Genomic DNA, 57,671 nt, shown 5'->3' on the forward strand with positions numbered 1-57,671 from the left:
GCTAAAGCCCGCTTCAACACCAGCTAATGCCGTTTTCGGGAAGTATGGCAATGGTGCAGTCATACCTTGATAAAACAGTCGTACTAACTCAGCTAATATACTCTTCGCTTGCTGCGCATCGCCGATAGGTTGTAGCGTTTGGTGAACCACGCCCTCTTTTCTGTCATAGCCAATAATATGGGTCGTTTTTCCGTGTCCCATAACAGCGCAGGATAGATGATCAATCCACGCAGCCAAGTAATCTTGAGAGCGTATTTTGCCGCTACGGAAACGCACTAGACCTGATTGATAGTTTTGAGTTAACCACCCCATCAAGCGAACAGGCTTACCTTCGCCTAACACGTCAAACTCGATATTCACTTCGAGATCTTGCTGCGGTGATCCGCTCACAAATCTAATCTCTTTGGCTAAGTCTTCCGCTTGAACACGGTTGGTTTCAAATTCGATGTCACCGAAGGCGCCGACCGGTAATCGACCTTGGGCTTTTTGCTCAGAGACAAACAGTCGCACCGCTTCGTCTGCGCCTTCTGGGTGGTCCAGCAACACTTGCAGCAGCGCATCTTTAAGCTGGAAGCTTTCTAAGCCATTAAGCACGAACGGCTCGTCGTCTTCCATTACCGGAAGCGGTGGCTCAAACACGACTTTTAGACGGCGATTAAAGAAGTATTGCACCGGCAAACGCCAGAAACGCTGTAGCTCAACCAAATCGAGTTCAAACGGATAGCTCGCACCAAGCAAATAGTCATCCAAAGCGCGATTGAATTCACCACTGCGCTCACCAGAACGATTTGCCGCAGGAAGCCATTCTTTGGCGTAGCTCAATACATGACCTGCATCACCTTGGGTAAAGGCTGCTGGGCTAAATGGTGTCATGGTGTGTTCAAAGCTGATTGCTTGAGTCAGTTTGATACCAGAATCATCACTTGGTAACGCTTGATCTGCACTTAGGCAGTAGTTCTGGTGGCAGTACTCAATCAACTCAGAAACCAATACCGACGGTACTCGCTCAGTATTATCTTGAATCGAACGGCCGACATAACTGATGTATAAACACTCTTGCGCCGACAACATCGCTTCTAAGAATAGGTAACGGTCATCATCACGACGAGAACGATCACCAGGTCGAGTGCGCCCGTTCATCAGGTCAAAACCTTCTGGCGGCATTGAGCGAGGGTAAACCCCATCATTCATGCCTAACAAACAGACGGTTTTGAACGGAATAGAACGCATCGGCATCAAGGTACAAAAGTTAACTTGTCCCGCTAAGAAACGCTGACTGATACGGGCGCCCGACAGTTTATTGTTTAAGTACTGATAAATGATGCTTGGCGATAGCTCTTGTTCGTACAAGGCATCATCAAGCTGTTCATTCAGTTGAGAAAGTGCATCACGAATCGACTTAAGCACCACCTCGCCTTCTAGCTCAACGGCAAAGAAATCGTCAATCATTTGCAGCAAGGTTTCACGCCACATATCGATGGATTGCGTCTCAGTAAGGCGTTGACGGTAATGGGCAATACGGTCAATAAAGTGCGCTAACTTACCTGCAAGTTCAGCGTTAATGCCCTGAACTTCGTTATAAGCTGCAATTGGAGAGTGTTCGGTTTCAAACAGACCCGCAGAATCCGACATCGCATAACCCAATAACATTCGCTGGATACCAAATAGCCAGGTATTTTGCTCGGTGGCAGGCAAATCAAACTCAGTTGCGGTAGACGAATCGACACCCCAACGGATGCCTGCTTCTTCAACCCACTGCTTAGCTTGCTCGAATTGAAATTCATCAATGCCAAAGCGTGCCATCATCGCTGGGATTTCTAGTAGCTCTAACAACTCAGACGCTAAACAACGCGTATTCGGTAGCGCGACCAACTGCATGAACGCGGTCAGAATCGGGCTCTCTTGGTCTGCCGTTCGATCCGAGATCGAGTAAGGGATATAACGCTCACCCGGAGCATTAGCAAATACCGCCTGAATCGCAGGGCTGTAAGCATTGATGTCTGCCACCATCACGATAATGTCGCGTGGCTTTAATGTCGGGTCAGCGTCAAACATTGCTAACAGCTGATCATGAAGAACTTCAACCTCACGCATTGGGCTGTGACAAGCATGTACCGTCAATGAGCGATCGCCCAGCTCAACCACTTGTTTGTGGTTGCTGGAGTCTAAGATGTGATCGTCTTGGTGCTCTTCTAACTCAAGAATATCGGCTTGCAGTTGATGCAGCAGGCTGTCTCTCTCTACATCAATAAAGAACTCGTGCTCTTCACTGTCTGATTGAGATAGCAAAAACAGGTTATCTCTGCCCAATTTACCCATAGACGCCAACAAGCTATTACCGACAGCTTGGCTGGTATGCAGTTCGTCTTCAATATTGGCTTCAATGCCATCTTTTAATGGTGAGACTTCGCCTTCTAGCTGAGGTAAACCATCAACCAAAGCAAACTGCTTACGACGCTGCGCTTCCACTCTCGCCAAGTATTTACGGTCACGAATATCGCCCCAGTAATGTTGGCAAGGGTTGGTAAACATCAGGTGGACATCAATCTGCTCGCCAAGCGCTTTCAAGGCATCCATGTAGCGAGGAGGCAGTGACGAAATACCAAACACAAACAGACGTTTCGGCAGGTGTTGTAACTGGCCTTGTTGATTAGCTAACGCTTCAATGAAGTCGTGATACAAGTTACCACGGTGATATTTCGATTGGCCTTGAGAGAGCGTTTGATCGTAGAGTGCCTTCCACAAAATCGGCTGCCAAGGGTGCTCTTGTTGTCCTTCACTATCAATCAATTCTGCAACGGGTTCTCCCGCTTCCCACATCGCCATCCACTCAGGTCGATACACCAAGTAGCCATCGAAGATATCGGCAACTTTCTCGGCTAATTGATACAACTTAGAGCCGTCTTCGTCGTTTTCAAGATAGCGCTGTAGGGGTAAGAAATCAGGGTGGTCAAGCTTCGCAGGTAGCAAACTCATTAGCTTCCACGTCATCGCTTCTTTGTTAAAAGCACTGCGTTTCGGTACGTCAGGAAGCACTTGGGTAAACATATCCCAAATGAAGGTTGCTGGAAGAGGAAAATCGATATTTGCTGCTACACCAAACTCTTTGGCGAGTTCCATCTTAAGCCATTGAGACATACCTGGGCTCTGAACCAAGATCTGCTCTTTTTCGAAAGGATTGGCTAAAGGGTCACTTTTGATTAAGTGAACGAGAAGAATTTTTAAAGTATCGACTTTATTGGAATGGTAAACAGTAAACAAAGTGCACTCACGCTAATCTTGCCACAATATAAAGCCAGATTAGCATAAGTGCCGAGTTTGGATTAGGAATATAAGCTTATGAAATACTGAAAACTTAAGCTCCGTTTATCTTTTGAACTATTGCTTCTTACAATCTACTGCCTACCGCGCTTAGAACACGGTGAGGTTTGTAATTCATGTAATAACGAACCGCCACATAACCCACTACAAACGTTGCCACAATCAATTCTAGATACGCTAGGCCAAACACTTGATTGATGTAATGCGCTTCAATACCTTGTGCTTGCATCCACGCAGCCAGTTTGAACAAGGCTGTTGCACCAATCACGATTGGGAAGGTAAACGCTGCATAACCAGGGCTAAATGGAAGACGAAGTAGTTTGAAAAACGCCATATAGATAATTAACGTCATCAACACTGCAATACCAAATAGTAAACCAATGATCACAGGTGAAGGGTTAGCAGTAACGGTTAAGTAACCCGCCAAAGATAGGCTTGCCGGTGCTGCCATAATCGCAATGGTTGGTTTTGCAGCATCTGGCACTTCGTGAGAGAAGATCAAACGGTAAACCATGATTGGTAGCATTACTGCGTAAACCAATAAGCCGAATACCAAAGTCGCGTTAGCTACTGGCTCTAAAACTGGATTACCTGAGAAAGAGACGTCAGCGACGATAATACCGATCGGTGGCACAAACCAGCTTGGCACCATGTGGTGAATCTCAAAGTTTTTAGCTCTGTGGTACAAAAAGCTCATTAGAAACACAACATGCAAAGCCACAGAAGCCAACCACATAGCTTCTTGTAAGAATTGAGAGATTGGCGCCAAAGACGCTGACACCACCATGCACCCCATTGCAAATGTTGGTACCACACTGCCGACAACAGGGTGAGCAAGATCTTCACGCAATAGGTGACCATGAATAAAAAATTTCACAGCAAAAACAAGAAGTAATACCGCCGCAATGCCAGCACTGATCCACTGCACCAAACCCGGTGTGTGTAAGATACCTTGTGCGACTAGAACACCATCCCAACACCAGCCTAAGCTTGCAATTGCGAGTGCTAACCCTGCCATGGGTGTTGGAGCTCCTGTTAATCTATATTTAATACGTTGAATCATGTCAGCCTCTCTTAAACCTAATTCACTAAACTTGTGAACTCATCAGCTTGTTGAAGCCATAATACGCTTGCGCTTCGTTAAACAATATCCAATTATATATAACAAGTGTTCATCAATACTGAACAGAATCCATTTTCACCAGCAGAGTAAAACTAGGAATCTGATGGCTAATATTTCAATAAAACAGCTCAAAGTGTTCGTCACTATTACTCAGCACTCGACATTGACTGCTGCCTCTGAGGCTCTGTTTCTGTCTAAAGCTGCGGTCAGCATGGCACTAGGCGAAATGGAGAAACAACTCGGCCACTCTCTATTTGACCGGGTCAACAACCGATTAATTCTCAACCAAGAGGGACATAAGTTACTTCCATTGGCGGATGAAATATTACATCGTGCTGCTGGTATTGATGTTTTGTTCCGTGATGATCAGCCTTTAAGTGGCAATCTAAAGGTCGGCGCGAGTGACACGATTGGTAATCAGGTCGCACCGTTTATTTTGTCAGGCTTTCGCGAACGAACTCAACATCAGGATCAAAGCTTGTTCATTTCAAACAGTGCACTGATCTGCCAAAAGTTGGTGGATTATGAACTTGATATCGCGCTAATTGAAGGAAAAACATTACACCCTGAACTCATTTCGAGTCAGTTTAGCAGCGATGAAATGTGTATTATTGTTAGTAATCAACATCCTCTCGTTTCAAAAGAAAAAGTGACTTTAAGCGATTTAGAAGACAGCCATTGGATTCTACGTGAATCAGGCTCAGGGACTCGCGAGTTTTTCCTTCGTGCAGTCGCACCGCGTATCGAACATTGGTATGAATCTTTTGAACTCAACACCACAGAAGCAATCATCAACTCTGTTTCTGCCGGTCTTGGCTTTGCCTGTTTGTCTCGTTTAGCTGCTCAGCGAGCGATCGATTCAGGCCGAGTAAAAGCGCTTAATGTGCCACTTGATATGAAACGCCGATTCTGGATGCTGGTCCATAAAGACAAATATCAAAGCCCACTGCTGAAATCTTTCATGAGTTATTGTGAAGACTGGGCGGCACATCAAGATGGAGGCCGCATAGTACGGGCTCCAACTGGACTTTTAACATCAGAAACTGTATAAAAAGCCAGTAAAATTTATCAAACTTAGAGGATTAACCATGGCTGTTATCGTCAAGTACGTGGTGGAACGCAACGGAGAAGAGAAAATGACTTTTACCTCTAAAGCCGAAGCTGACGCATACGACAAAATGCTGGATATGGCTGATGAGCTTTTTGAACTGTTAGGCAAAAGCGATTTAGTTGAAGATGAAGGCAAGCAAGAAGAACTTGCAATGTACCTAGCGAAGAACAAAGAAGAAGTTCTTTACGCATTAGGTGCTAAGCGTAAGCCAGCTCCGAAAAAAGCTAAGAAGCTTGAAGCTGTTGAAGACGCAGAAGAAGATGCAGCTTAACTAGCTGATACCTTTCTAAAAAACGTCAATGACGCCTCTAATCAGAGTTCGTTATTGGCGTTTTTTTATACTTATCGAAATATAATGAAGCTTGTTTATAGTCGAAATCGCTCTCAACATTCGCTTGCATGAAAGTGTGAGGAAGATCTAATCTATAGCCATCAGGTGATGGGGTTCCACCTAAGCTTTTGCTTCAACCGCCCGTTCTTTCCGAACAGTGCTAATGACTCCTACAGAATCGAAAACAGGTAATACTGTTGGACGTATCGCTATTCCTCCATTTTGAAATGGACTTAGTCTATTAAGACCAAGTTCCATGACACCTTTGGATTATCGATACTCAAGATCTGTAGTGAATTAGCCGCACCTCTTCCAACACGTCCTGTTTTCTCAACGCCCTAGGCCTTAAATGGCTCTATAAGTGAGAAAACATTATGCACTACTCTTCAGAAATTCAATCAATGTGCCCTATTCAAAGGGGTGATCTTCACAATTCAGCTCCAATTCCAGTTGAAGGCGCAATGGTTAGCCCAAAGGATGTCATCGCTATTTCTGGCTTAAGCCACGGTGTTGGCACTTGTGCACCACAACAAGGTGCTGCAAAACTGACTCTTAACGTAAAAAACGGCATCATCGAAGAAGCATTAATCGAAACGATTGGTTGTTCAGGTATGACTCAATCTGCCGCGATGGCTGCGGAAATCCTCACCGGAAAAACCATTCTAGAAGCGCTGAATACTGACTTGGTATGTGACGCGATTAACGTCGCGATGCGCGAAATCTTCCTGCAGTTTGTTTACGGTCGAACTCAGTCGGCTTTCTCTGAAGGTGGCCTAGAGATCGGCGCAGCACTAGAAGACTTAGGTCAAACACAGCGCAGCCAAGTTGGCACCAGCTACTCAACCGCAGCAAAAGGCGTTCGTTACCTAGAGCTTGCAGAAGGTTACGTAACCAAGCTTGCACTTGATGATCACAGCGAAGTGATTGGCTACGAATATCTCAACCTCGGCAAAATGATGAAGGCGATTAACCAAGGCGTGCCAGCGAATGAAGCGGCCGACCTTGCGACAGGGACCTATGGCCGCTTCGATGAAGCCGTGACCACTATTAACCCACGCCAACAGTAATTTTGCCTATTTAGAGGAAAGATATGATGAACACTCAATTTAATGAATCAGTAACTCGCGTATTGGCAGAAATGAACTTCGACTCGTTGGAGCAAGCAAACCAATACTGTTTATCACATAATGTCGACCCAAAAGCATTAGTGATGGACACCCAACCTATCGCTTTTGAAAGCGCTGCCGATGCTTATATCCTAGGCTCAGCACTGGCGCTATTTCGTAAAGCCACCAGCGCAGAACAAGCCGCTAATATTATTGGTGAAGGTCTTCAAGCATTCACCAAACCTGGCAGTGTTGCTGAACAACGCCAAGTTGGTATTGGACATGGCGCGCTAGCCGCTCGTCTTCTCAATGAAGAAAGTCACTGCTTCGCCTTCCTTGCGGGTCACGAATCTTTTGCTGCAGCAGAAGGTGCGATCAAAATCGCACTAAACGTCAACAAATCACGTCAAAACCCATTGAAAGTGATCTTAAATGGCCTAGGTAAAGATGCCGCTTATCTTATCTCACGCATCAACGGCTTCACTTACGTGCGCACTCAATACGATTACCAAACAGGTGAACTTGTTGAAACAGAACGTCGCCGTTTCTCACAAGGCCCTCGCGGCGACATCTTGTGTTACGGCGCTGATGATGTTCGTGAAGGTGTGGCTATCATGCACAGAGAAGAAGTGGATGTGAGTATCACGGGTAACTCAACCAACCCTACTCGCTTCCAACACCCAGTAGCGGGTATCTACAAAGCAGAACGCACTCGCCAAGGTTTTCCATACTTCTCAGTTGCTTCAGGTGGCGGTACAGGTCGAACATTGCACCCAGATAACGTAGCAGCAGGCCCAGCGTCTTACGGCATGACCGATACCATGGGCAGAATGCACGCTGATGCTCAGTTCGCAGGTAGCTCTTCAGTTCCTGCTCACGTGGCGATGATTGGCTTCATCGGCATGGGCAACAACCCAATGGTCGGAGCGACGGTTGCATTGGCTGTGGCAGTGAGTGAATCTCAACACGCATAACGACAAAGTGAGTCCCACAATCTGCCTGTTATGTAGAGTCTGTTAGTTGAGAATCAAGCAATAACGGACGACTAAAACTCTACACCTATCACTAAAACCAAACAGCCAGCCTTATGCTGGCTGTTTTTTATTCACACTTGCTCTACTATCTATTTCTAATAATTATTTGTATCTAAGATTAAATACATTCTGCTGTCGTATTTGGCGAGCGCTTCGTTAAAGCCGTTGGACCAAGCGCACTGAACGTGATTACTCGAATGATGGGGTTGATACTCGCGGTAATCGGTATGCAGATGTTGATTGAAGGGATTGAGCAAGCTTATAAGGCACTGTTTATCTAAAGAGGGGATTCACAGGAGAATGTTGATTAACGCACCAATCAATTTGTGTTGATCTGCAGTGTTTTCTCATTGCAGAAAACTATCTCTCAAAAGACAAGCAATATCATTTTACAGACTTTATCCCGATACGCCCTTTCATAACGAGGGCGCTCTCTTTATGATGAACGCAATTAAATTAACTTTGCTAACGGCAGCGCTTGTTATTCGAGCCGTTGTTTTGGAATAGCAAAATCAAGACTCAACACATGGAGATTCAACATGGCTTATTTTTCACTAGCCTTCGGTACGGCAACCAAAAATCGCGACAATAAAATCATTGAAGCGTTCTTCCCTAACCCGCTTCTAAACCCAAGCGACGCTCTTGTAGCAGCTGTAGCTGAAGTGTCAGGTTACGCTGAAGGCAACCAAGCTATCGAAATCTCTGCTGCACAAAGCGCAGAACTGGCGAAAGCATTCGCAGCAAACGATGATGCAGCTAACGCATCTTTCGCAGAAAAAGCGGCAGCGTCTGAACAGCCACTTGTTCTTGTTGTTCTTGCTACTGACGAGAAGCCAGCATCAGTTGCTGAAGGCTTCCTAAAGCTACAACTTATCTCTAACCGCCTAGTACAACCACACGGTACGGTACTGGACGGCATCTTCGGTCTACTGCACAACATCGCATGGACAAACGAAGGCCCTATCGACCTACCTGAGCTGGCTGAGCGTCAAATCGAAGCTCGCCTTGCAGGTCGTGCTCTGTCTGTAGATTGCGTAGACAAGTTCCCTAAAATGGTGGACTACGTAGTACCAACAGGTATTCGTATTGCTGACACTTCTCGTGTTCGTCTTGGCGCACACGTAGGCGAAGGCACAACAGTAATGCACGAAGGTTTCATCAACTTCAATGCTGGTACAACTGGCGTGAGCATGGTTGAAGGTCGTATCTCTGCGGGTGTTGTTGTAGGTAACGGTTCAGACATCGGCGGCGGCGCTTCTATCATGGGTACTCTGTCTGGTGGCGGTACGATGGTTATCTCTATCGGCGAAAACTGCCTACTAGGCGCAAACGCTGGTCTTGGCTTCCCTATGGGCGACCGTTGTACGGTTGAGTCTGGTCTTTACGTGACTGCGGGTACTAAGGTTCGCATGTTAGATAAAGAAGGCAACGAAGTAGAGATCATTAAAGCTCGCGATCTAGCTGGCGTTTCTGATCTTCTGTTCCGTCGTAACTCAATCACTGGCCAAATTGAATGTCTTGCGAACAAGTCTGCTGTTGAGCTAAACAGCGAACTACACAGCAACAACTAATCTAAGCGCTAGATGCTAGATGCTAGATGCTAGATGCTAGATGCTAGATGCTAGATGCTAGAAAATAATAAGCCGCTGGGGTTCAATCCAGCGGCTTTTTTGTATGTTCTGGGAATCATTATTGCCCCATCACCAGTCAGAGTTAACAGAATGTTAACATGCATTTGCCCTACTAAAAGTAATCCCTTGTCTGTTGGATATTTGCAAGGCAAACTGCTGGGCAAAAGTTCGAAAACACTCTGAATGTCTAAAAATCGCCATATTTTTCGAAACTAGGGATTTTATATCATTGGCTTTTCGGTTTCGGTTTCGGTGGCTGAAAGTTTGGGATAATTTGAAAACCATTTGGACATAGCTATGCCTGTACTCTTACCAGAGTACTAGCGGCAGAAGTTTCATAATTTCTGTTGCGCTGCGCTTACAAACCGATAAGAACATAAATCGATATCTACTTAGCCATCTTTACATACCTTTACATCACATGACGTTATCTTACTTACATTAGTATATTCTTAAGTAGTGAAACAAAGAGAAGGAAAACGTCATGAAAATCAAAAGCACGATAATCGCGTTACTCGGTATCGTTATTGCCTTCGGTGCAATGGCTGGTGGAATGAATAAAGGCATGAATAACAATATGTCACGCCCAGTATTTTCACAGTTTGATCTCGATGGTGATGGCAAGATAACCGAAGCCGAGTTCAATCAAGCACGCTCAGAACGTATTGCCCAGCGAGCAGAAGAGGGACGTACGTTGAAAAATATCAATCAAAGCCACAGTTTTGCTTCGTTAGATAGCAACGCGGATCGCGCTATCTCTCAACAAGAGTTTAATGCTCATCAAGGCATGGTGAACCCCAAAAATACCATGGGCAAAGGCAAAAACAATCAGTAGCTCAATTCAATCAGGCCTCCATTTGTGAGGCCTGACTTATTTTGAGATCAAGGAAGCAAATCCGCTTATGTTGGTGTGCTACCTTTTGCTTAAGGAAAAGCTAATATATAGTAAGGGAATCGCTATGACTAGGTATAGCTGGTTACAAAGGGCTCTGTTTGTTCCTCCTGTTTTGTTGGGCATCGCGTTATTGGTGATCGCACCAGGGATGAAGGCTGAACCGCCTAATGCGAGTAATACGGCTGCTAAAAAGGTGGTTCGGGTGTTGAAAGTCGAGCCGCGAAATATCCAACCTTCTGCCATCGGATATGGACATACCGAGTCTGTTCAAGACTGGCAGGCACAGTCTGAACTTGACGGCGCGGTTGTGTGGGTTTCTGAGCAATACAAAACGGGCGCTATTATCCGCAAAGACAGCGAACTCCTTAGAATTGACCCCACCGCTTATCAACTTACTATTGCCCGTTTGCAAGCTGAGCTTGAAGTGCTAATGCTAACGAATCAGACCATTATCGATTCGCTCAAGATTGCAGAGAAAGAGTTTGAGGTACAACAGTCAGAATATGCCCGCTCAATCAAATTGAGTGAAACCGGGCATATCTCCAAAACAGAGAAAGACCGCGCGACCAAAGACTTGCTCAGCAGCCAGCAACAGCTCCAGACACAGAAAAACCAACTGGCAATTAATCAAGCGCAGCAAAAGGTTTTGCAAACGGAACTAGCACTTGCAAACCGAGATCTCGAACAAACCGTAATTAAAGCCCCATTTGATATTCGCATTGTCGAAACCTTGGTTGGACTCGCCGAGTATGTCAACAAGGGGGAATTGCTGCTCAAAGCGGATGACATCGATGCCGTTGAGGTTCGCGCGCAGTTTCCGCTTGGTAAAATGCGTCCGCTAAGAAATTCCAATCGCTTTGACTCGCTTGACGAAGATGTTCATAGCAACTTGAGCGCGACAGTCGAGCTCCAAGCAGGCGATAAAGTAATTACTTGGCCTGCCGAAATCAGCCGCTCCGGCGGTGAAATCGATGCTCAGACTCAAAGCCAAAGCCTGGTTGCACAAGTAAATCAGCCCTATCAGCAAGCCATTCCCGGGGAGAAGCCACCACTTATTCGTGGGACTTTCGTTAAAGTCACGATTAAAGCACCAATGATGGAGCAACAAGTCTTGCTACCGATAAACGCCATCCATGATGGTAAAGTTTACACTGTCTCTGAAGGTAAACTGAAAAGCAAACCTGTCAGGATAGATTTCGTCCAAGGGCAGGTTGCGGTGATCAAATCTGGCGTGGAATTCGGTGATGTGGTTGTGCTAAGTAAACTTTCACCCGCCGTTGAGGGGATGGCTTTACAACCGCAACCGGATGAGAAAATCGGCCTTTGGTTGGATACGCAGAGCGGATTTAAAGCCCTAAACGCGATTCAGAAAGAGGGCAAATTATGATCGCTTTTTTTGCTCGGCACACCACTGGCGCCAATGTCCTGATGATGGCGGTACTGCTGTTAGGGGCTTTTGCCTTGCCCAAACTGCAGAAAGACACTTTTCCGTTGACGCCGACCAAAAATATTGAGGTTCGGATCGTTTATCCGGGTGCGTCACCTTTTGAGATGATGGAAGAAGTGTGTTACCCGTTGGAAGATTCTCTCGATAAGCTGAGTGGAATTAAAGAGTTAAGCTGTGATGCCCGAGAGAGTTTGGTTATCGCCAATGTGGAAATCGGCGATGATGAAGACATTGACACTTTAACCAGCGATATTCAACAGCAGGTTAACGCCATCAGTGATTTTCCGGATCGAGTTGAGCAGATCACGGTGTCGAAACTAGACCGAGTGGCAACGGTGGCCAGTGTCGCGATTACCGGCAATATGTCAGATAGGGACTTATATCTCTATGCCCAACAAATTAAGCACAAGTTAAAAGAGAGCCCATTGATCGCTCAGGTGACCGTGAGCGGTTTTGCGGATCAAGAAATAGAAATTCGCGTATCGCAGTGGAAGTTGCAGCAGTACGGCCTGAGTGTGTCCGACTTGTCCAATCTAGTACAACAGCAAAGTATCAGCACTCCTGCTGGCGTATTTAGTAATGACTTGGAAGAGATCAGCGTCCGCTTCGACCACTTAGGCAGCAACGTCAGAGACTTCGAAAATATCGTGATTAAATCCAGTGAGACGGGGACTCAGGTTCGCCTCGGTGATGTTGCCGTTATTCAGCAGAAGTTCACTAGCGATGAAAATCAAATCCTGTTCAATGGTCAGCGTGCCGCTTTGCTTCAGGTGTCCAAAACGCAATTTCAAGATACCTTAACGGTCAAAGATGCGATCGTCAGCATCGTTGAAAAAGAACAGGCGAGAGCCCCTGAAGGCGTCGCTTTAACCATCACCCAAGATTCCAGCACCAATATTATTGAGCGTCTGAGAATCCTCACCAGCAATGGCGCACAGGGATTAGCACTGGCATTTTTGATGTTGTGGGCGTTTTTTAATATTCGCTTTAGCTTTTGGGTCACCATGGGGCTGCCGGTTTCATTCCTTGGCGCCATTTTTGCGATACAACTTCTCGGTTATACCCTGAATATGATGACGCTGGTCGGGCTGATTGTCGCGATTGGTCTGCTAATGGACGACTCGTTGATCATTGCAGAAAACATCGCTGCCAAGAGGCAACAAGGGCTACCCGCGTTTGACGCTGCAGTTGAAGGTACCAAACAAGTCTTCCCAGGTGTGATTGCATCGTTTGCTACCACCATCATGGTGATAGGGCCGCTGATGTTTCTCACAGGCAAGATGGGCGAAGTACTACGCTATATTCCCATCGTGTTATTGATTACCTTGCTTGTTAGTCTGATAGAAGCTTTCTTGATCTTGCCGTCTCATTTGGCACATAGCCATACTGAATCTCGCTCTAATCCTATACGGGACAAGTTCATTGCCGGTTTTGAAAACATCAGAGACAGATTCTTTGTGCCAGTGAGTGTCAAGGCGATGAATGCACCTTATCTTTCAGTAGGGATATTGGTGATGGTGGTGATGATTTCAACCGCTTCCATTTCGTCAGGTTGGCTGAAATTCAAAGCCATGCCTGCCTTGGAAAGTGATGTGCTGCAGGCGCGTATCTTGCTCCCTCAAGGCAGTTTACTGAGCCAGACAGAGGCGGTGGTGGAGAAGGTTTCAAACGCGCTTGATGAACTCAACCAAGAATACGCAGAGAAATACCCAAGCTCAAAACCTTTGGTCGCGAGCACCACGATCATGTTCAACTCAAATGCTGATGCTAATGAGTCGGGGCCGCATATGGCAACCGTCAGTGCCGATCTATTGCCAGCGCAATTTAGGCAGCAGAGCATTAAAGATCTGATCCAAGATTGGAAACAAAAAGTAGGCCCTACGGCGGATGTGGTTTCACTCAAGTTTACCGATAAAGAACGGGGCATTGCTGGCAATGGCATTGATATTCGGGTTCAGGGTGAGTCGTTACAAGAGCTCAATCAAGTCAGCCGCTCGCTGGTGAAATGGTTGAAGGGATTTGACGGTGTCTATAACCTCTCCACCGATCTGCGTGAGGGCAGAACCGAATTTCACGTTAACCTTAAAGATGAAGCTGGCGTGATGGGAGTTAATGCTTCCAACATTGCTCAAACGCTGCGCAGCGCGGTAAAAGGCAGTACTGATCTGACGGTTTTCCAACAAGGCGAGCTGGTGGATATTAGTGTGAGACTGGATGAGTTTACGCACCAAGCTAGCCTGTATGAGTTGAATAACTTGATGGTGACGGCAGGCAATGGAACCCTAGTTCCATTATCAAGTGTTGCGACGTTTGACAGAAAACAAGCCTTCTCGCGAATTCACCGCATTAATGGGATGAACACTGTGGTTGTGCAAGGCAATATCGATACGCGGGTTGCCAATGCGCGTGAAATCATGCTGCAGTTCAATAGCGAATTTGTCTCGCAAACTCAACACAAATTCCCAGACATCACCTTCACCTCGCAAGGTCAGGATAAAGAAAGCTCAGATACGGGCTCCTCGCTGGCGACCTTCTTTGCTCTTGGCGTGGTGGGGATTTATCTTATTTTAGTGTTCCTGTTACAAAGCTACACTCAACCGATTGCTGTGCTGCTGGCAATCCCTATGGGCTGGATTGGTGTGGTATGGGGGCACTTGGGCATGGGGTTCGATTTGACTATTCCAAGCTTGGTTGGCTTTGCTACCTTAGCGGGTATCGTCGTTAACGATAACATTCTGTTGGTCAATTTTATTAAGAAGAATATCCCCCAAGGCGAGCGCTTGATAGACGCTTGTCGAGAGGCGGTACGTGACCGATTTAGAGCGATATTTATCACCTCGTTAACCACATTTGCAGGATTGCTTCCACTGTTAACCGAAACCAGTACGCAAGCGCAATTTCTGATCCCGTTAATTGCCAGTATTGCGTTTGGCTTAGTCTCGGCTACGTTACTAGCGTCAATTGTTGTGCCTTGCGTGCTGCTTATTTTGGACGATTTAAAGCTGACCAAATGGGCAGAAGGTGCTCAATCTTCCCTTTGAGGCCCTTGGGAGTGCATGCTGAACCATGTCATTTAGCCCGGCATGAAAATGGTAGTTTGCGTAGAATTTATTTGGCGATTAAACCCTATCACTGACTGCTGTTTTTTTGCGTACAAAAAACAATAGGGTCAGGTCTTGTCTTTTGCTCTTTGGTGGCAGTTTTTCTATCAGGTTTAGTTATTTGTCATACCTGAAGTTATTAGTCATTTGCTAATGTTTGATTTTCCAAAACTCATTTCTGTCCAAAAGTTTGTTATACACACATCCACTATACGGTGATCCCTACACCACACTCACCACCAAAAAAAGCGCAGACCTTTCGATCTGCGCTTGTGGTTATTGTCCCGATAACACTGTTTAAATCGTTTTCAATTAACCCACGTTCTTACGTGCGTTTTGGAACATACGCATCCAAGCGCCATTCTCGCCCCAACCTTCCGGAGACCAAGAGTTTGCAACCGTACGGAATACACGCTCTGGGTGAGGCATCATAATTGTCACGCGGCCGTCAGTCGTTGTTAAACCTGTGATAGCGTTTGGCGAACCATTCGGGTTATTCGGGTATTGCTGCGTTTGGTTACCGTTGTTATCAACGTAACGTAGAGCAACCGTACCTGAGTTTTCAATCGCGTTTAGGTGGTCGTTATCACGTACTTCTACGCGGCCTTCACCGTGAGAAACAGCGATTGGCATACGAGAACCTTCCATGCCGTTGAAGAATACAGAATCTGACTTCTGAACTTCTACTAGGCTGAAACGTGCTTCAAAGCGCTCAGATTCGTTGCGAACGAAACGTGGCCAGTACTCCGCACCTGGGATAAGTTCACGTAGATTCGACAGCATCTGACAACCGTTACACACACCTAGAGAGAAGGTATCTTCACGCTTGAAGAAGTTTTCAAACTGGTCACGAGTAGAGTCATTAAACAAAACCGACTTCGCCCAACCTTCACCAGCACCTAGTACATCACCGTAAGAGAAGCCACCACATGCCACAAGGCCGTTGTATTCTTCTAGTACCGCTTGACCTGTTAGGATGTCGCTCATGTGAATATCAGTTGCTTCGAAGCCTGCACGGTCGAATGCTGCTGCCATTTCAACGTGAGAGTTAACACCCTGCTCACGTAGAATCGCCATCTTAGGCTTAGCACCTGTGTTGATGAACGGTGCTGCGATGTCTTCGTTTACGTCAAAGCTCAGTTTCACGTTCAGACCTGGGTCCGAGTTGTCTTTCTTCGCTTCATGTTCTTGGTCAGCACATACTGGGTTATCACGCAGACCTTGCATCTTGTGCGTTGTCTCAGCCCAGATAGTACGTAGTTCAGTACGGTTACGTTCAATCACTACAGACTCGCCAGACTTAATCACTAGTTCATCTGATGCTTCCCCTTCACCAACAACGCAGCCAATCACATGAGAACATGCTTCTAGACCGTTAGCTGCAAGAGTAGAAAGTACTGCGTCTAGGTCGTCGTTACGGACTTGGATTACTGCACCTAGCTCTTCGTTGAACAGTGCTGCTAGCGTGTCTTCACCTAACGCTTCAATGTTTGCATTAACACCACAGTGACCTGCGAATGCCATTTCTGCTAGCGTTACGAATAGACCACCATCGCCTTTATCGTGGTAAGCGACAACTTGGTCGTTCGCTACAAGTGCTTGAACGCCTTCGTAGAAACCTTTTAGTTGCGCTGCGTTGTCTACGTCTGCTGGCTTGTCACCAAGCTGCTTGTAAACCTGTGCAAGTGCTGTTGCACCCATACGGTTTTTGCCGTTACCTAGGTCGATAAGAACTAGGCTTGTATTACCTTTGTCAGTGCGAAGCTGAGGAGTAATCGTCTTACGAACATCTTCAACACGTGCAAACGCAGTGATAACAAGAGATAGCGGAGACGTTACTTCTTTCTGCTCGCCATTCTCTTCCCACTTAGTCTTCATCGACATTGAGTCTTTACCCACTGGGATAGTTAGACCCAGAGCTGGACATAGTTCTTCACCAACCGCTTTAACCGCTTCGTAAAGACCTGCATCTTCACCTGGGTGACCTGCTGGAGACATCCAGTTAGCCGACAGTTTAATGTGTTTGATATCGCCGATGTTGGTCGCTGCGATGTTAGTAATTGCTTCACCAACCGCTAGACGAGCCGATGCGCCGAAGTCTAGAAGTGCCACTGGCGTACGCTCACCAAGAGACATAGCCTCACCGTGGTAAGAGTCGTAGCTTGCCGCTGTTACTGCGCAGTTAGCAACAGGAACCTGCCATGGACCAACCATTTGGTCACGAGCTACAAGGCCTGTTACCGAGCGGTCACCGATGGTGATAAGGAATGTTTTCTCAGCGACTGTTGGCAAGCGAAGAACACGGTCAACCGCTTCGTTCATCTCGATGCCAGAACGGTCAATCGCAGGGTTGTTAGCTTTTAGCGTTTTCGCGTCACGGTGCATCTTAGGTGTTTTACCTAATAGGATGTCCATTGGCATGTCGATTGGCGTGTTGTCGAAGTGTGAATCTTCTAATTTCAGATCACGTTCTTCAGTTGCTTTACCAACCACTGCGTACGGTGCACGTTCACGCTTACAAATCGCGTCGAACGTTGCCATGTCTTTATCAGCAACCGCCATTACATAACGCTCTTGAGATTCGTTACACCAGATCTCAAGTGGGCTCATGCCCGGCTCATCGTTTGGCACGTCACGTAGATTAAAGATACCGCCACGCTCGCCATCGTCGACTAGCTCAGGAAGAGCATTCGAGATACCGCCCGCGCCCACATCGTGGATAAATGCGATTGGGTTCGCATCACCAAGCTGCCAACAACGGTCGATAACTTCCTGACAACGACGCTCCATCTCTGGGTTTTCACGTTGTACAGAAGCGAAATCAAGATCTTCAGAAGAAGAACCAGAATCCATTGAAGATGCCGCACCGCCGCCAAGGCCGATGTTCATCGCAGGACCACCTAGAACGATTAGGCTTGCACCTACCGGGATCTCTTTCTTCTGAACGTGCTCATCACGGATGTTGCCAAGACCACCAGCTAGCATGATTGGTTTGTGGTAACCACGCACTTCTTCACCTGCGTGAGAGTTTACTTTCTCTTCGTAAGTACGGAAGTAGCCAAGTAGGTTTGGACGACCAAATTCGTTGTTGAATGCCGCGCCACCAAGAGGACCTTCAAGCATGATATCCAGAGCAGTAACGATACGGCTTGGCTTACCAAAGTCAGTTTCCCAAGGTTGAACGAAGTTCGGGATCTTAAGGTTAGATACAGAGAAAGCAACAAGACCCGCTTTTGGCTTACCACCAATACCGGTTGCGCCTTCATCACGGATTTCACCGCCTGAACCTGTCGATGCGCCTGGCCACGGTGAGATTGCCGTTGGGTGGTTGTGCGTTTCAACTTTCATCAAGATGTGTGTTTTTTCTTGGTGGTAGCTGTACTGGCGAGTTTCTGGATCTGGGAAGAAACGACCAACTTCAGAACCTGTCATTACCGCTGCGTTATCTTTATAAGCAGACAGAACATGTTCTGGTGTCGTTTCAAAGGTGTTCTTAATCATCTTGAACAATGATTTTTCTTGCTTAACGCCATCGATAGTCCAATCAGCGTTAAAGATCTTATGACGACAGTGCTCTGAGTTCGCTTGTGCAAACATCATTAGCTCGATGTCCGTCGGGTTACGACCTAGCTTCTCAGTGAAGCTTTCAAGAAGGTAATCAATCTCATCTTCTGCAAGTGCAAGACCTAGGGTAACGTTTGCTTTTTCAAGCGCTTTACGTCCACCAGTTAGTAGGTCAACTTCCGCATAAGGAGCAGGCTCAGCAACGGTAAATAGTGCCGCCGCTGATTCGAAGTCAGTGAAAACCACTTCCATCATACGGTCGTGCAGGATTGCTTTCAGCTCAACAAGTTGAAGTTCAGAAAGTTCAGCAGAGGTTTCAATGTAGAAAGCAGTACCGCGCTCTAGACGTGACACTTTAGCCAGTCCGCAGTTGTGTGCGATATCTGTTGATTTTGAAGACCAAGGCGAGATAGTGCCTGGGCGTGGCGTTGCAAGCAGCAGTAAACCTTCAGGTTCATGCTCTTCAATCGTTGGACCGTAAGTCAGTAGCTTTTCTAGCTTCTCAACTTCAGACTCATCTAGGTCTGCCGTTAGATCAGCAAAGTGGGCAAACTCAGCGTAAATACCTGTTACAGGTAAGCTTAATTCACGACAAAGCTCTAAAAGCTTGTTAACACGAAACTCAGATAGAGCTGGGGAGCCACGCAAAATTCTCATGTGCTTACGTCTCTTATGCAGTTGATTAAGGTAGTATTGGAATAAATTCAGTGGGTTAAAGGAAAAACCTAACTGTTTTCTTCGAAGCTATTCCCGAAGGTTTAAAAACCTATGCCGATCCCACCTCTTCAATGCGAGCGCATTATAAAGCATTTCTTTTTGTGACGTAACACCAAAAGCAACCGTTTGCGTGATTTTTTTTATCTTTCTGCGTAAATGGTACTTTTGCTGCATTTATCACCACTTTTACAACTGTTTAATTAAACCTGCTTTGCCAGCCTTGCGGGGTTTGGTATAAAGGAGCTTCCACTTTTCGAGATTTCATTTTGATGCCTAAATTTACGCTCATCTTTTCGTCTAAGTTCCTTCTGCTCGCCATCGCCCTATTTGGGTTGGCTGGATGCCAGATTGAATCTGAACCTAAAAGTGTCCTTGAGCAGATACGAGATCGTGGCGTTCTTCGTGTCGGCACCCTAAATAACCAACTCTCTTATTACATCGGTCCTGATGGTCCTGCTGGCTTGGATTACGAATTAGCTCGTGAATTTGCGCAGGAGCTTGGTGTAAAGCTTGAGGTTAAACCCGCTTACCGTTTGTCTGGCTTGTTCCCTGCACTGCAGAAAGGCGAAATCGATCTTATCGCGACCGGCTTAACGCAAAACAACAAACTGACACGAGCTTATCGCGCCGCACCTGCTTATTACTACGTAAGCCAACAGGTCGTATACAAAAAAGGCCAGTGGCGACCGAGAAACCTTGAACAACTGATCAATTTCGAGAATGAGCGTCAGGTTGACTTTGTTAAAGCACAAACTGAATCAGAAGAGGCGGCGTCTACTGACACATTAACGCCATCTTTGGTTGTGGTGAAAGACTCACACTTTGAGCCAACACTAAAGCAGCTGCAGAAAACACACGATGACTTTATCTATGATGCGGTCGGCAATGCTGATATCAACGACCTGCTCAAAGAAGTATCAACAGGCGAACGTTTATTCACAGTGGCCGACTCTATCGAGCTATCACTGGCGCAACGTTTGTACCCAGATGTTGCCTTGGCATTTGAGCTGACAGAAGACCAACCTATCTCTTGGTACCTAAATAGATCGGAAGATGAAAGCCTGTATGCTTTGCTGATTGAGTTCTTCGGTAACCTAAAACAGTCTGGTGAACTGGCTTCACTAGAAGAGAAATACATCGGCCACATCGGCACTTTTGACTACGTTGATACTCGTGCCTTTATCCGCGCACTGGACAGCAAGTTGCCAAAATGGTCGCCGCTATTTCAAAGGTACTCTCAAGAATTTGATTGGCGCTTGATTGCCGCTTTGGCCTACCAAGAATCACACTGGAACCCTGTTGCGCGCTCACCAACGGGTGTTCGTGGCATGATGATGTTGACACTGCCCACCGCGAAGAGTGTTGGGGTAACCAACCGTCTCGACCCGAACCAGTCGGTACAAGGCGGTGTTGAGTACCTGCGTCGTATCGTGAACCGAGTACCAGATTCAATCACTCAACACGAAAAGATCTGGTTTGCACTTGCTTCATACAATGTCGGTTACGGGCACATGATGGACGCGCGTCGCCTCACGAAGGCACAAGGTGGCGATCCCGATGCTTGGGGCGATGTGAAAGACAGACTGCCTCTGTTAAGACAGAAGAAGTACTACAGCCAAACTCGATATGGGTATGCGCGTGGTGATGAAGCGAGAAACTACGTTGAAAACATTCGCCGTTATTACCAAAGCATTATTGGCCATGTAAATAAGCGCAATAAAGAACAAGAAGCGACCCTTGAAGGTTTGGTGGTGATCCCACCTTTAGAAACCTCAGGTGCTGAATCGAGTATCAGCACAGCTCAGTCGACAGTAAGCAGTTCTGAGCCTTCACAGTAAAACCCAAAAGAGCAATGCCATCTAGCATTGCTCTTTTTTATTGTCTTTTTTCGACTCTTCTTTCGTCACTAAGGGATAAGGGAAGCAGGCAAGAAAATGATGATGAGATCTAGAGTGTCATATTGCAGTAACAATCGAACCTTATAACGGCACACCACAATCAAGATTATGCTCTGTTGCACTGCAATGCTGGCTTTAGACTAGAACTGCTCTTCTATTTAAGCCAAGCGTGCGACAGGCCAAACAAACGAATAACACTATAATTAAATCGTTAGTCCAAACTAAAAAGTCAGACGACAAATAGGAAATCATTGAAATGATGAAGAAACTGAAATCGAAACGCCTTGATAAGACCGTTGCTGCAAACCGTCGTAAGCGTATGCTTTCAAATAATAAGAAGAAGATCATTTGGCGCAATCGCGCTTTCATGCAGATGATTGCTGAGTAAATGTAGTTACTCAGTCAGTTTGCTTGGCACTCTTGCGATAGAGAGTGCCGAAAGTACGCTGCTATTTCTTATTGCCAGCCTTCATCTCTGCTTCTAAACGCTGCTCTTCCAACAGACGTTCTTGCTTTCGCTTCTCTTTTATCTCTTTTCTACGACGCTTGAAAAACGCTTGTAATTGCTCACGGCACTCTTCCTCTAACAAACCATGTTCAACGTCGGCATAGTGGTATGAGGCCTGGCTTTCAAACAAATTCAACACTGTACCTGCAGCGCCTGCTTTTAAGTCTGGAGCACCAAACACAATGCGCTTTACTCGGCTGTGTAGCAAGGCACCTGCGCACATTGGGCAAGGCTCTAGCGTAACGTATAAAGTGGTATCGAGTAGCCGATAGTTTTCTAAGGCTTGACCGGCTTTACGCAAGGTTTCAATTTCTGCGTGTGCCGTAGCATCGTGGCTGCCAATCGAACGGTTCCATCCTTCAGAGATAATCTCCCCATCTTTTACTAATACTGCACCAACAGGAACCTCTCCCTCGCTCTCTGCTTGCGTAGCCACCTCGATGGCACGTCGCATGAAGATTTCATCTTGAGGGGTGAATTGATGGTCTGACAAAGGGAACTCCAGAAACAAAGGATAAAAACGAAAATAGGTATGCGGTGAAGCATACCTAATCTTAGAGATAATGAACAATAAAGAGGTAATAGACAACAACAGACAATGAACCATTGCCGCTTGCTGGTTGGTCGAACTGTTAGCTATTAGCGTCTTCTATGTCATCGGCTATTGGCGTCGCTTTGATACTCACAATGCGATTGTTCTCAACAGAGATAATTTCAAACTGCCACTGCTGGTATTGAACAACTTCGCCTGCATCCGGTAAGCGCCCTATTAACCATGTCACAAGGCCATTCAGCGTTTGGAAGCTCTCGCTTTCGCCCTCAAAATCCGATAGCTCTAAACGGTTTTTCAGTTCACTGATAGGAATCAATCCATCCACCAACAAACCGTCTTCCACTTGCTCGGTCCAAAGATCGTTCGGATTATTCGATAGCTCGCCAGCAATCGCCTCAAGAATATCGTAATGAGTCACAAGACCTTGAACATCGCCATACTCGTCGACAATGAATGCCATCTCGGTGCCCGACTCTTTAAAGTAGCCAAGTAGACGCAGAGCTTTCATCGATTCTGGAACATAGATCGGCGAGCGAGACAGCCCCATGATCACTTGAATGCTTAGATTGCCCGCCTGATTCAGCAAGGCTTTGGCTGACACTGTACCCACCACTTTATTGAGGTGATCTTGGCACAATGGAAACACACTGTGTTTTGATGAACGCAGTTTCTTTAATATCTGCTCAACGGGTTGGTCGACATCCAGAAAGTCGATGTCTCGACGCGGAGTCATCAATGAGCTCACAAGACGATCATCAAGCTGCAAGATATTACGAATCATCTCTTGTTCGCCGCGTTCAATCACACCCGATTCTGAGCCCTCTTTCACAAGTGCATGGATATCATCTTCGGTAACGCTATCTTCTTCACCGCCTCGGCCCATCAACTTAAGAATACCTTCCGTTGAAGCCGACAACGCAAACACAAACGGCGTCGCGATTTTAGATAACCAGAAGATTGGCAGCGCGACTAACACAGCAATGTTTTCAGCTTGAGACTGAGCAAAACGCTTTGGTACCAACTCACCGACAACGATAGCGAAATAAGTAATACCTACCACCACAACCGCAGTAGACAAGATGTTCGCTTGTGTTGGGTCTAGTCCCCACAGTTCAAGTTGAACGGCTAGTGGAGCCGATAGCGTCGCCTCACCCACAATCCCGCTGAGTAGGCCGATTACCGTGATACCGATTTGGATTGTAGAGAGGAAGCGGGTTGGGTTTTCTTTGAGATCAAGAGCAACCTGAGCGGAGCGGTGTTTTTCGGCTAAGCGTTTCAGCCGACTATTTTTTGCTGCTACCAATGCAATCTCAGACATGGCAAACAGACCATTTAAAACAATTAACCCTACTAAAAGCAGAATTTTCATGTGGCTTGGATTTCCTAAATTTACCGGCCAACAATTAGCCGTAATCCGGAGTATAAGCTGAGTGCCTTTATTTTGAATATAAAAAGTTTTGGATATAGAAAGTTTTGGATATAAAAACCTTGGATATAAAAAACGGAAAAAATAGCGAAAAAAAAGCCCGCACATTTCGGTACGGGCTTAGCAATGAATAAAGCTTAGTTTTGCTTAGTTCAATCTTACATTGTGTAAGTGTAAGGTGCTTGGATACCTAGTGGGATACCAAGAGCCCAGTAAGCTAGCAAGAAGATAGACCAACCGATTAACATCGCAATCGAGAATGGCATCATTAGAGAAGCTAGAGTACCGATACCTGTCGACTTAACGTAGCGCTGACAGTAAACAACAACCAGTGGGAAGAACACCATTAGTGGAGAGATGATGTTAGACACTGAGTCACCTACACGGTAAGCCGCTTGAGATAGCTCAGGAGAGATACCCACAACCATTAGCATTGGAACTAGGATAGGACCAATCAGTGCCCACTTAGCTGAAGCAGAACCAACAAGAAGGTTAACTGCAGCCGTTAGTAGAATCATACCAACAACCGTTGCTTCACCTGGAAGGTCCATCGCTTTCAAGCCTTCAGCACCGTAAAGTGCCAGCATAGTACCGATGTTTGATTGAGCGAATGCAGATAGGAACTGAGCACAGAAGAACGACATTACAATGTATGCGCCCATCGTTGCCATCGTCTCAGACATTGCTTTGATAACATCATTACTATTCTTGAATGTACCCGCTACACGGCCGTAGACGATACCCGGAATAATAAACAGGATGAAGATCAGAGGAACGATAGACTTCATTACTGGTGCTGAGAACGCCGTTAATTCGCCTTCAGGTGAACGAAGTGCTGAGTTTTCAGGCATTAGAGCCGCGATAAGCAGACCAATACCGGCAACCATTGCCCAACCAGCGAATTTGAATGCTTTAGATTCAATGGCTGTGAACGTACCTAGATCAGGTGCTTGTTCTGCATCTTCATCTACAGGCGTATTAGCAAGACGAGGCTCGATAATTTTCTCTGTAACGTACCAACCAATTGCCACAATTAGAATTGAAGACAAACCAGTAAAGAAGATGTTCGCTAGAGGGTTGATCACATATGCAGGGTCAAGAACGTTTGCCGCTGTTTGAGTGAAACCAGCTAGTAGCGGATCAATACCTGAAGGGATAAAGTTCGCTGAGAAACCACCTGATACACCAGCAAACGCTGCTGCAATACCCGCTAGAGGGTGACGACCCGCAGCGTGGAAGATGATACCGCCAAGAGGGATTACTAGAACGTAACCTGCATCAGCTGCTGTGTGAGACACGATAGCAACCAAGATTAGCATCGGCGTTAGTAGCTTAGCTGGCGTGAAGTTAAGCATCTTCTTAAGGCCAGTCGTAATGAAGCCTGAAGAGTCTGCAACGCCAACACCTAGCATAGCAACAAGTACGATGCCTAGAGGTGCGAAGCCTGTGAACGTGGTAACCATATTCGCTAGGAAGCTAGCAAGCGCTTCACCAGTTAGTAGGTTGTTTACTTCAAGAGCAGCACCCGTTTGAGGGTTGATTAAGTCGAATGAAAGATTCGATAAAAGTGCAGATGCTACCCATACAATAACTAGAGCCCAGAAGAACAGGATTGCTGGATCTGGAATTTTGTTGCCGGCGCGTTCAATGAAGTTTAGAAAGCGGTCCATACCACTGATCTTCTCAGTCGATGGTGCTTTTTTTACGGCTTGGTTACTCATTGTAACTCCATATGTGATGTTGTTTTGTTTAGGCCTAATATAAGTTTTGACCACGGCCTATTGGTACAGCACATATTCTATTAAAGTCGTTGTTAAAAAGCACAAGATTCCACCTAATTTTCCATAAATGGAGACATATTTTGCAAAAATACCATACAACCACAACAATATAAAAACATAAAAAACACCATTCCATATACAGAGTTTTAACTAGCACGTAAACAATGTCCGAGGAGTGAAAATTATCAGTAAAAGGGGTAGCATGAGCCTTGGCATGCAGTAAACGTTTGCTTGAGGGTCAATCAAACTCACTGTATTTGGAGAGCATAGTTTCGAGGTAAATACTTTGTGCGTGGTTCATACGATCTTGCCATGCAATTGTGACAGTAATGCTTTTTAATGCGCTAGACAGAGCACCGTTTGCATTAGTCACTTCACAGGTCATGGCATAGGCAGAACCCGACAAACCGGATAAAGCATCTGAACTTGCTATGTTGAGACAATGACTCGCCTGATCTAGTTCCGAAAAAGGAATTAAACCTACCGCCCCACTCGCATTAGACGCCCGAGTTCGATAATACTCCATCTGCCTTTCTGCAAAATGCAGCGCTTCGATACTCTGAATCGCATAGTCGGCTTTCTGCTCAGTGTAGGTCTGCAGCTTGACCATGCCTAACGCGGCCACGCCCACCAGTAGAAAAGAGATAAGTACTTCAAGTAAACTAAAACCACGCTGGTTAGAAATCACTCCATGAGCCCTTTTTCCACTGTATTTCGACAGGTTCATCATGCGGGTTGTATTCTCCTCGATAATCTAGATTCATCGAGCCTTTAATCGTAGAAAGCCCCCCGATTGAATCCAAAAATATGCCTCCTTTAGGGAAGAAGGAAGCGTTAGCTATATAGGTACTATTTTCTTTAACCAATAAAGAGTAATCCATCGTTGCTGGTAACTTATCCCAACTATCAGCAAGAAAGTCCGTGTTGTTTTCAGCACCTGAAGCGTCCTTGAAGACACTCATGTCATTCAAGTGATAAAAAGCACCATCAAGTACACTGGCGTTTCCATTTGCGAAAATCCCATTTTCGACCACTAAAGATCGTGGTGTGATCGTTCCTGCACTATCCACAATATTAATGGCTGGGTGCCAAACTACACAGTCCCCAATGACCCACACCTTAGTTTTACCAGCTGAAAAGGCATCATTGATTCGAGTACTGCACTCCTTGCCCACGTATTTATTTGTGTTTGAATCGAAATCTACATGCGCGGTATTCCCGTGAGAATCCGTCTCTAATAGGTTTATTACCTCATATTCATTACTTTTAAGGGCGTTGATATTGTCCGTTGTTTTCTTTACCCCGAAGTAGTTTTCGAAACCATTTAGATTGGTGTCATGAACGTAATCACTCATAAAAGCACCGCTAGGATCACTACCCGATGCGGTAATCGTTGCGCTCTCACTCAAGTCAGTTACCGCATCTTTACAAGCGCTAAAATCTGCAGGTGCATTCTCAGGATTAGAAACGGTGGTTAAGCTCCCCCCTGTACCTTTGGTGTGTATAACAGAGTCGAAAAACCGAACTGCCACACACTCATATACACCGTTGTTACTGGTTTCACTGAGTTCAGGGTCGATATCCATGATGTCCTCGGAAATAATTTCGAGAGCCGATATTGCTTGTATGGCCCCCAAACCCGAATCATTAGAAAATCGAATTTCTTTATTAATCGATGTTCTGTTGGCGGTTGAGACAAGGATATTAGCGTTATCGGATGATTTATCTAATGAAGAAAGCTTGTTGCTACAGGAATCCAGGAGATCACCTGGGATCGCGGTACTGCTGTTTTCAATAATAACGCTTAGACCACACTCCAATCCCCCCTCGGCGGTCCAATGTTCTTTGCGAGCTTGAACCTCGTTTTGAGCACGCTTTATTTGGTAAAAAGTGGTTTTAAAGCTACCAAGAGAAACGATCAGCACACCAATCAATAGAATACTGACTAGAAGTAGTGTTACCGCTCCATTTTGCTTTAATCGCATCATTGCCAATTCCTTTGTACCACTGAAGTCACTACTCTCTGACTTTCATCTGCATTCACAAGAGAAGCTTCTAGAGCGATATCGACTCTTTGCGAGGTTGCCAGACTGTTAGATAACTCAGTTACAGAAACCAAAAAAAGTTCTACTTCTATTTGCTTTTCGAAAAACAAACTTTCACATGTCATTGCTCCCAAACCAGATGACGTAATCTGAGTGATATCTAATAAATAAGAAGATTCTTCTTGGCAATAGTTCAGCTTATTACCCTTAAACTGATAGACAATGTTTCGATAGGCCGAAGATGCGCTGTTTTGTCGATAAACAAAACCAACGTAAGATTCACTGGCACTGGATTGAAAGGTATAAATCGTATTGGCAGCGCCCGATAGCTTCACTGATTGTCCAGAGTCTGCATCATAACCGGCTCGCCAGAGCTCCTCTTTCATCATTTGAGTAGTAGCGAATAGGTTCTGAGATAAGAGCAGCTCCAAGCTCTTTTCTGAACTCAAACGTTGGTTGGTAACAAATACCGAGCCGATAGTACCGATAACAATCACACCGATCACAGAGGCCACTAACATTTCGACCAAGGTACTACCTTGAACACTCCTAGCCACAGATCTCATAACCATAATGACCTATGCTATTGCGCCCATCGCTGTTTGGGTCACTGCTGCAAATTCGGATCCGCCCTGTCGTTTTCGATGCGATGATTGAAAGTACATCCGACAGCGCATTCGTGGAGGCGAGTGAAACATTACCGTCTCGAAAACGTCCCCTGACGTTATCGATCGCAATTGAAGTACTATTGGAGAAATTAAAGTCTACTTTTATACCTCTATATGCCGAACCATCAAGATGCATAAGTACATTATCAGAAACGTAAAATGTTGAACTGCTCAACACCATATCCCAATCACCATCAGAACTTTCGGTTCCACCTAAGGCACCTGAAACCAAGAACAAAACATAAAGCTCTTGGTTACGAGTGACCGCTTCTGATCGGGCAGTAATAAGAAAACTATGAACCTCAGGGGCTAAGCGCTGCAGTTTAGAAGAAGCCAACAAAGAACTAAAACTAGGGGCAGCCGCAGCCAGTAGCACTGAAAGCACCACTACAGTAATCAGCAGCTCTAATAGCGTAAACCCGCGAGTCATTTCCCAAATTCCTATGTAATAACTTGAGCAACCGTACTCAACCTTGCGCACATGCTAACACTAAGGAAAAATAGCCAGATAAGTGAAAAGGAAGTCCTCGTGATGATTCGAAAAAATAAATGCAACAGCAACAACACGCGCGTAAAAGGGATGACATTGATCGAGTTATTGATTGTGGTTGCCATCATTGGGATTTTGGGGGCTATCGCCTATCCGAGCTATACCAACCACGTAGTGACTGGACATCGAACTAGCGCACTCGCTGACATAGCTCGAATTCAATTAGAACTAGAAGCAGCCTATGACAGCGGTTATGACTGGAGTGGTATTGTTTCGGGAAGCGATTGTTTGATCTGCGATACCGAAGCGAGTCGTTTTGTTTTCAGTGTCACCAGTTCGGCTTCTGCTGCCTATACGATTACAGCAACACCTCAGTCGGGAGTAGGTCAAGATAAAGACAACTGCTTCGATGGACAAAACCATAAAGTGCTCACTCTCGACAGTGCTAATGTCGAATACCCAGAAGCCTGCTGGATGTAGTGTGATGAGGGTTTCAGGTGAAGAGAAAGAGAAAGAGAAAGAACCAGGTTTGAGATACAAAAAAAACCTGCTACATGAGCAGGTTTTTTAATTTTATCAACAACTTAAAGTATAAACAATCTAATTACTTAGTTAGGTCATCGAAGAAGTTTTTAACGCCGCTAAAGAAACCTTCAGACTTTGGCTTATGCTTGCTTGCCGCTTCACCACCACAGGTTTCTTCGAATTCACGCAGTAATTCTTTCTGGCGAGCGCTTAGCTTAACTGGAGTCTCAACCACTAGCTTAACGATTAGATCACCCACACCGCCACCACGAACGCCTTTCACGCCCTTGCCACGCATACGGAACATACGGCCCGTTTGTGTCTCTTCTGGTACCTTAAGGTTTACACGACCATCCAGTGTTGGAACTTCAACTTCACCGCCTAGAGCAGCCATAGAGAAGCTTACTGGTACTTCGCAGTAAAGGTTGTTGCCGTCACGTTCGAAGATGTTGTGCTCTTTTACGTGTACTTGTACGTACAGATCGCCAGCTGGAGCGCCGTGCTCTCCCGCTTCGCCTTCGCCAGATAGACGAATACGATCGCCAGTATCAACACCAGCAGGGATCTTAACGTTAAGTGTTTTCGTCTTCTGTTTGCGACCTTGACCATGACATGAGTTACATGGGTCTTTGATGATCTTGCCTTTACCGTTACAAGTAGGACAAGTCTGTTGAACCGCAAAGAAACCTTGGCGCATTTGTACTTGGCCGTGGCCATGACAAGTGCCACACGTTTGTGCAGAAGAACCCGCTTTCGCGCCGCTGCCGTCACAAGTATCACACTCTACAAGTGTTGGTACTTCGATTTCTTTAGAAACACCACGAACCGCTTCTTCTAGAGAAAGTTCCATGTTGTAACGTAGATCTGAACCACGTTGTGCACGCTGTTGACCGCCACCACGACGACCGCCGCCGAAGATGTCGCCAAATACGTCACCGAAGATATCGCCGAAGTCACCTTGGCCACCGCCGCCGAAACCACCGCCGCCGCCCATGCCACCTTGTTCAAAGGCTGCATGACCGTATTGGTCGTAAGCTGCTTTCTTTTGAGAATCGGTTAGGATCTCGTACGCTACTTTTACTTCTTTAAACTTATCTGCTGCGGTCTCATCACCCTGGTTACGGTCCGGGTGGAATTTCATCGCTAAGCGTTTGTACGCTTTTTTAATATCGCGCTCTGATGCATCGCGGCTTACGCCTAATACTTCGTAAAAATCACGTTTTGACATGTTCTAGGTCACCAAAATAATTGCTACTACCGAATGATCACTTCAGTAGTCTGTGTATCAATCTAGATAAAAGTTCTGCCGGCTGAAATGCCGAATAAAGCTATTATCTAGATCGACAAGTCTAAATACAAATTTACGGGCGTGAGAGTTACCTCTGACGCCCGCAATAATAAGTCTTTGAGACAAATTTCTAAGCAGATAGCTTGAGTCCTAAGTGGAAGCGCGGAGCCTACGTTAGTAGGTGGACACTTCCGATAACGAAATCAGGCTACTCTGCGACGAAATTATTTTTTGTCTTCTTTAACTTCTTCAAACTCAGCGTCTACAACATCGTCGTCTTGCTTAGGTTGTTCACCAGCGTCAGCACCAGCTTGTTCAGCTTGAGCTTTCTGTTGAGCAATTTCCATTAGCTTTTGAGCTGCTTGCATAAGTTCTTGAACTTTAGCGTCGATAGCTTCTTTATCGTTACCAGACTTAACTTCTTCTAGTGCAGTGATAGCCGCTTCGATTTTAGCTTTCTCGTCTGCAGGTAGAGCTTCACCAGCTTCTTCTACTTGCTTCTTAGTGCCGTGAATCATTTGGTCAGCTTGGTTACGTGCAGTTACTAGCTCTTCGAACTTTTTGTCCGCTTCTTTGTTAGCTTCTGCTTCTTGTACCATTGCTTCGATCTCTTCCTCAGACAGGCCGCCTGATGCTTGGATAGTGATCTTCTGCTCTTTACCTGTTGCTTTATCTTTAGCAGATACGTTCAGGATACCATCAGCATCTAGGTCGAATGTTACTTCGATTTGTGGCATGCCACGTGGTGCTGGTTGGATACCTTCTAGGTTGAACTGACCAAGAGACTTGTTGTAAGTCGCTTGCTTACGCTCACCTTGAAGAACGTGGATAGTTACTGCGTTTTGGTTGTCTTCAGCTGTAGAGAACACTTGATCCGCTTTAGTAGGGATAGTTGTGTTTTTCTCGATAAGCTTAGTCATCACGCCGCCCATCGTTTCGATACCGAAAGATAGAGGAGTAACGTCTAGTAGTAGAACGTCTTTAACGTCACCCGCTAGTACACCACCTTGAACAGCAGCACCCATTGCAACAGCTTCGTCAGGGTTCACGTCTTTACGTGGCTCTTTACCGAAGAATTCAGTTACTTTAGCTTGAACCATAGGCATACGAGTTTGACCACCAACTAGGATAACGTCAGTGATTTCGCCTACCGATAGGTCAGCATCCGCTAGAGCAACTTTTAGTGGCTCAAGAGAACGTTGAACTAGGTCTTCAACTAGAGACTCAAGCTTCGCACGAGTCACTTTGATGTTCATGTGCTTAGGGCCAGTCGCATCAGCAGTAACGTAAGGTAGGTTTACGTCAGTTTGAGTAGTAGAAGAAAGCTCGATTTTCGCTTTTTCTGCTGCTTCTTTAACACGCTGCATTGCTAGTGGATCAGCTTTAAGGTCGATACCTTGCTCTTTCTTGAACTCATCTACTAGGTAGTTGATCATGCGGTTATCGAAATCTTCACCACCAAGGTGAGTGTCACCGTTAGTTGAAAGAACTTCGAAAGTCTTCTCGCCTTCTACTTCATCGATTTCGATGATAGAGATATCGAATGTACCACCACCAAGGTCGTATACAGCGATAGTGCGATCACCACCTTGCTTGTCTAGGCCGTAAGCTAGAGCAGCAGCAGTTGGTTCGTTGATGATACGTTTAACATCTAGACCAGCGATACGGCCAGCATCTTTCGTTGCTTGACGTTGAGCATCGTTGAAGTAAGCAGGAACAGTTACTACTGCGCCAGTTACTTCTTCGCCTAGGAAGTCTTCAGCTGTTTTCTTCATTTTCTTAAGAACTTCAGCAGATACTTGAGGAGCAGCCATTTTTTGGCCTTGCGCTTCAACCCATGCATCACCGTTGTCAGCCTTAACAATGTTGAAAGGCATGATTTCGATATCGCGTTGAACTTCTTCATCTTCAAAACGACGACCGATTAGACGCTTGATAGCGAACAGTGTGTTTTGAGGGTTAGTAACAGCTTGACGTTTTGCAGGTTGACCAACTAGCGTTTCGCCTTCTGTGTATGCGATTACTGATGCTGTTGTGCGTTCGCCTTCAGCATTTTCAATTACGCGTGGTTTGTCGCCGTCAAGAACAGCAACACAAGAGTTAGTAGTACCTAAATCAATACCAATGATTTTACCCATCAGGCCATCTCCGAAATATTTTCTATTAAGTTTTTGCTATACCCACATATGTGGGGGTGGTAATCAGGGAATCAACCCTAATACACAAAATTAAAGTGCAAATGTAATTTGCTTTCGTATGCACCATAGATAAGGGCTGCAAACTGGTTTTCAAGGGAATAAGTAAAAAAAATCTATTTTTTCCCGTATCTTTTTACATAAAGGTAAAAAGTGACCGATCCCTTGCCAATTGAGGCTCCAATGTTGAGAAACTCTCGCATTTGTCGCCACATTGAAACCTCAACCCTATTCCAGATGCCATAAAAAAAGACCTTCATGTGGAAGGTCTTTTTCAAATAGATATTAATCAGTTAAATATTGTTCAAATGGTGACTGATTCAGCCATATTATTGGTTGAGCACTAACTGGTAGAAGCTCGCTTGAGTGTAATCACCCGCTTCCATACCACGCCATTCACAGGCTGAGCTCGACTTCTTAGTGTTGCATTGATTGTATGCGCCCGCCTTGAAGTACATCCAGTCCTGTCCATAACCAAGGTCGATATCATGCCCCTGATACTTACCCTTAGCCAAATCAACATCATACGTCTTCACAATAGGATCGGCTGAGTTTGGATTCTTAGTAAAGGTTAAGTGCATGATGTTATCTTTGATATTCACATCGTATGAGAACACTTCACCTAGCTTGATGCCATCAGCAGGGTCCGAGCTGCCTTTTTTCAGATTGTATTGACCAAATACATCATGGCGAATGTCTTTACGAAGTTTCTTTCCGTTTTCATCCTTCGCGTTTTTCATCTCTGTCGGCGGGTTTAACTCATAGTTCCACGTTAACGAACCATGCTCATGTTCTGGCAACTTGCGGTAAACAATTTTCAGTGGCTCATTGTCTGAACCATGGATTTGACCAATAACCACAGAGAATGCACCGGTTTTCTTATAGTTACCGCTGGTGCTCACCTGATCAACAGAAAGTGTTGCCGTCATCTGGCCACCGATAGAGCCAAACTCTTCCGCGTTCTTATGGCTTGAAATCGCAAAGTTGTTGCTCGGCGCAGAGTAGCTATCCGCTAGCATCGCTCTTAGCTCACTACGCGTGTTTTTACTGTTTGGCGTCGTTGGAGCTGTATTCGGAGCCACAAACACCATCGCACCAGACTCGGCATCCGTGTAGAACCATTTAGGGTGAACGTAAGGCGTGTCTACATTCGACAGTTCCTTTTTACCAATCTCCAGCGTTTTACCTTTTCTAGACCCTTCAGTCGTCAGCTCCGGTAAGTTAATTTTCCATTTAGATAAATCGAAGTTTTGTGCTGGTGCTTTTGCAGGGTCAAGATTGAACTGTTGACCAATATCGTGATTAGAAGCAAGAGCGGGAGCGGCTAAAAGGCTGGCAGTCAGTAGGCTAAGGTAAGACAGCTTCATTATTGGGTTTCCTTTATGTCGTCATAATGTAGGTTGTCAGAACAATATAATAATATTGTATTATTATATGTGATCTATATTAAAGATTGAAAACTGATGACCCATTCAGCGCGAGTAAAAAGAAAAAATGAGACTTCGCACCAACATAGCCCCCTCTTTTAACTCAGCAGCAGACAGCCCAAAGCACTTATCATCAGAAACAAAAAAGCCCCGCTCTCATTGAGCGGGGCTTCTAATTATCGAATCTTAATTAAGAATTATGCTTCTGCTTTCTTTAGCTCAGCTTCTTCGTTAGCTTCAACGCCGATTTCGTTTTCAGATTTCGCTACGATAGTGTTAACCGCAGTATCACCAACAACGTTAGAAGAAGTACAGAACATGTCACAGATACGGTCAACAGCAGCAACAATCGCTAGACCTTCTGGTGGCAAACCTAGTTGGTGCAATAGAACACCGACCATAACCACACCACCACCAGGAACACCACCAGCACCGATAGAAAGTAGCAAGATAGTTAGACCTAGAGTAAAGATATCAGCAGTGTTGATTGGCTGACCGAATGCGTTTGCTACGAACATAGTTGCTAGTGCGATGTAGATAGATACACCAGACATGTTCATTGTTGCACCTAGTGGTACACCGAAACCTGCCACTGACTTAGATACGTTTAGTTTGTCCGTCAGAGTACGCATTGTTACTGGAATCGTCGCGTTCGAGCTTGCAGTCGATAGTGAGAAAAGGATTTGCTCACGAGTTGCACGTAGGAACTGCTTTGGAGAAATACCAGTGAATGAACCAACCATCATTGGGTAGAAGAAGAAGATCCAGAACACAAGCATCGCTACAACAAGCGCTACATAGCCAGCAACTGACATTAACGTGTTTGCATCAAGTGTTGCACCTAGTTGAATCATCAGAGCAAATACACCGTATGGCGCAAGGCTCATTACTAGGCCGATAAGCTTCATCATGATCTCGTTAGCCATCTTGAATGTCTTGATAGCTGGGCCACCACGAGAATCAAGCGCTTGAATAGCAAGACCTGTCAAAATTGCCATGAAGATGATTTGTAGCATGTCGCCGCTTGCGAACGCTTCTACAGGGTTGCTAGGAACGATGTTAACAACAAGAGAGAAGATGTCTGGTGTTTCAGTTGTTGTAAGCGCAATTGTCTCAGAAACCGTACCCGCAAGGTTCGCACCTGCACCTGGTTGGAAAATAAGACCAATCGTTAGCGCTGCTGAAATCGCGATGATGGTGTTAATAATGTAAAGACCAAAGGTTTTACCACCAAGACGACCAAATGAACGAATATCTTTTAGCTCAACAATACCGCAAACAATAGATACGTATACAAGAGGAACTACAAGCAATTTGATAAGTGATACGAACATACCACCAGCACCTTCGGCAGCGCCAAGTAGATACGTATCAAAAATAGCAATACCGCTGAATAGGTACTGAATAGCAGTACCAATAAGTAGACCGGCGAACAAGCCTACAAAAATTTTACTTGAGAGCGATTTATCCATCGTTCTTCTCCAGTTTGTTGTGTTTGAAATTTGTACTTTTATAGTTATATATGCGACCAAAATCGCTATATGGCAGTGGATTTTACATACAAAGATAACAATTAAAAGTATTTATTTACAAAAACACTACAAATGTGACATCAAAACATTTACTCAATCACAACAAGTTTCATAACACAAAACTCTAAATCGCTGATCTGAATGAAATAAAAAGAACGACATTCTTAATGCGGTTTTGATGCTTATTTACGTGGACTCTCAAGTTATAGGCACAAAAAAAGAGAGGCCTATACCTCTCTTTTTATTTTACGCAAACCAGTGATTTATTTTGTCGCTGCGACTAACTCAGTCAATGCACCAGTCAATCACTTGGCAACGTAATTCGTCATTACTTAGCAACCATAACCATCGCTGGGCGAACCACACGACCGTTTAGTTCGTAGCCTTTTTGCATCACAAACATAACCGTGTTCGATTCGTGATCTGGGCTTTCTTGAATAGACATCGCTTGGTGGAATTCAGGGTTGAACGCTTCACCTTCAGGGTTGATCTCTTTAAGACCAAACTTAGCAACTGTGTCTACGAACGTTTTGTGCGTTAGCTCAACACCTTCATACAGTGGCTTAACCACTTCGTTTTCAGCGTCTGCCGCTTGCATTGCACGCTCTAGGTTGTCGATTACAGGAAGCAGACCTTCAGCAAACTTGTTCAAAGCGAATTTACGCGCTTTATCAATTTCTTGTTCGCTACGGCGACGCATGTTTTCAACTTCAGCTTTCGCGCGAAGAACAGAATCTTGCTGCTCTTTCACTTTAGATTCGCTAGAAAGCAGTGCAGCTTCCAGTTGAGCGATTTTTGCTTCCTGCTCATCAGCAGCGTCTTCATTCAGTTCAGCTTCTTCAACTTTCTCAGCTTCAGCGATGATCTGATCTAGCTCTGCTTCGGTTACTTTGTTTTCTTCGTTGCTCATGATATCTCCAGAATTCGTTTTCAATGCAAGTGACAGGCGTGTTTGCGCCCCAAATTGATATAAAACACTCGCATAGACGTTCAACTTGCCTTTATTATGGGGATGAAGAATTTTGATTCAAGCCTAATTCGTTTGGAAACGTTATGAAAAAGCCATTTGAAGTCATCGCCATTATCGGTAAACCTCGAGATCAGCAAGCAATTCAGACTCATAGAGAGCTCTATCAGTGGTTAAGTGCTGAGGGTTATCAAGTGTTTGTTGATGACAGACTCGCCACTATTTTGGACGACATCCCAAAAGAACATTTTTCTAGCCTGATTGAATTAGGTAAACGCGCCGATCTCGCTATTGTGGTCGGTGGTGACGGAAATATGCTCGGTGCCGCTAGAATCTTGTCACGTTTCGACATTTCAGTGATTGGTGTTAACCGAGGCAATCTTGGTTTCCTAACCGATCTCAACCCTGAAAACTTCCAGAGTGCGCTTACTGATGTACTCAAAGGCGAGTTCATGGAAGAAGAGCGCTTCTTACTTGAAACGGAAATTCATCGTCACGGCCAGATAAAAAGCCACAATGCAGCCCTTAATGAGGCTGTACTGCACCCCGGCCAAGTTGCTCACATGATCGAGTTCGAAGTATATATCGATGACAGCTTCGCCTTCTCACAGCGCTCTGATGGCTTAATCGTCTCAACACCGACAGGTTCTACCGCCTACTCGCTTTCCGGCGGCGGCCCTATCCTGTCATCAAGCCTAAATGCTATCTCACTCGTGCCAATGTTCCCGCATACCCTTTCAAGCCGCCCATTAGTGGTGGATGGCAAGCGTCGTATTAAGCTTATCGTATCGCCTGATAACCGTGGAACTCAGGAGGTGAGCTGCGATGGTCAAATCTCACTGCCTGTTTCTCCTGGTGATGAGATCCACATTTACCAAAGCCCGAATGTACTTAAGTTGATCCATCCTAAAGACTACAACTACTACCATGTTCTACGTAACAAACTAGGTTGGTCGAGTAAGCTGTTCTAAAAGAATAAACGCTCCAGTGGTAACCGAAAATTTGAAAGGCTGACGACATTCGTCAGCCTTTTTATTGCCAGTAAAAGCCCGTCGGCTCTAGCTTCTCTGCAGTTCCTTATACCTCCACTCCCAAGAGGGAGGAACGACTGAGTTGGGAATCTATAGCGGTTTCAGTGATCTACGAACAACCTCAATTCTGATAACGGTCGCAAAAAATTTTCACCTGTCGACTTTACTGTATAAAGAAACAGTATATACTGAACTTATATACAGTATTGTTCAGTTATACAGGTAAATAAAAATGCTGGCTCATTTAAGTGTTAATAATTTCGCTATTGTTAAGTCTTTACAGCTAGAACTATCTAAAGGCATGACAACAATCACCGGGGAAACTGGTGCGGGTAAATCTATCGCTATCGATGCTTTAGGCTTATGTCTTGGGGGAAGATCCGATGCAGGAATGGTTCGACAAGGTGAAGAAAAAACCGAAGTCAGTGCCGCTTTTTTACTTGAGAACAATCTGCATGCAACCCGCTGGTTAGAAGACAACGAATTGCTTGATGGCAGTGAGTGCATCCTGCGCAGAACCATCTCAAAAGAAGGTCGTTCTCGTGCATTCATCAACGGTAGCCCTGTCCCTCTTTCGCAATTGAAATCACTTGGACAACTGTTGATCAACATCCATGGTCAACACGCGCATCACCAGTTGATGAAAAGCGATTATCAAATGGCCATGCTTGATCAATACGCAGGCCACTTGAACCTATTGAAATCGACACGTAATGCTTACCAAGCATGGCGACAAGCGGATAACCACTTAAAAGAGTTACGTGAGAATAGCCAGCAAAACCAAGCTCAAAAACAACTTCTTGAATACCAAATCAAAGAGTTAAATGAGCTGTCTATTGGGGAGGAAGAATATGAAGACCTCGAACAAGAGCATAAGCGCCTCTCCAATAGCGGAGAACTGGCCACAACCTGTCAGCAAGCTATCGAGCTTATTTATGAAGGCGAAGAAGTTAATGCGCTTGGTATTCTGCAATCGGCCAATAACTCCTTAATTCAGTTAGCTGAGCTAGATGAAAGATTGGCCGAGTTACCGAACTTGCTTTCTGAAGCCATTATTCAGATCGAAGAGACCAACAACGAGTTAAGAACCTACCTAGACAGCATTGATGTTGATCCCGGTCGTATGGCTTACGTTGAGGAGCGTTTCTCTAAAGTGATGTCGATGTCTCGTAAACACCACGTGTTACCTGAAGAGCTGTATAAGCACCATCAAGACTTACTACAACAAGTTGAAGCGCTTGATTGCTCTGATGAAAAATTGGAAGAACTGGCCAACGAGGTAGAAAACCAATACCAATCGTTCGTTGCTAAATCAGAGAAGCTTCATAAATCTCGAACTCGTTACGCAAAAGAGCTCAACAAGCTGATCACGCAAAGCATGCACGAACTGAGCATGGAAAAAGCGCAGTTTGCCATTGAAGTGAACAACACCAACACACACCCTTCTCCATTGGGTATGGATAACGTGACCTTCATTGTTTCGACCAACCCAGGCCAACCAATGCAGCCGATTGCGAAAGTGGCCTCTGGTGGTGAGTTATCACGAATCTCACTGGCGATTCAGGTGATCACAGCGCAAAAAGTGGATACACCAAGCCTGATTTTCGATGAAGTCGATGTGGGTATCAGTGGACCAACCGCTGCGGTTGTCGGAAAAATGCTACGTAAGCTGGGCGAATCGACACAAGTTATGTGCGTGACTCACTTACCTCAAGTTGCCGGTTGCGGTCACCAACAACTTTTTGTAGCGAAGAACACGAAATCAGGTAAAACCGAGACTCAAATGCACACGCTTGATGAGCAACAACGCGTTTCAGAGCTTGCTCGACTGCTTGGTGGCAGCCAGATTACCGAATCGACGCTTGCCAATGCAAAAGAGTTATTAATCGCAGCATAGGTTACATATTCAGCAACTTTCTGATAATTTACCGAAAATTCTTGGCAATTTTGCAACTTAATTCAAAATTGCCAGTCATAACAAGCTCAAAGCGCAAGGAGCTTTTTACTTCTTGCTGGAGCTTGTTTATTATCAGGCAGTATTTTAGCGAAGAAAGATCTCAAACTATGCGAATTAAAAAGTGGTTAGTTGCAGTTCCACTTGCACTAACAATGTTGACCGGTTGCTCTCTATTAGAGAAGTTGGTTTATCGAATTGACATCAATCAGGGTAACTATGTTGAACAGGAAGCTGTCGATCAGCTCAAGTTTGGCATGACAAAAACACAAGTTCGTTACGTTATGGGCTCACCTATGCTTATCGAAAATGGCTACCCAGATACGTGGTACTACATTTACCACCACACAAAAGGCCATGAAGACTCGATTCAAAAAAATCTTGTTGTTAACTTTGATGCAACGGGCACCTTAGTGACGATCAATGGTGATTTTGAAGCCAGTGATGAATTCTTCGAAAGCCTTCGCTAGCTTTCAACTAACAAAGCTTTCCAGTCAAAAGCAAGAATCGCAAAAGCCTGCTCATATGAGCAGGCTTTTTAATATCTGCTAACAAATGAGACTGTAGACTGTAGACTGTATTGTCTAACAAACAGATGAAAAAAAGCTCGCTAATGCGAGCTTCTTTATCATTCAAATTTGTTTGGTATTACGATTTAGCCGCCGCTTTCGCTTGTTCAGCACGCTTACGGCGAATTTCTTTTGGATCGGCTAAGAGTGCTCGATAAATTTCGATACGATCTTTATCTCGAACGGTTGCATCTAACTTAACGTTGCGGCTGTATACGCCAACTTTATTTTTCGCCAAGTCGATTTCTGGATACAACTCTAAAACACCAGACTGCGCAATAATCTCTTCAACGGTCGCGTTCTTATTTACCACTAAGGTAAATACACGCTGCTCATGTGGAAGCGCAAACACAACTTCTACGTGGATCATATCTGATTCAATAGTCATGGCTTAGTAAACCTGTTTCGCTCGTTGAGTAAAAGCACTGACCATATTGCTTGTCAGTTCATTGAAAATCTTGCCAAATGCCATTTCAATCATTCGACTAGAAAATTCAAACTCTAGTTTAAGTTCAACCTTACATGCTTGGTCGTCTAGAGGAGTGAAATACCAGCCCCCCTCCAGCTTCTTAAACGGGCCATCTACCAGCTCCATTAAAATTTCAGCACCATCCGCCATTCGATTCGACGTAGTGAATGTTTTACTGATACCAGCTTTAGAGACATCAACCGAAGCCACCATCGCGGAATCTGAAGATTCGATCACACGAGAACCAGAACATCCTGGCAAAAACTCAGGATAACGAGCAACATCATTGACCAAGCTGAACATCTGGTCGGCACTAAAAGACACTAATGCTGAACGAGTAACCTTTGGCATATAGACTCCTGTTAAAGACAGCGTTACATTAACACAAACTGCAATTTTAATTGTATTGGGCCAGAGCGCAAATAAAAAGGATTCCCCATCTAGGGCGCATTCCGTATAATGAGGCCATTATGGCAAAGAATAAATCAAAATCAAAAGCCGGTAGTAATACCATTGCGCTTAATAAGAAAGCTCGCCACGAATATTTCATCGATGATGAGATAGAAGCGGGGCTTGAGCTACAAGGCTGGGAAGTAAAATCCCTACGTGAAGGCAAAACCAATATCGCAGAAAGCTACGTCTACATCAGAGATGGCGAAGCATTCATCAGTGGTATGACGATCACTCCGCTAACTCAAGCGAGTACTCATATCGTGGCGAACCCAACACGCATCCGTAAACTACTAATGTCGAGAAAAGAACTCGATAACCTTATCGGTCGTATTAACCGTGAAGGCATGACACTTGTCGCAACCGCACTTTACTGGTCTCGCTCTTGGGCGAAGATTAAAGTTGGCGTAGCGAAAGGTAAAAAGCTGCACGATAAACGTACTGATATGAAAGAAAAAGATTGGGCGAGAGATAAAGCACGAATTATGAAGAGTAATTTGCGTTAATTTTAAGCACTTAAACGCACAGTGCTAGACAGGCAAAGCTTTTCTGGTACTATGCGAATAACACTTGGGGCTGATTTAGGATTCGACAGGAATTTTGAAGTCTGAGGTGCATGCCGTGGGGCGGTTGGCCACGTTAAAAGCCGCAAAAAAATAGTCGCAAACGACGAAAACTACGCACTAGCAGCTTAATAACCTGCTCAGAGCTCTCTTACCCTAGCTTCCGCTCGTAAGACGGGGACCAATAAGAGATCAAACCCAAACTAGCTAGCGCGGCTTCTCCCACCTGAGAGGAAAAGCGCGAATAACAATTCAGGTTAGCCTTTAACTAGCGTGTCGGTTCGCAGGTTGCTGGTGAAATTAAAGATCGACTAAGCATGTAGTACCAATGATGAATGATTTTTGGACGCGGGTTCAACTCCCGCCAGCTCCACCAAACGTTTGGAAACAGCGTTATTTCAATAGGTTAGCGCCTTTTGGGATAGCGCTGTTTTTGTATGGGTGCCACAGTAAAGTGCCACAGTTGCGGCACTCGTAGTATCTCACTTCTTCATTGCCTCGTAGCAATCGTTCAAGAACACCAAATTAACCGCCGTTAAATGCAACGTGTACTTCGTTATGTGCTCAGAGACTTTAATAGGTTCTGGCTTAGCGTGTCCTGCTTTTTCATTTCTGATTGGCGGTACACCTGACTCTAAAGTTTTAGCAAGCCCATTTAAATGCTCTTGAGTATGAGTTTCAAACAACCCTTTATCTTTACATAGAGCTATTAAGTTACTTGCCCCTGCTTTCTTTGGATTGTATTCCCATCCCTCTTTGTCGCAGATAATTTTCATCATGCCTTCAAACGCACGTCCACAACTCATCAAACACTCTTTAAAGTTACTGTGCCTGTAATGTTCGTGTGCCTCTAAAAACTCCTGTCTAGGAGCTTCATAATTCTGCAAGATGTAGAGTGCAGGTTTAACCGCCTCTGCATGAATAAACTGCTCATCTACTTTAATGAGGATTCCATCGCTGTATTCAAACCCAAACCCATCACGCTTCATTCGCTCATTGATTTCTTTCAGTGCATCATCGGGCTTCTGTGTTGCTGAGTCATCGTGAGAATGTCTGTAAAAGTTCTTTCTAACAACGAAATCTATGAACTTACAACTTAACTCTAGCGTGTCTAGGAACTGCTCTAAAGGTGCATTATCAAACATGTTACGCAACCATTGGTCACAGCCACGCTCGAACCCCATCAGCCTATACTCACCATACTCTTTACAAAGAATTTCATAAATTTGCGCGTAAACGCCCTCAGATGGGCATGATGATGTTGCGTAGTAACTACCACCAGACACGTTTGTACCAATTGCCGCAAAGACAATCTGTGTCAACTGCGTTCTGAGTTTCTGGCTAGCCATTTCATACTGATACACTTCAGGGTGCTTCGGCTTATTTCTCGTAGAGTACAAATCAAATACAGCCACGTTTCTTCCTTACTTTAATTATTTTGCTTCCTATTATACCGCCTACTGCGCACCAAGTAACCTATACAATGTTGCCCTGCCTATTCCTAACTCCTTGGCTGCTTTAGCTTTTGGTACACCGTTATCTAATAGCTTCTGGACATCATCCCTAGTGACTTGCGCTTTCGGTCTGCCGATGTGTTTACCTGCTGCCTTGGCTGCTGCTATGCCTTCCGCTTGACGCTCTTTGATTAGCTCACGTTCCATTTGAGCAACGGCAGCCAGTATTCCCAGTACGCCTTTCTGTGCTGCACTCATAGCACCATCGAATCTCATACCCTCTTTATGGAATTGAACCGAGACACCTTTCTTATTCATCTGCTCCACCAGCCCAACAGCATCACCTGCACCGCTACGACAGATACGGTCTAGACTGTGAACATGTAGTACATCTCCATCCCTGACATAATCCAAGCATGCCTGTAACTGCGGTCTGTCTACTGTCTTAGCTGATACCTTTTCCTCGAACACCTTATCCAGTTTCACATCTGCTAACTGTCTGCTGGTGGACTGCTCTGCTGTACTAACTCGAATGTAACCTACGTTCGCCATGCTTACTCCTAGTGTCTCAAAACCTCTTAACACTTACAGGATTGCATGTATCAAAACTCTAAGTCAATGCTTTTGAGACAACCTTAGATACAGTCTCATAAGGTATAGTTTTTTATATATCCAGAGTCGCTCTATGAAACTTACCGCACTGCTTAAAAAGCACCTGAGCTAGGACTTTTTACCTCTAAATAAAACCAGGCAATAACAAGTTAAAAATAAAAACCATCATGCCACGCAAAAACAAGAACATAACACCACCAAACAAGCCAAAAACCAACTTAAAATTGACATTATATGCTTAATTAGTGATATTTTATGCCAATCTTAATTATAGCTAAAAACTGACAATGAGCACGACAACCACAACATCGGATACCATCCAAAATAAGACATGGAAAATGCCAGATACTCTGGTGCTAATTTTCTTTATCGCGTTGCTTGCGACTGCAATGACATATGTCATACCTGCAGGCATGTTTGAAACACAAGACATCAGCTATGTTTCTGATGGTGCAGAGAAAACTCGTACCGTTCTAGATCCAGCTTCATTTGCCTATCACACCGACCCCCAAGGCAACCCGATTTACAATACTGTCGGACTATTCGCCAGCGGTGGTGATATCGGCTTAATGAACTTCGTATTTGAAGGTTTAGTGTCTGGATCTAAGTGGGGTTCAGCAATCGGCGTTATCATGTTTATGCTTGTGATTGGCGGTGCTTTCGGCATTGTGATGCGCACAGGTACTATTGATAACGGTATCTTGCGTCTCATAGACAAAACCAAGGGCAGTCAATCGCTTTTCATTCCAGTATTATTTGCACTGTTCTCGCTCGGTGGGGCTGTATTTGGTATGGGTGAAGAAGCCGTCGCCTTTGCCATTATTATCGCGCCGCTAATGGTACGTATTGGCTATGATGGTATTACTACGGTAATGGTGACGTACGTAGCGACTCAGATTGGTTTTGCTGCTTCTTGGATGAACCCATTTTCTGTTGCTGTTGCCCAAGGCATTGCTGGTGTACCTGTCTTATCTGGGGCATCGGTGCGTATCGCTCTATGGGTTTTCTTCACCGCGCTCGGCATCGCTTTTACGATGTGGTATGCGAATTCGGTAAAGAAAGACCCTTCGAAATCTTACAGTAAAGCTGGTGATGTTTACTTCAAGAAGCAACAAGGAGACTTGACTCAATCACGTTGGAATATCGGCGATACGTTGGTGATTCTCACCGTGATAGCGAGCATGACCTGGGTTATTTGGGGTGTAGTGGTTCACGCATGGTACATTCCTGAAATTGCCTCTCAGTTTTTCACTATGGGATTTGTTGCTGGCTTAATCGGTGTTATTTTCCGATTAAATGATATGACCATCAACGACATGGCCGATTCATTTAAGGAAGGCGCAAGTGTGATGCTAGCGCCCGCTATTCTTGTGGGTAGTGCTAAAGGTATCTTGCTGATTTTAGGCGGCGGCAGCGATGCAACCGAGCCAAGCGTACTGAATTCAATCTTAAGCAGTGCGGGCGGTGTGATTAGTGCATTGCCAGAAGCGATGGCTGCTTGGCTGATGTTCGCCTTCCAAGCTATTTTCAACTTCTTTGTAACGTCAGGATCAGGGCAGGCAGCTCTAACGATGCCATTAATGGCGCCACTCGCCGATTTAGCAGGTGTGACTCGTCAAGTCGCGGTTTTAGCATTCCAGCTAGGTGATGGCTTTACCAATATCATCGTCCCAACATCAGCTTCTTTGATGGCAACACTAGGTGTATGCCGCATTGACTGGGGTGATTGGGCAAAATTCTGCTGGCGCTTTATCGTGCTGCTATTCTGCTTGTCGAGCGTTATTATTGTTGCGGCTCACCTGCTGGGTTTTGCATAACAGCGCCTTTCAATATTTACGTGTATCTCAATGGGCAGTTTACTGCCCATTTTTAATCACAGCTTTCAATAACAATCATCCAACACAGACTCAGAATAGATTGTGAACCAGAGACAAAGGAAACTAGTGTGAGAAAAACTACTTATACCAATGATGTTCTAAATGGACACCCTGTAATATCTCAACTCAATGTTGATGACTTACCGATGGGATGCCATCGTTTCTGGTTTGAGGCACAAACTAACGGTGTTGGTCAAAATCATCATTTACCTGTGGTCGTCTATCGCGGTGAGCAAAGTCAAAATGCTCGCAAAATAATGGTAACGGCAGGCGTTCATGGTGATGAATTAAATGGAGTTATTACCGCACAGAAGGTCATTCAAAAGCTCGTAAACGAGGAGATACACGGCACAGTCATCATTATTCCGATGATTAATGTGTCAGGTATGTTGATGCACAGCCGAGATTTTATTTCATCGGATCCGGATGCATCCCCAGCAAACCTTAACCGTATATTCCCTGGAAACCCGAACGGTGATGCCTCACAACGTTTTACACATTCAATTTGGCAGAACCTACTCAGCCATAATGCGGATCTTGCTATCGATCTGCATACCCAAACTCGCGGAGCAGAGTATCCTTTGTATGTCTTTGCCGATTATCGAATCCCCGCAGCAATCAAAATGGCTCGATTGATCAATCCTGACTGTATTTTTGATGATCCAGGTGATGATGGCGTTTTAGAAACGCAGCTCAATAAAAGTGGTACGCCCGCTATCACCGTCGAGGTTGGTTCTGGAAAGGTTTTACAACCCGACCTCATTGAGCGTTCAGTGAATGGCGTGATGAATATCCTGCACTCGGAAAATATCATCTCTACAAAGATAGATCAGCCTCACTATGCCTGCTTTGAAGGCAAAGAAACGGTGACCATTAGAGCCAATGTCGGTGGTTTCGCTCTCCCTCAAGTTAAGGTCAGTGAATCAGTACAATCAAAACAATTGATTTCAATTCAATATGATAGTTTTGGTTCTGAAAAACAACGTTATTACGCCCCTGCTGATGGCTATGTACTCAGTGTCAATCAAGATCCGATGCGTGAACCGGGCGCTTTGTTAGTCAGACTATTGAAGTAACACGTCACTTCATCAAATGGCTCTTTACTGATGGCATTTTGAGTCGTTAACCCATATTGTGAAAAGGGGATAACTCGGCAGAGCTATCCCCTTATTATTACTTATAAATATTAATCACTTACTGTGATCGGTATGACTATGATTAGTATTACTGCTGAGAAAGCCCAGTACCACTGCGCCAACCATGACTGCACAAACAATGGCAAATAGACGTGTCATTTGTGCCGAGAGGGACGCAGATCCTGGGTGGCTGATGATCTGATAAGCCAAGGTCGTAAAATTAGTAAACAAGAGCTGATAAATCGTCAGATTCGCCTGCCGCCTGATAGCAAAACACGCAAGTTGCAAACCACACACCAAACTCACGCCATAAATAACCAAGATTGGAGCGCCTGACACCATCATGATCATCACAGGTAACGTAAACAGAATGCCAACGCCAGTGGTGACAAGCTTGTTTCGGCTGAATGTACGGTGGTCGTGATTCGATGGGCTTTTCAACATACTGCCAAGCGTAATCGCAATCAACATCGTTTGTGACACCGAATTTCCTACCAAAATCGCCAGCACAACCACAACCGCGGTCGCTTTAAATGCAACCATGATATAGTCACCAGTAGTGGGCGCATCGGAAACGGCCGCAGTCGGAAGGACATTCACTTCATCCCCCGGGAACAACCAGAACCCCAAGTAAGTGACGATCAAAGCTATCACCAGCTTTTCAAAGAACAATAGGGGCAATCCCGCCATTGGGAGATGCATCTGCTTGTTGACCACCACCATCACGATGACCACGATAATGGTCAGTGTCGCGATGATATCTTTTGTATTCTGATGGCTACGCTGATAACTCCAGAACAGCAATAGCCAGCAATAGAGGACAAAACCGGTTGGCGAATCGACCAATACACTACCAAAAAACACCACACCAAAGCTGATTAAGATTAATGCAACAATCACCTTTAATATTAAATTAATCGGTGGTTTGGATGGCATCAATGTCATGAACATCACAACAAATATGGGCGACAAAACAGCGAGCATCTGCCCACTTTGTTGATGGTAGAACAATAGCGAAAGCGGCAGTAACACCAATCGAATAATGGAGTTAGCTGAGCTATGAAACATAAGTCCACACGCTTAGAATTCTCATCCAAAGCTGAGCAAGCCACTCACCTGGGGTACTTTGCTCTGTCATGACAGCCACTGTGGCTTGTGAACCAAAACGAATGTTGCTTGGAACCTCACCATGATCAAACACAATATTGACTGGGTAGCGCTGCGCGGCAATAGAATTGGTGTCTGAATTTAAAAAGCCAGTCTCTTGGTCAGTGCTATTGCTGCCACCCGTTCCCCAACCAATGCTATCAACCGTGCCGTATAGCACTCGCCCCGGTAACGCATCCAATACGATCTCAACTCTTTGCCCGACTTGTATATGCTCTAGCGAGTTTTCTCTGTATAACGCAGATATCCACACCTCTCGCGGATCAACAAAGGTCAAAACAGGTGAGCCTGCGGTTGCTCGCTGGCCTACCGTCAGTTGTAGGTTACTCACCACGCCATGAGAAGGAGCCATCACTTGGGTTTTCTGTAAGTTGAGCTGAGCCTGCTCAAGGGCTGCAATCGCCGCCAACACTTGTGGATTATCACTCCCTTCTGGCCCTAACGCTTGTTTTGCCTGAACCAAAGAGGCTTCTGCGGCTTTCAATGACGCTTCAGCACGATCACGATTCTCTATGGCGTTGTCTAATTCAGAGCGGCTAACCAGCCCTTTACTGGCGAGTTCACTCACTCGACTCGCTTGCTCTCGAGAATTATCCCGAGCCGCAACCGCCTCGGTCACTTTCGCTTGTGCAACGTTAACCGCCGCTGTGCTTGCGCCAATATTTTGGCCTACTTGAGCAAGATTCGCTTCAGCGGAACGCAAACTGATCTGATAGTTTCGAGCATCAATTTCAAACAACACTTGGTTCGTTTCAACGACCTGATTATTTTCAGTTTGCACAGACGTGATATTGCCAGAAACTTCAGGAGCAATACGCACAATATAAGAGTGAACACGGGCGATCCCCGTCATTGGTGTGACGCGGTCGGCCCACAAACTGTAAAGCCACACTACTAAAATAACCGAAATAATAATTAAACTAAGCTTACGCGAAGATTTTTCTGCTTTTGACATGCTCTCTCTCTCGATCCGACAGCACGATTTACTCGCCTGCCGAATACGATGTTTTAAAAATTAAAGTGAATTCCACTTCATTGTAGTCTAGTCGATCTGTCTCTTGAGTAAAAACAAACGATTACTTGAAATATTGTCACGGCAACAATTAACAATCAACAAAAAGCCACACATCCCATCAATGAAATGTGTGGCTGTTTAGATCTGTTCTGCTACGAACTTAGATAAGTTTAGGGGTTACTCCATATCACCTAACAAGTAATCTTCATCGCTGCTCACTACTGCGCCGTGCTTCAAGAAGTTCTTACCTAGGATCATGCTGTATTCGAAGCGAGAGCGATCTTGAAGGTTTACCCTCACCTCTTTCTCTAAGTCACCCAACTTAACCTTCATTTCTACTACGGGGCGAATGTTCACCTTCTCGCCTTTCTTGGCTTTGATACGCATTACATCAATCACTGGCTTGGTGAAATCTTGCTTATCGCCTTGGTTGTTTTGATAGGTAAAGCTCACCATGTCTTGGCCATCTTTCTTAAATCGTTTGATGTTGACTGCGTTCATTGAGCTTACATCCGCACCAGTGTCGAGCTTGGCCGGGAACTTCATGCCGTTCACTTCAACCACTTCAATGTGCCCAACTTTAAACAAAGGCTCAGCTTTCAAAAGATAGTCAGAGCGAGTGTTCACATACACACCGTCTTTTGCCATCTTCTTGCCTAAAATAAAGTACGCTTCTTTCTCATTACTGTTAAGCACATCGATAGCAAACTCTTGCGTACGAACGTTTCCAGAGACCGCAAACTCACCACTCACTACCGGACGAGTATCATCACCGACTTTAAGCTTCTTAATAATTGGCTTGGTCACCTTCTGCTTCTCACCGTTTACATCCGTAAGATAAAATTCAACGGAGGCATCTTTGCCTTTACCTGTCATTTCAAAACTGTCGACCTTCAACAAAGGCGTGTTGACAGTAAATGAAGCAACAGCCTTCATAGGGAAACCATCTAATGTGATATCTTCTTCCGGTGAGATAATCAGTGGCTCAGTCTTCTTCGCGACCTCGCTGAAATTCTCAGAACCTTCAGAAAGAATATTTTCAGCGTTGGTATCAATCATGAAAAGTTCGCTAGCGGTGCTGGTTCCAAACCTCAACTGTGACTCACTACTTGAACGGTCACGTAAGTACACTAGAACATCTTTAGTGATGTTTTCATCGAGTTGAACAGGTACATACACCAAAGGTCTCTTCTTACCACTCACGCTCAACATACGAACTAATGGCAGTGTCATTTCTTTTTGCTTACCGTCGTTATCGACCATATCAAACGTGACTTCATTGTTTTTCTTGTCTACATCGATATTTTTTGAATGCAAAATACTGTATCGATTCTTTAAAGAGAAGGTCGCATTCATCGCCATTCCTGAAATAGACACCACCTCTTTTCGACCTACCACTGTCGCTTTTTCCTGCTCTTGCAAGTAGTCATAGCCTGCGAACACTAGCGCGTTATCCGCAAGGAAGGTTTTACCAATCAGCACTGGCGCAGAGAAGTGGCTTCTGTCGGTCAGGTTAACGTCGGTTTTTAGCTCTTGGTCTGCAATGGTGAGCGACATTTTTACGGTAGGGCGAAGCAAAGGCGTGCTGCTGGTGCGGCTGCGTATCATGCTGACACGCTCTAAAGGCGCTTCGATTAATACCATGTCTCCCGTCCGCGGGTTTTGAACCTTAAAAGACACCACAGCCTCATATTTCGCAAAGGTACTGCCATCCCAATCATCGTAATCAACATCGGAATTGTTCAACAGGTCTTCGGTTAACGCCGCCATCAACTCTTGGTCTTTGAGATTTTGGTAATCGGGATTAGAGCTCTTCACATGAATGTCTTCAGCATGCATAGAAGTGGTTTCCGCACCGGTATCAATTTTACCAATGAAAGGAACGTCTTTTAGCCCTTGAACGCTAGATAGGTACACGTTCTCAGTGCGACCTAATACCGACTTACCATCGAGTTCGTAAGTGGGATTTTGAGTGGTAGGTGAAGTGTCAGTAGCCAAAGTGTATTGTGAAAAAAGTAGAGTGCTTAAAAGAGTTAGAGCCAAAGGTATCTTTTTCATTAGTTGGTCCGTTGTGATCAGTTCACTAATAATACTGGCGTTTGCGCGAAGAGTTCCCCCACCAGCAATGGTTCTCACATAACGTTAACGCTATGAGTTTTTAAATGACAAACCGATGACTTTGCGCTGCATTCGCTTATCGATTATTGACTAATGGATACCCAATAACCTTTTCAATGCTCAGTGTTCTATTGAAGAAATGAATACAAAAAAGGCCAACGACGAGCGCTGACCTTAGCGACTCAAAACACACCTGAAGCGAGTTTAACTTGCTAAAACACAAACGGTTCTAGATAAACATAGCACTAAAAAGTCTCAACTGTTTTCTTTGCGCAGACAGCTCGAGCTTTTTCTGCGTCCTCACCTTTATTTTTGAGATAGCACTGTCGATAAGATTCGACGTAGCGCTCAAATAACACCTTGGCTTCAGGTTGTGGTTTAGAGAGCAGTTGGTTAACGAACATTCTTGATCCAACCTCAAAATGCTGAGTATCGATTGGGGAGTTCCAGTCCCCTCCCCAGATCATAAATCCGTGATGGGCAAACAGCTCCACCACATCTTCTACCATGCCGCGGCGTTCTATTTCATCACGCGCACGAAAGCGAGTACGGTTCACATAACTTGTCGCAGATTGTGAAGGTTTTACCGTGATTTTTCCGTTGCTATCGAACTCTAAGAAAGGGTTTTGAACTGGGTTGATATCGATTGCCACACCATAAGCATGCTTCGACCAACCACCTCCGCCTGTAATAGGACGAGCGTTAAACGCACTGCTGTTGTTCGCGTCCATTGAGGCGTTATCGTCACCTCTGAATTCACGCATTAGGCGAGCGGAATGAAGAGGAAAATTGCGCTGTTTGAGCTCTGAAAAGATTTGTTCAACAGCAGGCGCAATAACATCAAGCACGATCATATTGCCCTGTTGCGTTTCCCCTTTGAAACTAATGAAATCGAAATCCACTTTGGATAGTCGCTCACAACCAACGGGCGCACCACTACTCAAGACATTGTTCTTTTTCATCATGTCGCATTGCCATTGAGATATAGGAGCGACTTGGGCATAACTCACTGCACTGAGCACAGTGGCCAGACAGCCGACAATAAAACGTTTCATATCAAAAACTCAAAAATAGTAAGAGTGAAAAGTAGCAGAGTTGGAAAATAACATAAGTTGGAAAATAGCATATTAAGCCAAGTTGAGCGCACGCTTTGTTAGCGTGTTTTGTTCCAGTAAACAATCTCTCGAACTCGTCCGTTCTGATCCTTGTCAGCTTCTCCACCAACATCAGAAAGTTCAGGTAAGGTCGATAATTGCGGAGCGTAATAGGCAACTAACATAAGTACGAACGCATCGTAAATATCGTCTATCGCGGCGTCTTTACGTTTGGTATTTGAAATGGCCAACGACAAGCGGTCACACCATTGAGGGGATAGCTGCTGAATAATAGAAAGCCGTTCCTCTTTGCCTTCTTGCGTTCGTTTTGAAAACGTCAGCGGTTCGTCTTTCAATGCTGCAAACACCACTTCAGGATGTGATTCCCTGATAGAAAGATTGGGATGAGTTTCAATGAGCTCATCAAGCTCGCGAATCTTGGGCACAATTCCCCAAGTCTGTTTAGAAAACTTCTTATCAAGCTGCTCCACATTGGCACTGCACGCCGCAATGTAATCGGTTTGGTAAACCGCCTCACGACACGGAACCGGAAACACCGAAGAACCACGTTTGCTGGTTAGAAAACGCCTTGCTGCTTTGTCACACAAGCGATCTGGAGTTTGTGCATCACTAAAACCAATAGGCATATCGATAAGCGCCGTTGAACCGATAAGATCACTCGCTAGCTCATCGAGGGTGTTTACCACTTTAAACGCAGGTATCTCATTGTCAGAGACAATCCAAGCGATCCAACCCGACTTGCAGCCATCAATTCCGATGTATTTCATTATGTTCTCGATGATTAGTTTGTTGAGGGTTATTTGGGATAACTAGCCCACTTAATGATCAGTGCCACTCACTAATCAGCAGTCTGCTTTTTACACCACGTACCTGCAAGCCCATTGCATCGAACACCTCTTCAAAGTCTCGACACTGCACAGGGATGTTAGGTAACGAAAGCGCGGCTTCTGAAAAGAATTGTTGTTCAAAATGAGCCGAATCGTTCCAAGCGAGTTGCCACCACTCTAGAATCCTCGACTTAGACGAGCGCAGCTTTTCAGCCGTAGGAACTTTATCACTTTTACTTAAGTTCTCTTTGCTTGTAGTAGGAAAGAGGTTCCACTTATCGTTGTTTGGCCAGTAAGCGAAAGGCAAACAGTGATCAACGTGATACTCATTTTTTAATGATTTTCCACTCCACACGCTGACAATGTCGGCACGATCAGATCTAAGTTGCTCGACACGTTTACGCACATCGCGAGTATCATGGTTTTGATCGATCCATACCAAGCAGTCGTGATAAGTCTGTAGTGAAATGCTTCGCTGTCGGTTCAACTCGAAACGCTGCATCTCCATGACCCATTGATTCACCACCAGTGGTTCAATCCAAGAGTGGTAGATTCTAAAGCACTCCCACAGGCTTTCATCGAGAGTAAAATAACCAAAACTTTCGAAGAACTCACTATCAATGACCAGTGATTCTCGGCTCTTCCGTCGTTTGTGAGGTGGGTATATATCGAATAGTCGGTTGTCTTTCGAGCCTTGATAAATGAAAGTCACAGGTCCTGATTTAATGGTACTGATCGTTTGTGAAAATAGCTTTTGTAGAGCCTTGGCTTCATCGCCGAGAAACATAGCGCCTATCGCTAGATCATCAGCACTTAAGTGTTTGAGTTTATTCCAACCATCCTCTTTTACAAACCCAAGTCCCTTCGTTGTGTTGCTATTTTGCTGAATCCCAGCGCCTTCTATGTCGATATCAATCAGTCGCTTAAACTGCCTAACCCAATACAGAGCAACCAAGCCCACTGGTAGAGAAATTTTTCCATCAGTTCGATCAATCACAGCGCCTGAATGCGCATCAGCAATTCGCAGTAATGTTCTCAACAAAGCCAACTTGTATGTGGCCGACTTGTTGTCATTCACAATAATGTGGCGCACCTTGTTCAAATCACCGGAGCCATCGTCTGGCAATGTCATCACCACGGTTTGCCACCACACTTCACTGCGGTTCAATGTGTCTTGGCTATCATCGACATGACGAACCAACAAGGCGCTGTTTTTTGACAAACGCTCGAGCTCTTCAACCGAGACTTCATAGCCTTGTCGACTGTCTATAAATTCCCCATGACGCAGAGTGATCACCAGCTTGCCATTTGGAGCTAGCAAGTTAGACAACTTTCTAAATGCTCGTTCTCGATGAGACGGGGCTAAGTGCATCCAAACCGCACTCACCAATATCAGGTCAAAACGCATTCCGAGGTTTTCAGTGCGGCTAAGCGAAGGCAGTGAATCATCAATCCAGGTAACACTTGGGCCTGTATATTTCGAGCCTTGTTCGCGTAATGAAGCACTTGGTTCTATCGCAATAACATCAGCTCCGGCTTTGTGCATCCATAGCACATCACGACCGCTCCCAGCACCGACATCTAATACTTTATCGCCCTCTAAAGGCCAATAAGCTTGCCAGCTTTTATGCACCGTCTCGAACGTCACTGAGTTGTACTGCTGGCAAAGTGTGTGAGCATTTTTATCGTAAAAAGGAATCGATGAGGACATATGCGCTATTGGAGTAAGGAGTCTATCTCAATAGTAATGGGGAGCTTAGGCGATTGCTAGCAGCTCATGCATGTTCAGCCACACCGAGCAATATTTATCGTTAGTGACTGTTTTATATCAATATCCACTTAATGAGTGCATCAGGCGAATCAGTCTCGTCAGCAAAACAAAAACAAACAAGGTGCAAGCTGACGTGCGAACAGAGATAATTGTTTGAAGATGATTAACTCGCCTCAAGCACCAAACCGATAGAAAACTAATGAACACATACTCACACATAGATACCCCATTCAACCTGCGCCACACCTGTTGGTTTTGTGGTGAACCTTCCAGTAACCTTGTTGAATTTCCTAAGACAGCGCAGGCAGTTGCCAAGATAGGCCATTCACCGATCGCACTGCCGGCTTGTAATGAGTGTGCGAGAATTAACTATTCAAAGAATCTGACCTCAATTTGGTCTGTGCGCGATCAGATAAAACACACTCTGATAGACAAGTACGCTAAGCACCTTGGCATCGGTGAGAACTGGACGGAGCAAGAGCTTATTGATTCTGATTTCTCGGGTTCGACGCTCGGTGGGTTTGGGCGCAGCGCTTGGAAGATGTATCAAATCGCCAAACAACGCGTCGATTATAAAGGCTGGCCTTTGTCGGTTGATGACATCCCACTTGAGGTATACGACGAAACCAGTGGCTTTGAGTTTGACGGTACTCGTTATGCCTCAATCAATTCATGTATCGACTATTTCACCAAGGCAGCAGGCGTAGACAAAGAGCTGTTGTCGCAGCTTGTCGACATCGTTTCATCAGAAAGGTTTAGCTACGCACTGCGAATCACCAAGCTGAACAAGAATGTCTCTAATACCAAGCGCTCGGAGATCGTCGAAGAGGTACTACAACAAGAGTCTGAACAAGAAGAGATATTGCTTGAGCAAGCTAATTCAATGTTTAACCCAAACGTCGAAGAGGTGAATATTTCAGGCTCAATAGCGCCTGTATTTGCCATTCAGTGGGCGCTGGCTAACAAGGTTAAAGATTTAGCCCACCTTTGTGCTCTCGAAGATGAGTATTTTGACTATTTCGAGCACCTCGGCGGCCCTGCAGCTTTCATGTCCTATAACGGCCTACAACTCTATTTAGAGTCGCGTCAAGATCCTGAATGGGTAGAAGAGTTGGATCCAAATAAACAGTATTGGTGAACATGCCTCGCTACTGGTGAACACGTGTAAGCTCGATAATCGTGTCAAACACCCATTGTTAGTCCTTGTTTTATATAAAGATCTAAAAACAGAACCCTATAACAGTTAATTGTTGCAATTCGGTTAAATAGAGTGAAAACTTCAAGCATCTAAAACTATTTAATCACTGCCATCTGCGGTGAGTAAGGAGTGAATTGTGCTTGCTGTTCTTCGTATTATTTTGGCTACGGTGTTTATTATTTTCACCACTCTATGTGCTTTTGTTTACTGCTTGTTTAGCCCCAAGAACCCCAAGCATGTGTACGTTTTCTGTCGTTGGTTCAACCAACTCCAAAAGATCATCGGTGTAAAACTGGTGCAACGCGGCCTAGACAATGCCCCGACACCAGAAAACAGCGTCTACATCTCTAACCACCAAAGCATATTGGATTTTGTGACCGATCCAGGAATGCTAAGACCACGCACTGTTTCATTGGGCAAACGCGATTTGTTGTACGTGCCTTTCTTTGGCCTGCTGTATTGGATCACCGGTAACATCATGATTAACCGCGAAGACAAATCCAAAGCACGCGATACCATCAAGCAAGTGGCGGAAGCGATTCATCAGAGAGATCTGTCTGTTTGGGTTTACCCGGAAGGAACCCGTAGTAAAGGGCGTGGACTACTGCCATTCAAAACAGGCGCTTTCCGAATGGCAATTGAAGCAGGTGTGCCTATCACCCCGATGTGTACTAGCACCACGCACAATAAGATCGACTTTAATCGTGCCAATAATGGCATTGTGATCACCGAGATGTTGGAACCTATCGATGTATCCGGATACAAGCTTAGCGATGCGAGAGAGTTGGCCAATCGCTGTCACGCACTCATGGCAGAGAAAATAGCAGAGCTTGATGCCGAAGTGGCTCGTTTAGAGGCGCAGCAAAAAACAGAGTTGGATTCAGATCGTTCTTCTACGAACTAACTCGCAACGAAACCACTGAGTCATCGCTCAGTTACTTAAAAAGACACTCAACGATCGCAACTCTCATTGTTCTTGTTTTACTTGCTGGCGCTTATCCGCAAAATAAAAACAGGCGTTATCTGCCTTATAGAGCAATGGGAGTAAACGATGGAAGTGATTCACCATGGTGGCAAACATACTGTCACAGGATCTTGTCACGAATTAAGAGATTCAGGCCAAGCGGTACTCATCGATTGTGGCTTATTTCAAGGTTTAGATCTTCAAGGTAAAAAGCTTCAAGGAGAAGATGCACGCCCTCTTGATATTGAATTTGAAACGTCCCACCTCAACGCTCTGCTGCTGACCCATACTCACATTGATCATATTGGCCGATTACCTTGGTTACTCGCCAGTGGGTTTAACCAACCGATTTATTGCACGCAAGCCACCGCTGAACTTGCCCCTTTAATGATTGAGGATGGCTTAAAGCTGCAAGGACTCAGCAATAAACAGTCGAAGCTGATACTCAAAAAGATTCATTCGTTAATTGCTCCCAAGCCTTACGGGGAATGGTTTCCAATCACGTCTAAACAGCAAAACAACGGAAAGGATCATGATAGGCCAAATACTCTGTATGCTCGCTTTCAACCTGCGGGGCACATCTTAGGTTCTGCCTATATCGAGATTAAGTTACCCAACCAAGAGGTGGTGGTCTTTTCAGGCGACTTGGGCCCAAGTAACACACCACTACTGCCCGATCCTAAGCCACCACGACAAG

44 protein-coding genes, 1 other RNA gene, 2 pseudogenes and 1 riboswitch (2 of these 48 cut by a window edge) are annotated in these 57,671 nt (G+C 45.1%); of the genes and pseudogenes, 22 read left to right on the plus strand and 25 right to left on the minus strand.

The annotated features are described in order from the left end of the window. Together recC and AB6D58_RS08860 are read right to left on the minus strand one after the other, a co-directional pair. Positions 1–3,261: the 5' portion of an exodeoxyribonuclease V subunit gamma gene (gene recC / locus AB6D58_RS08855; protein ID WP_372157035.1), read on the minus strand. Its footprint begins 216 nt before the window's first position; 3,261 of the gene's 3,477 nt are visible here — the first part of the coding sequence; it begins with the start codon at positions 3,259–3,261; its stop codon lies off the left edge, out of view. A 127-nt stretch (positions 3,262–3,388) separates the two neighbouring features. Then, positions 3,389–4,339 carry a TDT family transporter gene (locus AB6D58_RS08860; RefSeq protein ID WP_372157064.1) on the minus strand — a complete coding sequence of 317 codons (951 nt, stop codon included), beginning with the start codon at positions 4,337–4,339 and terminating at the stop codon, positions 3,389–3,391. 208 nt (positions 4,340–4,547) lie between these two features. Between AB6D58_RS08860 and AB6D58_RS08865 the strand changes: the two genes are divergently transcribed. From AB6D58_RS08865 to AB6D58_RS08905, 9 genes and pseudogenes are all read left to right on the plus strand, one after another. After that, a complete protein-coding gene (locus AB6D58_RS08865; protein WP_372157037.1) occupies positions 4,548–5,495 on the plus strand; it encodes a LysR family transcriptional regulator in 948 nt (315 codons plus the stop codon). A 37-nt stretch (positions 5,496–5,532) separates the two neighbouring features. Beyond that, the gene (locus AB6D58_RS08870) at positions 5,533–5,826 is read left to right on the plus strand and encodes a YebG family protein (protein WP_008223840.1); all 294 of its coding nucleotides are present in this window, start codon (positions 5,533–5,535) and stop codon (positions 5,824–5,826) included. A gap of 155 nt (positions 5,827–5,981) precedes the next feature. Further along, a riboswitch (Fluoride riboswitch) is annotated at positions 5,982–6,066 on the plus strand. Between the two features lie 194 nt (positions 6,067–6,260). Further along, a complete protein-coding gene (locus tag AB6D58_RS08875; RefSeq protein ID WP_017071044.1) occupies positions 6,261–6,953 on the plus strand; it encodes an iron-sulfur cluster assembly scaffold protein in 693 nt (230 codons plus the stop codon). Between the two features lie 23 nt (positions 6,954–6,976). After that, a complete protein-coding gene (locus AB6D58_RS08880) occupies positions 6,977–7,966 on the plus strand; it encodes a GGGtGRT protein (RefSeq protein WP_372157039.1) in 990 nt (329 codons plus the stop codon). Between the two features lie 197 nt (positions 7,967–8,163). Then, positions 8,164–8,307: pseudogene (locus AB6D58_RS08885) on the plus strand (MarC family protein); the annotation flags it as partial. A 258-nt stretch (positions 8,308–8,565) separates the two neighbouring features. Further along, the gene (dapD, locus tag AB6D58_RS08890) at positions 8,566–9,597 is read left to right on the plus strand and encodes a 2,3,4,5-tetrahydropyridine-2,6-dicarboxylate N-succinyltransferase (protein WP_017059885.1); all 1,032 of its coding nucleotides are present in this window, start codon (positions 8,566–8,568) and stop codon (positions 9,595–9,597) included. Between the two features lie 544 nt (positions 9,598–10,141). Next, on the plus strand, positions 10,142–10,492 hold the full coding sequence (locus AB6D58_RS08895; RefSeq protein ID WP_017059884.1) for an EF-hand domain-containing protein: 351 nt from the start codon (positions 10,142–10,144) through the stop codon (positions 10,490–10,492). A 124-nt stretch (positions 10,493–10,616) separates the two neighbouring features. Beyond that, positions 10,617–11,939 carry an efflux RND transporter periplasmic adaptor subunit gene (locus tag AB6D58_RS08900; RefSeq protein ID WP_032545691.1) on the plus strand — a complete coding sequence of 441 codons (1,323 nt, stop codon included), beginning with the start codon at positions 10,617–10,619 and terminating at the stop codon, positions 11,937–11,939. Then, positions 11,936–15,040, plus strand: a complete 3,105-nt coding sequence (locus AB6D58_RS08905) for an efflux RND transporter permease subunit (RefSeq protein ID WP_372157041.1) — start codon at positions 11,936–11,938, stop codon at positions 15,038–15,040. Before AB6D58_RS08900 ends, AB6D58_RS08905 begins: the two co-directional genes overlap by 4 nt. 372 nt (positions 15,041–15,412) lie before the next feature. Here AB6D58_RS08905 and purL read toward each other — a convergent pair whose 3' ends face one another. Further along, positions 15,413–19,321, minus strand: coding sequence for a phosphoribosylformylglycinamidine synthase (gene purL / locus AB6D58_RS08910; RefSeq protein ID WP_017059881.1), 3,909 nt, complete (start codon positions 19,319–19,321; stop codon positions 15,413–15,415). A gap of 329 nt (positions 19,322–19,650) precedes the next feature. Here purL and mltF point away from each other — a divergent pair, with 329 nt between their 5' ends. Together mltF and AB6D58_RS08920 are read left to right on the plus strand one after the other, a co-directional pair. Continuing rightward, on the plus strand, positions 19,651–21,219 hold the full coding sequence (mltF, locus tag AB6D58_RS08915; RefSeq protein ID WP_372157043.1) for a membrane-bound lytic murein transglycosylase MltF: 1,569 nt from the start codon (positions 19,651–19,653) through the stop codon (positions 21,217–21,219). Between the two features lie 316 nt (positions 21,220–21,535). Beyond that, a complete protein-coding gene (locus AB6D58_RS08920) occupies positions 21,536–21,667 on the plus strand; it encodes a hypothetical protein (protein WP_017059878.1) in 132 nt (43 codons plus the stop codon). Between the two features lie 61 nt (positions 21,668–21,728). Here AB6D58_RS08920 and tadA read toward each other — a convergent pair. The 7 genes and pseudogenes from tadA to AB6D58_RS08955 all read right to left on the minus strand — a co-directional run bounded on the left by tadA (position 21,729) and on the right by AB6D58_RS08955 (position 28,690). Then, a pseudogene (gene tadA, locus AB6D58_RS08925) lies at positions 21,729–22,333 on the minus strand (tRNA adenosine(34) deaminase TadA). An 86-nt stretch (positions 22,334–22,419) separates the two neighbouring features. Then, entirely contained in the window at positions 22,420–23,709 is a 1,290-nt protein-coding gene (locus tag AB6D58_RS08930; protein WP_017067641.1) for a hemolysin family protein, read from the minus strand. A gap of 215 nt (positions 23,710–23,924) precedes the next feature. After that, positions 23,925–25,487, minus strand: coding sequence for an AbgT family transporter (locus tag AB6D58_RS08935; RefSeq protein WP_017059875.1), 1,563 nt, complete (start codon positions 25,485–25,487; stop codon positions 23,925–23,927). A 298-nt stretch (positions 25,488–25,785) separates the two neighbouring features. Further along, on the minus strand, positions 25,786–26,235 hold the full coding sequence (locus AB6D58_RS08940; protein ID WP_372157045.1) for a prepilin-type N-terminal cleavage/methylation domain-containing protein: 450 nt from the start codon (positions 26,233–26,235) through the stop codon (positions 25,786–25,788). After that, positions 26,225–27,535: a hypothetical protein gene (locus AB6D58_RS08945; protein ID WP_372157047.1), complete on the minus strand. Its 1,311-nt coding sequence runs from the start codon at positions 27,533–27,535 to the stop codon at positions 26,225–26,227. Before AB6D58_RS08945 ends, AB6D58_RS08940 begins: the two co-directional genes overlap by 11 nt. After that, positions 27,532–28,158 carry a PilW family protein gene (locus AB6D58_RS08950; protein ID WP_029236419.1) on the minus strand — a complete coding sequence of 209 codons (627 nt, stop codon included), beginning with the start codon at positions 28,156–28,158 and terminating at the stop codon, positions 27,532–27,534. The genes AB6D58_RS08945 and AB6D58_RS08950 overlap by 4 nt, the downstream gene beginning before the upstream one ends. After that, complete coding sequence (locus AB6D58_RS08955; protein ID WP_017059871.1) at positions 28,142–28,690, minus strand: GspH/FimT family pseudopilin; 549 nt, start codon at positions 28,688–28,690, stop codon at positions 28,142–28,144. Before AB6D58_RS08955 ends, AB6D58_RS08950 begins: the two co-directional genes overlap by 17 nt. Before the next feature lie 102 nt (positions 28,691–28,792). Here AB6D58_RS08955 and AB6D58_RS08960 point away from each other — a divergent pair, with 102 nt between their 5' ends. Beyond that, positions 28,793–29,230: a type IV pilin protein gene (locus AB6D58_RS08960; protein ID WP_017059870.1), complete on the plus strand. Its 438-nt coding sequence runs from the start codon at positions 28,793–28,795 to the stop codon at positions 29,228–29,230. Between the two features lie 124 nt (positions 29,231–29,354). Here AB6D58_RS08960 and dnaJ read toward each other — a convergent pair whose 3' ends face one another. From dnaJ to grpE, 5 genes are all read right to left on the minus strand, one after another. Then, the gene (gene dnaJ, locus AB6D58_RS08965; RefSeq protein ID WP_017068546.1) at positions 29,355–30,503 is read right to left on the minus strand and encodes a molecular chaperone DnaJ; all 1,149 of its coding nucleotides are present in this window, start codon (positions 30,501–30,503) and stop codon (positions 29,355–29,357) included. Positions 30,504–30,787: 284 nt separating this feature from the next. Further along, entirely contained in the window at positions 30,788–32,701 is a 1,914-nt protein-coding gene (gene dnaK / locus AB6D58_RS08970) for a molecular chaperone DnaK (protein ID WP_017067645.1), read from the minus strand. A gap of 386 nt (positions 32,702–33,087) precedes the next feature. After that, positions 33,088–34,125, minus strand: a complete 1,038-nt coding sequence (locus AB6D58_RS08975) for a polysaccharide lyase family 7 protein (RefSeq protein WP_017059866.1) — start codon at positions 34,123–34,125, stop codon at positions 33,088–33,090. 257 nt (positions 34,126–34,382) lie between these two features. Beyond that, the gene (locus AB6D58_RS08980) at positions 34,383–35,657 is read right to left on the minus strand and encodes a dicarboxylate/amino acid:cation symporter (RefSeq protein WP_102333754.1); all 1,275 of its coding nucleotides are present in this window, start codon (positions 35,655–35,657) and stop codon (positions 34,383–34,385) included. A 388-nt stretch (positions 35,658–36,045) separates the two neighbouring features. Beyond that, on the minus strand, positions 36,046–36,627 hold the full coding sequence (gene grpE / locus AB6D58_RS08985; protein WP_017069543.1) for a nucleotide exchange factor GrpE: 582 nt from the start codon (positions 36,625–36,627) through the stop codon (positions 36,046–36,048). A 143-nt stretch (positions 36,628–36,770) separates the two neighbouring features. Between grpE and nadK the strand changes: the two genes are divergently transcribed. The 3 genes from nadK to bamE all read left to right on the plus strand — a co-directional run bounded on the left by nadK (position 36,771) and on the right by bamE (position 40,139). Then, a complete protein-coding gene (gene nadK, locus AB6D58_RS08990; RefSeq protein ID WP_017066747.1) occupies positions 36,771–37,655 on the plus strand; it encodes an NAD(+) kinase in 885 nt (294 codons plus the stop codon). Positions 37,656–37,947: 292 nt separating this feature from the next. Continuing rightward, positions 37,948–39,612 (plus strand): DNA repair protein RecN, encoded by a 1,665-nt coding sequence (gene recN, locus AB6D58_RS08995; protein WP_017059862.1) that lies wholly within the window; start codon positions 37,948–37,950, stop codon positions 39,610–39,612. A gap of 167 nt (positions 39,613–39,779) precedes the next feature. After that, positions 39,780–40,139: an outer membrane protein assembly factor BamE gene (gene bamE, locus AB6D58_RS09000; protein WP_010438918.1), complete on the plus strand. Its 360-nt coding sequence runs from the start codon at positions 39,780–39,782 to the stop codon at positions 40,137–40,139. A 178-nt stretch (positions 40,140–40,317) separates the two neighbouring features. Here bamE and AB6D58_RS09005 read toward each other — a convergent pair whose 3' ends face one another. Both AB6D58_RS09005 and AB6D58_RS09010 read right to left on the minus strand, forming a co-directional pair. Next, positions 40,318–40,626: an RnfH family protein gene (locus tag AB6D58_RS09005; protein ID WP_016796754.1), complete on the minus strand. Its 309-nt coding sequence runs from the start codon at positions 40,624–40,626 to the stop codon at positions 40,318–40,320. 3 nt (positions 40,627–40,629) lie between these two features. Further along, positions 40,630–41,058 (minus strand): SRPBCC family protein, encoded by a 429-nt coding sequence (locus AB6D58_RS09010; RefSeq protein ID WP_010438915.1) that lies wholly within the window; start codon positions 41,056–41,058, stop codon positions 40,630–40,632. Positions 41,059–41,177: 119 nt separating this feature from the next. Here AB6D58_RS09010 and smpB point away from each other — a divergent pair, with 119 nt between their 5' ends. Both smpB and ssrA read left to right on the plus strand, forming a co-directional pair. Next, positions 41,178–41,663: an SsrA-binding protein SmpB gene (gene smpB / locus AB6D58_RS09015; RefSeq protein WP_004735156.1), complete on the plus strand. Its 486-nt coding sequence runs from the start codon at positions 41,178–41,180 to the stop codon at positions 41,661–41,663. 66 nt (positions 41,664–41,729) lie between these two features. Beyond that, positions 41,730–42,096, plus strand: a transfer-messenger RNA (tmRNA) gene (ssrA, locus tag AB6D58_RS09020). A 106-nt stretch (positions 42,097–42,202) separates the two neighbouring features. Here the strand turns inward: ssrA and AB6D58_RS09025 are convergent. Continuing rightward, positions 42,203–43,135, minus strand: a complete 933-nt coding sequence (locus AB6D58_RS09025; RefSeq protein ID WP_372083883.1) for an STM4504/CBY_0614 family protein — start codon at positions 43,133–43,135, stop codon at positions 42,203–42,205. A 42-nt stretch (positions 43,136–43,177) separates the two neighbouring features. Next, entirely contained in the window at positions 43,178–43,726 is a 549-nt protein-coding gene (locus AB6D58_RS09030) for a recombinase family protein (RefSeq protein WP_372157049.1), read from the minus strand. A 398-nt stretch (positions 43,727–44,124) separates the two neighbouring features. Between AB6D58_RS09030 and yfcC the strand changes: the two genes are divergently transcribed. Next, complete coding sequence (gene yfcC, locus AB6D58_RS09035; RefSeq protein ID WP_017059744.1) at positions 44,125–45,603, plus strand: putative basic amino acid antiporter YfcC; 1,479 nt, start codon at positions 44,125–44,127, stop codon at positions 45,601–45,603. A gap of 128 nt (positions 45,604–45,731) precedes the next feature. Next, entirely contained in the window at positions 45,732–46,739 is a 1,008-nt protein-coding gene (locus AB6D58_RS09040) for a succinylglutamate desuccinylase/aspartoacylase family protein (RefSeq protein WP_017059743.1), read from the plus strand. Between the two features lie 114 nt (positions 46,740–46,853). Here the strand turns inward: AB6D58_RS09040 and AB6D58_RS09045 are convergent, their stop codons facing one another. The 6 genes from AB6D58_RS09045 to AB6D58_RS09070 form a co-directional block, all read right to left on the minus strand. After that, on the minus strand, positions 46,854–47,867 hold the full coding sequence (locus AB6D58_RS09045) for a DUF2955 domain-containing protein (protein WP_017059742.1): 1,014 nt from the start codon (positions 47,865–47,867) through the stop codon (positions 46,854–46,856). Then, positions 47,857–48,921 (minus strand): HlyD family secretion protein, encoded by a 1,065-nt coding sequence (locus tag AB6D58_RS09050; protein WP_017059741.1) that lies wholly within the window; start codon positions 48,919–48,921, stop codon positions 47,857–47,859. The genes AB6D58_RS09045 and AB6D58_RS09050 overlap by 11 nt, the downstream gene beginning before the upstream one ends. Positions 48,922–49,158: 237 nt before the next feature. Further along, the gene (locus AB6D58_RS09055; RefSeq protein ID WP_372157051.1) at positions 49,159–51,039 is read right to left on the minus strand and encodes an ATP-dependent zinc protease; all 1,881 of its coding nucleotides are present in this window, start codon (positions 51,037–51,039) and stop codon (positions 49,159–49,161) included. Between the two features lie 305 nt (positions 51,040–51,344). Then, on the minus strand, positions 51,345–52,154 hold the full coding sequence (locus AB6D58_RS09060; protein WP_372157053.1) for a M15 family metallopeptidase: 810 nt from the start codon (positions 52,152–52,154) through the stop codon (positions 51,345–51,347). A 98-nt stretch (positions 52,155–52,252) separates the two neighbouring features. Next, positions 52,253–52,981, minus strand: coding sequence for a DUF429 domain-containing protein (locus AB6D58_RS09065; RefSeq protein ID WP_017062812.1), 729 nt, complete (start codon positions 52,979–52,981; stop codon positions 52,253–52,255). A gap of 58 nt (positions 52,982–53,039) precedes the next feature. Next, positions 53,040–54,752, minus strand: coding sequence for a class I SAM-dependent methyltransferase (locus AB6D58_RS09070; protein ID WP_372157055.1), 1,713 nt, complete (start codon positions 54,750–54,752; stop codon positions 53,040–53,042). Between the two features lie 259 nt (positions 54,753–55,011). On the opposite strand from AB6D58_RS09070, the gene AB6D58_RS09075 reads away from it, so the two are divergent. The 3 genes from AB6D58_RS09075 to AB6D58_RS09085 all read left to right on the plus strand — a co-directional run. Further along, entirely contained in the window at positions 55,012–55,950 is a 939-nt protein-coding gene (locus AB6D58_RS09075) for a hypothetical protein (RefSeq protein WP_136974081.1), read from the plus strand. Positions 55,951–56,146: 196 nt separating this feature from the next. Next, positions 56,147–56,914 carry a 1-acylglycerol-3-phosphate O-acyltransferase gene (locus AB6D58_RS09080; protein WP_065584647.1) on the plus strand — a complete coding sequence of 256 codons (768 nt, stop codon included), beginning with the start codon at positions 56,147–56,149 and terminating at the stop codon, positions 56,912–56,914. Between the two features lie 147 nt (positions 56,915–57,061). Continuing rightward, on the plus strand, positions 57,062–57,671 hold the 5' end (the start) of the coding sequence (locus tag AB6D58_RS09085) for an MBL fold metallo-hydrolase (RefSeq protein ID WP_372157057.1). The gene runs 761 nt beyond the window's last position; only the first 610 of its 1,371 coding nucleotides appear in the window; the start codon lies at positions 57,062–57,064; the stop codon falls past the right edge of the window.

This window comes from Vibrio sp. 10N.239.312.D08 (assembly GCF_041466145.1).
Taxonomy (GTDB): Bacteria; Pseudomonadota; Gammaproteobacteria; order Enterobacterales; family Vibrionaceae; genus Vibrio; species Vibrio crassostreae_C.

Excerpts from the sequence above, each read along its gene's own strand:
- AB6D58_RS08860 (WP_372157064.1), bottom strand. The coding sequence starts at position 4,339 with ATGGCAGGGTTAGCACTCGCAATTGCAAGCTTAGGCTGGTGTTGGGAT.
- AB6D58_RS08865 (WP_372157037.1), top strand. The coding sequence starts at position 4,548 with ATGGCTAATATTTCAATAAAACAGCTCAAAGTGTTCGTCACTATTACT.
- AB6D58_RS08870 (WP_008223840.1), top strand. The coding sequence starts at position 5,533 with ATGGCTGTTATCGTCAAGTACGTGGTGGAACGCAACGGAGAAGAGAAA.
- AB6D58_RS08875 (WP_017071044.1), top strand. The coding sequence starts at position 6,261 with ATGCACTACTCTTCAGAAATTCAATCAATGTGCCCTATTCAAAGGGGT.
- AB6D58_RS08880 (WP_372157039.1), top strand. The coding sequence starts at position 6,977 with ATGATGAACACTCAATTTAATGAATCAGTAACTCGCGTATTGGCAGAA.
- dapD (WP_017059885.1), top strand. The coding sequence starts at position 8,566 with ATGGCTTATTTTTCACTAGCCTTCGGTACGGCAACCAAAAATCGCGAC.
- AB6D58_RS08895 (WP_017059884.1), top strand. The coding sequence starts at position 10,142 with ATGAAAATCAAAAGCACGATAATCGCGTTACTCGGTATCGTTATTGCC.
- AB6D58_RS08900 (WP_032545691.1), top strand. The coding sequence starts at position 10,617 with ATGACTAGGTATAGCTGGTTACAAAGGGCTCTGTTTGTTCCTCCTGTT.
- AB6D58_RS08905 (WP_372157041.1), top strand. The coding sequence starts at position 11,936 with ATGATCGCTTTTTTTGCTCGGCACACCACTGGCGCCAATGTCCTGATG.
- purL (WP_017059881.1), bottom strand. The coding sequence starts at position 19,321 with ATGAGAATTTTGCGTGGCTCCCCAGCTCTATCTGAGTTTCGTGTTAAC.
- mltF (WP_372157043.1), top strand. The coding sequence starts at position 19,651 with ATGCCTAAATTTACGCTCATCTTTTCGTCTAAGTTCCTTCTGCTCGCC.
- AB6D58_RS08920 (WP_017059878.1), top strand. The coding sequence starts at position 21,536 with ATGATGAAGAAACTGAAATCGAAACGCCTTGATAAGACCGTTGCTGCA.
- AB6D58_RS08930 (WP_017067641.1), bottom strand. The coding sequence starts at position 23,709 with ATGAAAATTCTGCTTTTAGTAGGGTTAATTGTTTTAAATGGTCTGTTT.
- AB6D58_RS08935 (WP_017059875.1), bottom strand. The coding sequence starts at position 25,487 with ATGAGTAACCAAGCCGTAAAAAAAGCACCATCGACTGAGAAGATCAGT.
- AB6D58_RS08945 (WP_372157047.1), bottom strand. The coding sequence starts at position 27,535 with ATGATGCGATTAAAGCAAAATGGAGCGGTAACACTACTTCTAGTCAGT.
- AB6D58_RS08950 (WP_029236419.1), bottom strand. The coding sequence starts at position 28,158 with ATGAGATCTGTGGCTAGGAGTGTTCAAGGTAGTACCTTGGTCGAAATG.
- AB6D58_RS08955 (WP_017059871.1), bottom strand. The coding sequence starts at position 28,690 with ATGACTCGCGGGTTTACGCTATTAGAGCTGCTGATTACTGTAGTGGTG.
- AB6D58_RS08960 (WP_017059870.1), top strand. The coding sequence starts at position 28,793 with ATGATTCGAAAAAATAAATGCAACAGCAACAACACGCGCGTAAAAGGG.
- dnaJ (WP_017068546.1), bottom strand. The coding sequence starts at position 30,503 with ATGTCAAAACGTGATTTTTACGAAGTATTAGGCGTAAGCCGCGATGCA.
- dnaK (WP_017067645.1), bottom strand. The coding sequence starts at position 32,701 with ATGGGTAAAATCATTGGTATTGATTTAGGTACTACTAACTCTTGTGTT.
- AB6D58_RS08975 (WP_017059866.1), bottom strand. The coding sequence starts at position 34,125 with ATGAAGCTGTCTTACCTTAGCCTACTGACTGCCAGCCTTTTAGCCGCT.
- AB6D58_RS08980 (WP_102333754.1), bottom strand. The coding sequence starts at position 35,657 with ATGGATAAATCGCTCTCAAGTAAAATTTTTGTAGGCTTGTTCGCCGGT.
- grpE (WP_017069543.1), bottom strand. The coding sequence starts at position 36,627 with ATGAGCAACGAAGAAAACAAAGTAACCGAAGCAGAGCTAGATCAGATC.
- nadK (WP_017066747.1), top strand. The coding sequence starts at position 36,771 with ATGAAAAAGCCATTTGAAGTCATCGCCATTATCGGTAAACCTCGAGAT.
- recN (WP_017059862.1), top strand. The coding sequence starts at position 37,948 with ATGCTGGCTCATTTAAGTGTTAATAATTTCGCTATTGTTAAGTCTTTA.
- bamE (WP_010438918.1), top strand. The coding sequence starts at position 39,780 with ATGCGAATTAAAAAGTGGTTAGTTGCAGTTCCACTTGCACTAACAATG.
- AB6D58_RS09005 (WP_016796754.1), bottom strand. The coding sequence starts at position 40,626 with ATGACTATTGAATCAGATATGATCCACGTAGAAGTTGTGTTTGCGCTT.
- AB6D58_RS09010 (WP_010438915.1), bottom strand. The coding sequence starts at position 41,058 with ATGCCAAAGGTTACTCGTTCAGCATTAGTGTCTTTTAGTGCCGACCAG.
- smpB (WP_004735156.1), top strand. The coding sequence starts at position 41,178 with ATGGCAAAGAATAAATCAAAATCAAAAGCCGGTAGTAATACCATTGCG.
- AB6D58_RS09030 (WP_372157049.1), bottom strand. The coding sequence starts at position 43,726 with ATGGCGAACGTAGGTTACATTCGAGTTAGTACAGCAGAGCAGTCCACC.
- yfcC (WP_017059744.1), top strand. The coding sequence starts at position 44,125 with ATGCCAGATACTCTGGTGCTAATTTTCTTTATCGCGTTGCTTGCGACT.
- AB6D58_RS09045 (WP_017059742.1), bottom strand. The coding sequence starts at position 47,867 with ATGTTTCATAGCTCAGCTAACTCCATTATTCGATTGGTGTTACTGCCG.
- AB6D58_RS09050 (WP_017059741.1), bottom strand. The coding sequence starts at position 48,921 with ATGTCAAAAGCAGAAAAATCTTCGCGTAAGCTTAGTTTAATTATTATT.
- AB6D58_RS09055 (WP_372157051.1), bottom strand. The coding sequence starts at position 51,039 with ATGAAAAAGATACCTTTGGCTCTAACTCTTTTAAGCACTCTACTTTTT.
- AB6D58_RS09060 (WP_372157053.1), bottom strand. The coding sequence starts at position 52,154 with ATGAAACGTTTTATTGTCGGCTGTCTGGCCACTGTGCTCAGTGCAGTG.
- AB6D58_RS09065 (WP_017062812.1), bottom strand. The coding sequence starts at position 52,981 with ATGAAATACATCGGAATTGATGGCTGCAAGTCGGGTTGGATCGCTTGG.
- AB6D58_RS09070 (WP_372157055.1), bottom strand. The coding sequence starts at position 54,752 with ATGTCCTCATCGATTCCTTTTTACGATAAAAATGCTCACACACTTTGC.
- AB6D58_RS09075 (WP_136974081.1), top strand. The coding sequence starts at position 55,012 with ATGAACACATACTCACACATAGATACCCCATTCAACCTGCGCCACACC.